Raw genomic sequence first — 57,671 nt, 5'->3', positions numbered from 1 at the left:
GGATTCCTCAATGAACAGCATGGTTTTGGGAGAAACGCCGTTCTTCACCATCACCAGAGCCATGCGCTCTCTCCGCAGCCCGGTCAGGTAGAAAAAATTCCGGTTTGCTTCAAAATGGGCGTATTCGTCGGCGCTGACATGCATCTCCGTGCCGGAGAACAGAATCAACGCGGAGCGCTGCTCCATCTGTTCCAGTACCTGCTGTCTTCTCTCTTTGTAATTCATGGAAAAGCTTCCTTTCTATGTGTGAAATAATTTCTTACAGCTTCATCTGTTCTCCCGCTTCCGTATCGTCGGGCATTGCCCCGGCGGCAGGAATCTTCTTTTGATAGCGGGCGGGGTTTTTCAGCATTCCCTCCTCATATGCCACGGCGGAGACAAGCCGCTGACCCTTTTTTACATTCATCGCCTGAACGCCCTGAGTATTTTTGGTGGTTTTGGGCAGGATCAGCCCGGTGTGGAACAGCAGCATTCTGCCGTTGGAGGCGGTAAGCAAAACCTCGCAGTCCTCCTTTACGTACAGCGCCGCCGTCAGGGGGGACTTATCGCTGTAGGCGCTGATCAGCTTCTTTCGGTTGGTCTTTGTTTGATAGGCGCTCATTTCCACCTTGGCGACCTTGCCGTTAGCGAAGAAGAACAGCATAAAGCCATCGTATTCCGTGGTTGCCGCCATGTACACGGCGCGCTCGCCCTCGTCCATCTGGGCGCGGGCGGGGATATATTCTCCCAGCACGCTTGCCTTGGTGTCTGAAAAATCGGAGGCTTTCATCTTGTAGACCTGCGAGCGGTCGGAGAAGAACAGCAGCTCCATATTGTTCGTGCCCTCCAGCTGCTGGGTGATCGTGTCGCCCTCCTTCAGCTTCTGTTCCCCGCTCATGCGCAGGGACAGGGGCGTGATCTTTTTGAAGTACCCTTCCCCGGTAAAAAACAGGTTCACCGGGTAATCCGGCACCTCCTCCGTCACCTCGATCTCCTCTACCTCGTCGGCATAGAGGATCATGGTGCGCCGGGGCTTGCCGTAGCGCTTTGCCACTTCCTCCAGCTCACGAATGATGATAGATTTCACCTTTGCCCTGGAGCTTAAAATCCCCTCCAGTTCGGCGATCTCTTTCTTCAAATCGTCGGTTTCCTCCGTGCGCTTGAGAATGTATTCCCGGTTCAGGTGGCGCAGCCGTATTTCCGCCACGTACTCCGCCTGAACCTCGTCAATGCCAAAGCCGATCATCAGGTTCGGCACCACTTCGTTTTCCTCTTCCGTTTCCCGGACAATGCGGATCGCCTTGTCAATATCCAGCAAAATCGCCTGCAAGCCCAACAGCAGGTGGAGCTTTTCTTTTTTCTTTTGCAGGTCGTAATACGTCCGGCGGCGGACGCATTCCACCCGGAACGCCGTCCACTCCTCCAAAAGCTCCCGGACGCCCAGCACCCGGGGCACGCCGGCGATCAATACGTTGAAGTTACAGGCAAAGCTGTCCTCCAGCGTGGTGAGCTTAAAGAGCTTCTGCATCAGCTTATCCGGGTCCACGCCCCGCTTCAGGTCAATGGTGATCTTTAAGCCGTTCAAATCGGTTTCGTCCCGGATATCGGAAATTTCCTTTAATTTGTTCTGCTTGACCAGCTCCACCACCTTTTCCACGATGACCTCCACTGTGGTGGAGGGCGGGATCTGGGTGATGTCGATACAGCCGGCGGACTTATCATAGGTATACCGGCTGCGCACCCGGAAGCTGCCCCTGCCGGTGTCGTAGATTTTTTCCATCTGCTCCCGGTCGAAAATCAGCTGACCACCGCCGGGGAAATCCGGCGCCTGCAGGGTCTGGAACAGGTCGGCTTCCGGGTCCCGCATCAGGGCGATGGTGGTAGCGCACACCTCGGCAAGGTTAAAGGGGCAGATATTGCTTGCCATGCCCACGGCAATGCCCGTGTTGGCATTGACCAAAATGGTGGGGAAAGTGGCGGGCAGCAGGGACGGCTCCTTCATGGTGTTGTCGTAGTTGTCTACAAAATCCACCGTATCCTTGTCGATATCCTGGAACAGTTCCTTGCAGATACTGTCCAGCTTTGCTTCCGTATAACGGGACGCCGCCCATGCCATATCCCGGGAGAACGCCTTGCCGAAGTTGCCCTTAGAATCCACAAAGGGGTGCAAAAGGGCTTCATAGCCCCGGGAAAGCCGCACCATGGTGTCATAAATGGCGGAATCTCCGTGAGGGTTCAGCTTCATGGTCTGTCCCACGATGTTGGCGCTTTTCGTCCGGGCGGAGGTCAAAAGCCCCATCTTGTACATGGTGTACAGCAGCTTTCTATGGGACGGCTTAAAGCCGTCGATTTCCGGGATCGCCCGGCTCAGGATCACGCTCATGGCATAGGGCATGAAATTTTTACGGACGGTATCTCCCACGTCCTGCTCCACAATTTCTCCCGCCCCGGCAATATAACCTTTCATTTTCGGCAGCCTGTCGCTGCTTTTCTTTTCTTTCTTTGGCACAGCCTGAATACCTCCTCTTTTCTCTTCTGCGGCGCGCTTACAGCAGCACCATGCCTTCCCCCAAATCCGCTTCGCCGCGGGTCAAAAAGCCAAAACGCCGGTAAAAGCTTTCCCGCCCTTTGGAAGCGCCCAGATAAGCTCTCAGGTCCGGGCTGGCAGCCTTACATTCCGAAATCTTTTCCGTAATTTTCTCCATGAGCTTCGTGCCGATTCCCATTCCCTGATACTCAGGGCGGACCATTACGTCCTGCACATAGAGGAAAATCGTTTTGTCGCCGATAAGCCTTGCATACCCCACCAGCCTGCCGTCCTCTACGGCGCAAACCGAATAAAAGGTATTGCTGAGAGCTGTCTCTACAACAGCCCTGTCCCGTGTTCCCCAGCCCACAGCTTCCGTCAAAGCGTTAAAATCCGCCGCAGAGATTTTTTGCTCGCGATACAGAATCATTTTTATCCTTTCTGAAAATAGCGCCCTTTCCCTTTTCTAACAACTAACTACTCACAGCTAACAACTACTCAACTCACGTCCAGCTCGTCGGTATATTCCGCGCCGTGCTCGGCGATATAGTCTTTCCGTCCCTGGATATTGTCACCCTGCATGATGTCGAACATCTCGGCAGCATATTCCGCATCGCCGGGCAGCACCTTGATGAGCCGCCGGGTGGCAGGGTTCATGGTGGTCAGGTTCATCATGTCCGGCTCGTTTTCGCCCAGCCCCTTACTGCGCTGAATGGTGTATTTCTGCCCCTCCAGCTTTTTCAGGAACTCCGCCTTTTCCGTCTCGTCATAGGCAAAATACGTCTCGTCCTTGGTGGTGATCTCATACAAGGGGGATTCCACAATGAATACCTTTCCGGCTTCGATCAGCGCCGGGGCAAGGCGGTACACCATGGTCAGCAGCAGCACCCTGATCTGGAAGCCGTCCACATCGGCATCGGTGCAGAAAATGATTTTGCTCCACCGCAGGTTGTCCATATCGAAAGCGTTCAGGTTCTTATTTGCTTTTGTTTTCACCTGCACGCCGCAGCCCAGCACCTTGATGAGGTCGGTGATGATCTCGCTTTTGAATATCCTGTCATAGTCGGCTTTCAGGCAATTCAGGATTTTCCCTCGAATGGGCATGACCGCCTGGAAATTGGAATCCCGCGCCTGCTTCACCGCGCCCAGAGCGGAATCGCCCTCCACGATGAACAGCTCCCGTTCGTTGACGTCCCGGCTGCGGCAGTCCACAAACTTTGCCACGCGCCCGGTGATGTCCATTTTGCCGGTAAGCTTGGTTTTCAGATTCAATCTTGTCTTTTCCGCGTCCTCCCGGCTGCGCTTGTTCACCAGCACCTGATTGCCGATTTTTTCAGCGTCCAGCGGATTTTCCAGAAAATAAATTTCCAGGTTGTGCCGCAGCATTTCCGTCATGGCTTCCTGAATGCCCTTGTTGGTGATTGCTTTCTTGGTCTGGTTCTCATAGGAGGTCTGAGTAGAAAAAGAAGATATCACGATGATCAGGCAGTCCTCCACGTCCTGAAAGGTGATCTTACTCTCATTTTTCGTGTACTTGTTGTTCTGCTTCAGATAAGCGTCGATCTGGCTGACAAAGGCGCTGCGCACCGCTTTATCCGGGGCGCCGCCATGCTCCAGCCAGCTGGAATTGTGGTAATACTCCGCCACGCTGGTCTTATTGGAAAACGCCGCCGCCACGTTGATTTTCGTGTTGTAAAGGGGCATATCGTCTCTGTCCCGCACTTTTTTCTCGCTCTGCCAAAACTGCACAGGGGTCAAAAATTCTTCTCCCGCCAGCTCCCGGGCATGGTCAAGAATGCCGTTTTCATAACAGAAATCTGTAGTTTCAAATTTGCCGGGAGTAGTCTCATTGCGGAAATGGAAATGGATCCCCGCGTTGACCACCGCCTGGCGCTTCAAAATGTCCAGATAATAGTCCGTACTGACGTCGATATCGGTGAAAACCTGTAAATCGGGCTTCCACTTGATGACAGACCCGGTGTCCTTTCTGGCATAGGGGTCCTTTTGCAGCCCGCCCACGTTTTCACCGTGCTCAAAATGCAGGGTGTAACGGAAGCCGTCCCGGCGGATATCCACGTCCATATATTCGGAAGCGTACTGGGTGGCGCAGAGACCCAAGCCGTTCAAGCCCAGGGAGTATTCGTAGTTCTCCCCGGAATCATTGTTGTATTTGCCGCCGGCGTACATTTCGCAGAATACCAGCTCCCAGTTGTAGCGCTCCTCCTTGGTGTTGTAGTCCACGGGGATCCCTCTGCCGTGGTCCTCCACCTGAACGGAGTGGTCCAGGAACCGGGTAATGGTGATCTCTCTGCCAAAGCCCTGCCGCGCTTCGTCGATGGAGTTGGACAATATCTCAAAAATAGAATGCTGACAGCCGTCGATACCGTCCGAACCGAAAATGACTGCCGGACGCAGCCGCACACGGTCCGCGCCCTTTAAGCTTTGAATACTGTCGTTGCCATATTCCTGTTTTTTCGCCATACCTCTCCTCTTCCTTGCTGTAAAGTTAAAATACTTACCATAAAAGCAACCGCATTACCGCATTCTGTAAAGCAAAATTACTTTATAGAAAAATTCCGCCCTCTTGCAGTAAGAAGGGGTCGTAAACTACGACCCCTTCTCCTCAGCAGCTCAAAACAAGCGCCGCTGGGGGTGTTTCCTCTATTCGTCTTTTTCCGTGGGCACATTTTCCTCCGGCGTGAAAACGGCTTCCGCTTCCTGTAAAGCGTCCTCCGCAGCTTCCAACGCTTCGCTCGTTGTTTCGCTTTGCTGCTCAGGCCGGGCAACCTCTCCGGCATTGCCGGGCAGCTGCCCCTGTGCCGTGCCGCCGGGCAGCAGCATACCGTCCATGACCTGCTGGAACTCGCTGCCGTCCAGCTTTTCCTTTTCGTACAGCACGCCCGCCAGCCGGTGGAGCTCGTCGATATGCTCCTTCAAAATCTCCTCCGTCTGGTGATAGGCGGCGGAAATGATAGCCTGTATTTCGGCGTCGATCTCAGATGCGGTCTGCTCGGAATAATTGCTGATATGCCCCATTTCCTTGCCCAGGAAGGGGTTGCTGTCGTCCGTGCCGTAGGTGATGGGTCCCAGCTTTTCGCTCATGCCGTACTTGGTCACCATGGCGCGGGCGATCTTTGTCGCCCGTTCGATGTCGTTGGACGCCCCGGTGGAGATATCGTCCAGCACCAGCGCTTCCGCCACGCGACCGCCCAGCAGTACCACCAGCTCCTCCTTCATTTCGTTCCGGCTCTGGTAAGAGCGGTCCTCAGTGGGCAGGTGCATGGTATAGCCGCCCGCCATTCCTCTGGGAATAATGGATATCTGGTGCACGGGGTCCTGGGTGCCGCAATAGTAGGTGGCGATAGCGTGACCTGCCTCATGATAGGCGGTGAGTTTTTTCTCCTTCTCGCTCATGACGCGGCTCTTTTTCTCCGTGCCGACCACCACCTTGATGGTGGCTTCCTCGATCTCCGGCATGGTGATCGCCTTGTGGTTCCTTCTTGCCGCCAGCAGAGCTGCTTCATTCAGCAGGTTTTCCAAATCGGCGCCGGTGAACCCTGCGGTGGATTTGGCAATGGTGGAAAGCACCACATCGGGCGCCAGGGGTTTTCCTTTGGCGTGTACTCGCAGAATTTCTTCCCGCCCCTTGATATCGGGATAGCCCACGGTGACCTGCCGGTCGAACCGACCGGGACGCATCAGCGCCGGGTCGAGAATATCGGGGCGGTTGGTGGCGGCGATCATGATAACGCCTTCATTTGCGCCAAAGCCGTCCATTTCCACCAGCAGCTGGTTCAGGGTCTGTTCCCGTTCATCGTGACCGCCGCCCAAGCCCGCGCCTCTCTGGCGGCCGACGGCGTCTATCTCATCGATAAAGATGATGCAGGGGTGGTTCTTCTTGGCTTTTTCAAATAGGTCACGGACACGGGAAGCGCCCACGCCTACGAACATTTCTACGAAATCGGAGCCGGAAATGGAGAAGAAGGGGACCCCGGCTTCTCCCGCCACAGCTCTTGCCAGCAGGGTCTTGCCTGTGCCGGGAGGTCCTACCAGCAGCACGCCCTTAGGGATGCGGGCGCCCAGGGAGTTGAACTTGGAGGGGTTTTTGAGGAACTCCACGATCTCCCGCAGCTCCTCCTTTTCCTCGTCCGCTCCCGCAACATCGGCAAAGGTGGTCTTCCGCTTTTCATCGCCGATCTGCTTGACCCGCGCCTTGCCGAAATTCATCTGCCTGTCGGAGCCGCCCCCCATCGTGCTGCCCAAACGGCGCATCATGAAGATCCAGATGACGATAAGCCCCACAAACAAAATGAGGGTGGGCAGCAGACTCAGGAACCAGCTGGTCTCCACGGGGCGGATAATATCCTGCTCCATCTTGGCGTCGGGGTGATCCTCGTTATACTGCTGAATGTGCTGTGATACGTTCTGATAGAACAAATCAATGCTGGGAAGCTCGAAATCTATGACTGTTCCCTTCTCATCGGTCAGGGTCATGTGCAGGTCGCCCGTGCCGAGATTCAGCTTGTACGCCTTTACCTCACCTGTTTCAAAATAGTCGATGATGTCGGAATACTTGTATGCCGGCTGTTCCGGCTCTCTCCCCTGGAACAAGAAGATGATGATGCACAGCACCACCAGCGGAATACCCAAATACAGCACAAGATTTCGCAGCGTCTTTCTGTTGTCCAAAAACGTGTCCTCCTAAAATCTATAAAAATAACTTTTGCCGGTTCCCCGCCGATTATTCGTACACAGAGGGCTCCAAAATGCCCACAAACGGCAGGTTGCGGTATTTTTCATCATAGTCCAGCCCATAGCCGACAATAAATTCATCGGGAATGACAGAGCCCACATAGGAAGCCTGCACCTCTACCTCCCGGCGCTCCGGCTTGTCGAACAGGGTGCATATCTGAATGCTTTTCGGGTTCCTGTCCCGAAGCAGCTCCATCAGGTAGCTCAGGGTCTTGCCGCTGTCGAGAATGTCCTCTACCAGAACGATGTCGTAGCCGGACAGAGGAATGTCCAGGTCCTTTATGATCTTCACCACGCCCGAGGTCTTCGTGCCTGAGCCGTAGCTGGAGGTCGCCATAAAATCTATCTTGGCGGGAATGGTGATAGAACGCATCAGGTCTGCCATAAATACGACAGAGCCCTTCAGCACACTGACCAGCAGCAGATTTTTGTCCTTGTAATCCCTGGAAATTTCCTTGCCAACGCGCTCCACCATCACGGCGATCTGCCGCTCGGTGAACAGGACCTCCCGAATGTCTTCCATCATTGCACTGCGTTCTACCATGTGATTTCCCTCCTGCAATTCATTCCCTCTTCTGTTGAACTGTCACCGTGAGCACCGTGCGGGTAGCTTCCGTCACCTCGAAGCCCTGAGCCGCCCCTGCGCCCTCGCAGAACGCCAGCGCCCCGCCAATTTCCAGCAGCACAGCGCTTCCCCGGCGGCTTGCCGGCATACCGCATTCCTGAAATACCTGCTTCAAGCTTTTGGTGACCTTTCGCCCGGCGGGAGCAAATTTATCCCCCTCCCGGCGGGTCCTGACTACCAAATTAGTAGCTATTATATCATAATCCAGAGCGTTTTTGAATAACAAATTATGAATTTTTTGCTCTCTTTTTTCCGAATTTTCTTCCCTCTCCACCACTTTTTTCTCAAAAACCAGCGTTCTTCCGTCCGGCAGTGGGATTTTCAAAAGCTCCCTTTGCCCCAGTTCCTCCAGCGATACAGTGATGGAAAACGGCTGCGCAGCTTCCTGCTTTGCCGCGGAAAGCACCCCCTGCGCACAGCGGACGACCAAATCTCCCGGCAGCATTGCGGCGCCGCCCTCCGTGAGACAGCGGAGCACCGCTTTCAGATGCTTTTTTTCCGGCTCGCCGCAGCCCAGCCGCTTCAACCACAAACGAAGGGCTTCCGTTTGCAGCGCCCGGGGGGCGTTTCGCAGCACGGCGGCAGACAGCCCGTATTCCCCCATGGCGTCTGCCAGTAATTTTTCCCCCTCGGCGCTCAAAAACCGCCTGTCCTGCTCCAGCAGCCCTGCAGTCTGGCTCATGCTGTAGATCAGCCGGGGGTTCAGCTCCTTCAAAACGGGCAGCACTTCAAGCCGAATGCGGTTACGGGCAAATTCGCCGGACAGGTTGCTGCTGTCCGTCACATAGGATAAATTATGAAGAGCGCAGTATTCCTCGATCTCCTGCCTTGTCACCCTCAACAGCGGGCGGAGAATGTTCCCCCGCTTTTCCGGGATACCGCAGAGCCCGGCAAGCCCTGTGCCCCGGCAAAGGTTCAATAGCATGGTCTCCGCGTTGTCATCGGCGGTGTGGGCGGTGAGGATACGGTCGTCCTCCCCGGTGAGGAGAGACTGGAAAAAGCGGTACCGCACCGCTCTGCCGCACTCCTCAAGCCCCATGCCGCCTTGGGCAGCCAGCGCCTTTACGTCCTCCCGTGAAACGACCAGACGAAGCCCCTGCTTCCGGGCAAACGCCCGGGCGGCGGCTTCGTCACGTTCAGCTTCCTCTCCCCGCAGCATATGGTTCACATGCGCCAGCACAATGCGGCGAGGGTCTATTTTTCCTGCCAGCCAGTGAGCCAGCGCGGTGGAATCCGCCCCGCCGGAAAAGCCCACCACCGCAAGCCCCTGCTCCGGCAGCTCGGAAAGGTCCCCTGCGGCAAAAAGCGGCTTACTCATGGCGAATGACCTCCCGGGAGGTAAAGCGCATATACTCCGGCTGCCAATGGACAGCGATGCTGTCCGTACCGCCGTGGCGGTTTTTCGCCACGATGATCTCAGCGGCGTTTACGTCCATATCCTCGGTGATCTCCCCGCCCTCGCTGGTGGCGTTATACGCCTCCCGGTGGAGGAAGATCACGATATCCGCGTCCTGTTCGATAGAGCCGGAGTCCCTCAGCTCGGAAAGACCGGGGCGGTGGTCCTTGGTCCTTTCAGTGGGGCGGCGGAGCTGGGACATGGCAATGACAGGAATATCCAGCTCCTTCGCCATGACCTTCAGGTTCCTGGTGATGTCGGCGACCTCGTTGACCCGGTTGTCGATCCGGCGGGCGCTGTTCATCAGCTGCAAATAGTCGATAATGACCAGGTCCACCTTGCCCAGACGGCGGAGCTTCGCCTTGATCTCCTGCACGGTGATATCGGGCTTGTCGTCGATATATATCTCCGCTTTGGAGAGGATATCCCCCGCCTCTACCAGCTTTACCCAGTCGTTTTCAGACAAATCGCCGGAGCGCAGACGGGTGCCCTCTACCACGGCTTCTCCCGACAGCAGGCGGGACACCAGCTGTTCCCTGCCCATTTCCAGAGAAAAGAACGCCACCCGTTTCTTGGCGGTAATGGACGCATGGCGGGCGATGTTCAAGCCAAAGCTGGTTTTTCCCACGCCGGGACGGGCTGCCAGCACCACCAGATCGGAACGGTTCAGCCCGGTGATCATGGCGTCCAGCTCTCCAATTCCCGTAGGAATGCCCTTATACTTGTCCCTGTCCGGGGAGTTCAGCAGGTCCAGGCGGTCAAAGGTTTCCAGCAGTATCTCCCGAACGGGCTGGAGACCCTTCATGTTTTTTCCCTGCCGGATATCGTAAATACGCTGCTCCGCCATATCCAGCAGCAGCGCGGAATCCTCTGCCCCTTCGCTGGCGTCGTCCAAGATATGCCGGGCTGCCTGCATCAGGGTGCGCACGTCGTACTTGTCCCGTACAATGTTGGCATAGACCGATACATTGGACAGGGAGGGTACGATCTGAGCCAGCTGGGTCAGGTAGACCTTCCCCGTGGCTTCCTCAAATTCTTCATTTTCTTTCAGCTTTTCCAGCACGGTGATAAAGTCCACCGGCAGCCCCAGCGTAAACATTTCCAGCATGGCGCCGTAGATCATCTGGTTATTCACCGCGTAGAAATACTCCGCTTTCGGCAGTATCTCCGCCACGGTCGCCAGGCAGGAGGGCTCCAGCAGGACCGCCCCCAGCACAGACTGCTCCGCTTCCAGGCTGAAGGGCATAGACAGCCCCGGCTCAGCCTGGGTCTCAAATTCATAGGATGGCATAGGATTCCCCTTTTCAGTCGTTAGCTGTTAGTTATTAGTCGTTAGAAAGGGCAAAGAGCGCCTAACGACTAACAACTTATCGCTAACAACTACTTCTCGCAAACTGCTACGCTCATGGTGGCGGTAATGCCGTTATAGAATTTCACATCAAAATTATAAGTACCAAACGCTTTGATATCGCTTTCCAGCACGATCTTCCGCTTTTCCACCTCGACGCCGAACTGATTCCTGATCTCCTCCGCAAGCTCCTTGGCGGTGACCGAGCCAAACAGCTTGCCCGCCTGCCCCGCCTTGCCGTATATCTTCAGGGTTTTCCCGGACAGGGCGTCCGCGTTTTTCTGCGCCTGCTCCGTTTCGGTTTTGATCTTATACTCCCTGGCGGCTTCGGCGTTTTTCAGCTCGTTCATCGCCTGGGCGTTTGCCTCCTTGGCAAGCTTCCGGGGCATGAGGAAATTTCTTGCGTAGCCGTCGGAAACATTCACAAGCTCTCCCTTTTTTCCAATGGACTTAACGTCCTGCAGCAATACGACCTTCATGTGCAGCATCTCCTTTTTTCTACATGATATATATAAATAAAATGACGGTCAAGTGGATCAGCCCTGCGCTTCCATTTCCGCAAGCTTCACGTCCAGCGCGCGAACCAGGGCACGGCGGGCGTCGCTCATGCTGATATTCTTGATCTGGGCTCCCGCCATGGTGAAATGTCCGCCGCCGCCGAACTCCTCCAGGATCAGCTGGACATTGATATCTCCCAAACTGCGGGCGGAAATGCTCACGTCCGTCCCGACGCGGTACAGCACAAAGGAAGCCCGCACGCCCTGAATGGACAGCAGCTCATCGGCCGCCTGTGCCGCCGCGATCCGCATATCGTCCAGGTCCCAGTTGGAGGTGGCGATGGCACAGCCCTTGTAAAGCTCCGCGCTGGAGACCAGCTGCGCCTTCTGCTTATAATTGTCCAGGGTATTGGAAAACAGCTTCTTTACCGTAACGGTATCCGCGCCGCGCCGCCGCAGGAAAGCAGAGGCTTCAAAGGTGCGTACGCCGGTCTTCAGCACAAAATTCTTGGTATCCAGCGCAATGCCCGCCATCAGCGCCTCCGCGTCCACGCCGTCAATGGCGGAGCCGCGAATGTACTGCACCAGCTCCGTCACCATCTCCGAAGCGGAGCTGGCGTAAGGCTCGTGATAGAAGATCAGCGCGTTTTTGATGTGGGAGACCATCATTCTGTGGTGGTCAATGACTACGATCCTAGGGACACGCTCCAACAGCTCGGAGCTTTCCACAAAATTCACCGAATGGGTATCCACCACAATGAGCAGGGACCGCTCCGTGGCGGTTTGCAGCGCTTCCATAGGGCTGATGAACACATGCTCGTCCTCATACGCCGCGTCCACCCTGTCTACCAGTGGCGTTGCCAGGGTCTGCCCGCGGTGAATGACGATATTGGCGGGCTTTTCCAGACCCTTGCGGATCGCCGCCCACATGCCCACGGCGGCTCCCACGCTGTCCAGGTCGGAATTTTTATGTCCCATAATGAATACGCGGTCGCTTGCCTTTACGTGGTCGGACAATGTGGCGGCAATGACCCTCGTGCGCACCTTGTCCCGCTTTTCCACGCCCTTGGACTGACCGCCGAAGAACTCGTAAGTATCGCCCTGCTGCTTTACGGCGACCTGATCGCCGCCTCTGCCCAGAGCCATATCCAGCGCCTGTCTCGACCAGCGCTCACTTTCCGCCGCCGTATCCGCGCCGCGCCCCAGACCGATGGAGACCGTGGCACTCATGCCGCTGGCGCTTTTCACCTCGCGCACATCGTCCAGCACCCGGAAACGCCGCTGCTTGGCGGCTTCCACATGGGAATCGTCCGTGAGCACAAGGTAGCGCCCGGAAGAAAGCCGGCGGATAAAACCGCCCATGTCCTCCACCGCCCAGCGGCGCAGGACGGCTTCCACCTCCGCGGTAATGCGGGAATCCTCTCCGCCGGGGCTGTTGCGGATCAATTCTTCCTGATTATCGAACACCGCGATCCCCACCACGGTTTTCTTTTCCCGGTATTCTTTGTGAATGGCTTTGAAATAGGTGTCGTCCACAAAGTAAAGGATAAAGCCGTCCTTGGCTCTCACGCCGTAAACAGTGTACTCCCGCCCACGGTAGGAAACGGCGGCGCCCTTTTCCCCCATGACCTGCCGGAAGGTTTTGGGATAGATAAACCGCAGCACGTCCTGCCCCAGATACTCTCCGCCGCTGCAGAGGGTGGAAATAAAGGCTTCGTTTGCCCATACGATGTCACCCGCCGGGGCGACCACCGCCACGGGCAGGGCAAATTCGTCAAAAGCGTGGCGTTCCTCTGCGGTCAGCACCCTCTTTGCGCTTTTCACCGCAAGGGAAACGTTCCGGCGGTACAGGATATCGGACGCGAGCAGGGAAAGCAGGGAAAGACCAGCCGCCGTCAGTTCCACGGCAGCCGCGACCTTATTGTACCGATAGGTGACAAGCGCCATCACGACCATACCTGCCGCCATCAGATAAAAAAGAGGTGAGATCACCCAAACCTTTTTCCCTCGCACGCTGCTTTGCACCGCCCTTTCCCTTTTCTCTCCATTCCTTTTTCCCGGTAAAAGCCCTTACACTTCCATGATAATAGGCAGTATCATGGGGTTCCTCTGGGTCTTCCGATATAAGAACCGGGAAAGCTCTTCCTTCACATTCTGCTTCAGCCCTGCCCAATCACGGACATGGCGGCTGGCACAGCTTTCCAGAGTATTATACACCAGCTTTCGCGCTTCGTCCATAAGTTGTTCCGATTCTCTGACATAGACAAAGCCGCGGGACACGATATCGGGACCGGAAACCACATGCCCGGAATTGGTGTCGATGGAACAGACCGCCACGATCAAGCCGTCCTCGGCAAGGTGCTTCCTGTCCCGCAGCACCACGCTGCCCACATCGCCCACGCCCAGGCCGTCTACCATCACGCTGCCCGCGGGAACGTCTCCCAGCTGGCGCATATGGTCCTCATGGAGCTCGATCACGCTGCCGATGGCGCCGATGAAAATATTTTCCCGGGGCATTCCCATGGCGATTGCCAGTCCCGCGTGCTTTTGCAAATGCTTCTGCTCGCCGTGGACAGGGATAAAATATTTGGGCTTTACAAGCCCCTGCATCAGCTTCAATTCTTCCTGGCAGGCATGCCCCGACACGTGCACCTCGTACATGGACTCATAGATCACGGTGCAGCCCTGCTTGAGCAGTTCGTCCACCACGGCGCCCACGGTTTTTTCATTGCCGGGAATGGGACGGGCGGAAATGATGATGAAATCGTTGGGATTGATCGCCACCTGCCGATGGTCGGAAAACGCCATGCGGCTCAGCGCCGACATGGGCTCACCCTGGCTGCCGGTGGTGATGAGCACCAGCTGCCCGGGCTCATAGCGGTTGATCAGGTTCAAATCCACCAGCACGCCGTCCGGCACGTGGAGATAGCCCAGCTCGCTGGCAATGCCCATGACGTTCACCATGCTTCTGCCGGAAAGCGCCACCTTCCGCCCGTATTTCACCGCGCAGTTGATGATCATTTGTACCCGGCTGATGGAGGAGGCAAAGGTCGCCACGATGATACGCTTACCCTCCGCGCGCTGGAACAGGGTGTCCAGCGAATTGTTGACTGTCTGCTCTGTCTGGGTATAGCCGGGGCGCTCGGCATTGGTAGAATCCGCCAGCAGCGCCAGCACGCCCTCCTTGCCCAGTTCGGCGAACCGCGCCAAATCTATCATTCTGCCCTCCGCAGGGGTGCAGTCTATTTTGAAATCGCCGGTGTGCACGATCACGCCCGCCGGGCTGTGGATCGCCAGCGCCACCGCGTCGGCAATGGAATGGTTCACATGGATAAATTCCACGTCCATACAGCCCAGCTTCACATGGGAGCCGGGCGGGGTGACCACGAGCTTGGCAGAGCCGGTCAAGCCGTGCTCCTGCAGCTTCCCCTCGATCAGCCCCACCGTCAGCGCCGTGGCGTACACGGGGACATTCAGCTTTTTCAGCAGATAGGGCACCGCGCCAATGTGGTCCTCGTGCCCGTGGGTGATGACAATGCCGCGAATTTTTTCCCGGTTCTTTTCCACAAAGGCAAAGTCGGGGATCACCATGTCGATGCCCAGCATTTCCTCATCGGGGAACGCCAGACCACAGTCCACGATCACCATATCGTTCTGACACTCGTACAGGGTGAAGTTTTTGCCGATCTCATTTAATCCGCCCAGAAAATACGCCCGAATGGCGGGCTTTTCCTTCTGCTTCCCTCTGCCTTTCTTCTGTGCGGGGCGTGCTGCCGCTTCCGCGGCGGCAGCCTGCCGCGCCGCTTTCGCCTGCTGTGCCGCGGCAATCGGGGCTGTGCCCAGGCTCTGCCGCCCGCGACCACGCCCGGCAACAGTCTTGCGGGGATCGTTCTTTTCTTCTGCTTTCTTTGTGCCTGTGGACGCTGCCTTTTCGGGCTTCGCCCCATCCCGTCCGCCGGATTTTGCCGTTCCCGCGCGGGGACGCTGGGTCTTGGCAGGCTGCTTTCCCGCCGTTTTTCTCGGACCGGAGATTTTTCCCATACTGGGCGCGTCCACCGCGCCGCTGAGCACCTGATCCTGTTGTTTTCCCATAGTAATTGCCGGCGACCGGCGGGGATAATACTTTTTCTTTTCTGCCACTTGTCATTCCTCCTGTTATAGTTTCAGTTGCAGTGTTATGTATGGCAGAGGCTTTTTGTGACCGCTCGTTTCCCCGCGCCCTTCCGGCGCAGGGAAGCATTGCCGAACCGCCAAAAGTGCAAAAAAGAGAGAACACCAGAAGCGCCGGACATATCGTCTCCGGCGCTGCTGCCCTTTTTCTGCTTTTTGATGATCCGGCGGTCGGAAACCTTCGGCGTTTCCGACAGACAAAATATGCCCGTGCCTTTTTCTTCCGATGTATCAAAAGCGGTTTTCCCGCAAAATGAGCTATGCAGTAGAGAGCCCCTGAAAAGACCGCCTGTCTTTTCCAAAGCCCTGCTTTTGTCTTATTTTACCTTTTTTCAGCGTTCCTGTCAAGGTGGAAGGGCTTTGCATTTCCAGTTTTTGCCGAACGCCGCCGGCTTATTCCGATTTTTCCGCTAAGTTTGGAAAAATTTTTTGAGGAGACGGCTACAGGGGTTGAAAAGTATACTAAAATGGTGTATATTAAACCTGTCTTAGGAAAACACTTCCCCTGCCGGAGCAAAATTTTCCGGCAGGACGGATCTGGAAAGGATGAAATATAGAATGGGCAAAACAGTTTATGCGGACAACGCCGCTACCACTGCCGTTTCCCCGGAGGTGCTGGAAGCCATGCTTCCCTTTTACCGGGAAGCCTACGGCAACCCCTCCAGCCTGTACACGCTGGGGCAAAAAGCCAAAGCCGCTTTGGAAAGCGCCAGAGCTGCTGTAGCAAGCTGCCTGGGCGCCAACGCCAACGAAATTTATTTTACGGGCTGCGGCAGCGAAAGCGACAACTGGGCGATCAAGGGCGCTGCCCGCGCCATGGCAAAGCAGGGGAAAAACCATATCATCACCACTGCCTTTGAGCACCACGCCGTGCTGCACACCTGTCAGGCGCTGGAGAAGGAGGGCTTTTCCGTCACCTATCTGGACGTGCACCGCAACGGTATCGTCCGCCCGGAGGAGGTAGAAGCCGCCATCACCGACCAGACGGCATTGGTGACCATCATGTACGCAAACAACGAGATCGGCACCATTCAGCCCATCGCGGAGATCGGGGAAATCTGTAAGCGTCATAAGGTATTGTTCCACACCGACGCCGTGCAGGCGGTGGGCAATGTGAAAATCGACGTGAAGGCGCAGAATATCGACCTGCTCTCTCTCAGCGGGCACAAAATCCACGCCCCCAAGGGAGTGGGTGCCCTGTATCTCCGCAACGGCGTAAGCATTCAGAATTTTCTGGACGGCGGCGCGCAGGAGCGGGGCAGGCGCGCAGGAACGGAAAATGTAGCGGGCATCGTGGGTTTGGGCGTTGCCATGGAACGCGCCTGTTCCACCATTGACGAGCGCGCCGCCCGGCTGACCCCGCTGCGGGACAAGCTCATCGACGGGCTTTCAAAAATTGAGCGCAGCCACCTGAACGGCGACAGGGAACGCCGGCTGCCGGGAAATGTGAGCTTCTGCTTTGAAGGCATAGAGGGAGAATCCCTCCTGCTGATGCTGGACATCAAGGGGATCTCCGCTTCCTCCGGCTCAGCCTGCACCAGCGGCTCCCTGGACCCCAGCCACGTGCTGCTGTCCATCGGGCTGCCCCACGAGGTCGCCCACGGCTCTGTCCGGCTGTCCCTGGGCGACTGCAACACCGAGGAAGACGTGGACTACATTCTGGAGACCCTGCCCCCCATTGTGGAGCGGCTGCGCTCCATGTCCCCTCTGTGGGACGCCATCGTGCAGGGAAAGGTAAACTATAATATCTAGATACTGGATTCTGGAGTCTGGATTCTGGATAAGGACGGTAAATGGGAGTTTAGCACCTGCGGTGCGGCAAGACGGGAAGACAGCGAGTGCTGTTTTTTGATGTACAGCCCGACCGAAAGAGAAGTACCCTTTACCTCCCCTGGCAGAGGGGAGGCAAGAGCAGTACTGGCGGCCCGAGAATAATTGCTCACTGCTCATTCCTCATTGCTCATTGGCTCTAAATTTTCATTTATCTGTCCTTCCCCCGGCGTCAGTATCCAGCGTCCGGCATCTAATTTGACCAACTACTATATCACAGAGAGGAATATACAATATGGCATACAGTGCAAAGGTAATGGATCATTTTTCAAATCCCCGCAATGTGGGAGAAATGAAGGACCCCAGCGGCGTCGGCGAGGTGGGGAACCCCAAATGCGGCGACATCATGAGAATGTATATCAAGGTAGAACATAATATTATCACCGACATCTCCTTTATGACCTTTGGCTGCGGGGCGGCGATCGCCACCAGCAGCATGGCAACGGAGATGATCAAGGGCAAATCTATCGACGAAGCGCTGAAGCTCACCAACAAGGCGGTGATGGAAGCGCTGGACGGTCTGCCGCCGGTAAAAGTGCACTGCTCCGTGCTGGCAGAACAGGCGATCAAGTCCGCCGTGGCAGACTATTACCGCCGCCAGGGGATCGACCCCACCCCCATCGTGGGTGATATCCCTGAATGTGAGGCGTGCCATGTCTAGATTTTAGATTCTGGACGCTGGATACTAGAGAAAAAGCGCTCCGTTAGCAAACGGAGCGCTTTTGTTATTTCTTATGGGCTGTTCGGAAAATTTGAACCATGGTGACAATGATCGTGCCGAACACCAGAATCAAAAAGAACGGCGTTGCCAAAATGCCGATCGGGCGGCACCGGGCAGAGCAAAGCACCAGATAGGAGAACCACAGCGCCAGCTCTGTCTTCAGGAAGGAAAGCATGGTCTTAATGATTTGAAGCACCGCTTCCCTGTTTTCCGGCGTGACCTCTACCCCGGTGTTCCAAACCGCGGGGATCGCCCCAATCAAACTGAGCAGCCCGTACAGCACCCAGCCGATGACCAGCGGCGCGAGGAGGGAAGCCTTCCCGCCGGTGGCGTTGATTTCCCCGGCGGCATTAAAATGGGTGGGGACCTCTGCCGGGAGCGTCCCCCAGCGGAAAACCACATACAGGGTAGTGCATAGCAGCGCCAGCAGCCCCAGCAGGGTCAGCAGCCGGTCAAGCCATGTGCTTTTCGGTCTCCCAGTCGTTCTCATTTTTCTTCGTCAGCCTTTCTGATCTCCGCCCGCTTGATCTTGCCGCCCAAAGTCTTGGGAAGCTCGTCCACATATTCCACCACCCTGGGATATTTATAGGGGGCGGTCACCTTTTTCACGTAATTTTGCAGCTCCTTTGTCAGCTCAGGCGTGCCCTCGTACCCCTTTGCCAGCACGATAGTGGCTTTCACCACCTGCCCGCGAATGGGGTCCGGCGCGCCGGTGATGGCGCATTCCACCACGGCGGGGTGCTCAATAAGGGCGGATTCCACCTCGAAAGGTCCGATACGGTAGCCGGAGCACTTGATGACATCGTCATTGCGCCCCACGAACCAGAAATAGCCGTCGCTGTCCCGCCACAGCATATCGCCGGTGTTGTACCCAATGCCGCCCAAATGCTCCTCGGTCATCTCCGGGTTGCGGAAATACCCGGTAAACAGCCCTATCGGGGGGTGGTTCTTCACGTCCAGGATTGTCAACGAGCCTTCGTCGCCGTCCTCGCAGAGCTCGCCGTTCCTGTCCACCAGCTGGATATCGTAAAGGGGCGAGGGCTTCCCGGTGGAACCCGGGCGCGGCTCCACCCAGGGGTAGAAATTCGCCAGCAGCACAGGACCCTCCGACTGCCCAAAGCCCTCATAGATCTGCAGACCCGTGTACTCCTTCCAGCGTTTGGTGACCTCCGGGTTCAGGGGCTCCCCGGCGGTGACGCAGTGGTGAATGCTGGACAGGTCGTACTGGGACAGGTCCTCCTGCAGCATGAAGCGGAAGGTGGTAGGCGGGGCGCAGAAGGTGGTCACCTTGTAGCGCTCCACCTTTTTCAGCAGGTTTTTCGGCTCGAACTTCCCCTCCATGTCATAACAGAAAATGGTGGCGCCGCTGAGCCACTGCCCATAAATTTTCCCCCAGCCGAACTTCGCCCAGCCGGAATCCGATACGCTCATGTGCAGGCAGTTTTCCTCCACCCGCTGCCAGTATTTCGCGGTGATGATGTGCCCTAAGGGGTACAGGAAATTGTGCTGTACCATTTTCGGCATTCCCGTGGTGCCGGAGGTAAAATACACCAGCATGATATCGTCCCAGCGGGAAGCCTCTTCCCCTGTAGGGCGGGGGAAGGTCTCCGGGAACTTCGCGATCTCGTCGTTAAAATCCAGCCAGCCGTCCCGGTGCTCCTGCACCATGATCATATGCTTCAGCGAGGGGATATCCCCCTCCGCCGCTTCCACCTGGGAGACTACAAAGGGGTCGTTCACGCAGACCACGGCACATATTTTAGCGGAGTTGCCACGGTACACGATGTCCTTTTTCGTCAGCTGCAGCGTGCCGGGGATCAGCACCGCGCCCAGCTTGTGCAGTGCCGTGGCGCAGACCCAGTATTCCCACCGGCGGCGGAGGATCAGCATGACCACCGACCCCTTTTTCACGCCCAGGCTGCGGAAGAAATTCGCCGCCTGATTGGACAGGCGCCTGATATCCGTAAAGGTGAAGATTTTTTCCTCGTCCGCCTCGTTGACCCACACCAGGGCGCGCTTGTCCGACTCGGCATCTGCCCAGGCGTCCACCACGTCATAGCCGAAGTTAAAGTCCTCCGGGGCGTTTATCTTAAAATTCTGTTTGAAATCTTCATAGGAATCGAACTCGATCCTGGGAAGATATTTTTTCAGCAGCATATCCATCGGTCTATTTTCCTTTCCTTGGTTTTTCCCGTCCCACAGCGCTTTACTCGGCGATCATCGTCAAAAACCTTGCCTTTGTCTCGCCGCCGCAGCGCTGCCCGTGGGGAATGGCGGGATTAAAATAAATGGAATCCCCGGCGGAAAGGGAAAATTCCTTGTCGCCGATACATACGATCACCGTGCCCTCCAGCACCATGTTAAATTCCTGCCCGGAATGGGTGATGAGCTTCGCCGGGGCGTCGGCAGGCTCCAGCGTCACCAGCAGGGGCTGCATGACCTTGTCCGCATAGCGGTACGCAAGGTCTTCAAAATGATATTCCGGGTTGCGGTTGACCACCTTTCCCTTGCCCCGCTTGACGACATGGTAGGTGGACAGCCGGGCGGGCGTGCCCGTGACAATCTCGGTAAAATCCACGCCAAACATATTGGCGACCTGGAAGATCACGCTGATGGGAATGTCCCTGCCGTCCTGCTCATAGGCGCGGTATTCCTCGGGGGTAAGCTTTAGCTCCCTGGCGACCTGCTCCACCGTGCAGTCGCTGACTTCCCTGAGCTCCCGCAGACGAGCGCCGATTTCATTGATCTCGCTCATATCGTATCTCCTTTTCAGATATGAAGTTTATTGGAAAATTATATCACGCTCCGACGCCTTTCGTCAACAGAGCCGCAAGCCCTTTTACTTTTCCGAATCAGCCCGTATGGGAGACAGGACCTCCACCGCGTTTTGCATTTCCGCCGCGGTCTGCTCGGTGTCCAGATAGTCGGAGGAATAGAGCAGCACGCCGCTGCACTGGGCGGTCCGCGCCGCTTTGATCTGCCGCCGGATCGTATCGTCCGACAGCTGCCACGTGCCGTCATCCGCGTCGCTGCCGGCTTTGTACAGGGCTAAGCCCGCGTAGATCTGCAGCTCCCCGTGGCGGGGCAGCGACACCCACTGCTCCAGCGCTTCCCCATATCCCAGCGCCGGGTTTTCAAAGCTGTAATACAGCTGGGGGCAGATGTAGTCCAGATACCCGGGCACGGCGCACCATGCTTTCACGTCCGCCCCCATGTTTTCATCGTTTTCGATATTGCCCTGAGGGGAAATGCCGAAAACCACATCGGGGTTTGCCGCTTTTATCTTTTCGTAGACCTCCTGCACCATGGCGCTGATATTTGCCCGCCGCCATTCCGGCAGGGGCAGCGGTTCGTCCACGCCCTGGGTGTACAGGGCATAGGCTTCCGCGTCCAGCTCCTCTTCTTGTGTGGGATAAAAATAATCGTCAAAATGAATGCCGTCCACGCTGTAATTTGCCGCGATCTCCGCGGCTCCGTCGGCGATCAGGCTGCGCACATAGGGGTAGGCGGGGTCCAGATACACCCCGCCGCCGGATTCCATGAAATAGTAAGGGCTGGCTTCGCTCAAAACAGTATAGGGATTGTCCGCCGCCAGCTCCGACGGGGTTTCCGCCGTTTTGACACGAAGGGGGTTCAGCCAGGCGTGAAGCTCCATATTCTGGCTGTGAGCGTAGTCCACCATGAATTGCAGTGGGTCAAAGCCCGGGTCCTTCCCCTGGGTCCCGGTCAAGATATGGGACCATGGGTAAAGCTTGGAGGGATAGAGCGCGTCGCAGAAAGGGCGCACATGGACGAACAGGGCGTTCAGCCCCTTTTCTTTGGCGGAATCCGCAATACGCTTGAAGTTTTCCTCAAACGCCGCCTGCGTATGCTCCTCAGTGGTAAGGGACATATAGGGCACCCACACGCCGGAAAGCATGGCTCGTCCCGGCGCGGGGCTGGGCAGGTTCAGGGTCTGCTCCGCCGGAGCCGGGGAGGCTGCGGGCGTTTCCACGGCGCTGGACAGGGGCACGGGCGCCGCGCTGTCCGCCGGAGGTTCTTTTTTTGCCTGACGGCTGCCGAACAGCCAGACAATGCCCACCGTCACACAAAGCGCCAGCCAGACAATAAGATAATTGTATTTCTTCAAATTGTACCGTTTCATGAACGCTTTCCTTTCCGCACCGCGAAGTATCCAAAGGGCAGGACCGTCATTTCATGCAGCCCCGCGCAGAGAAACGCTTCCCCGTGCCGTCCGTTGCTTGACACCGATTTGATTTTGAAGTATCATATGAAAAATTTTATGCCGGAGACGCTTTCTCCATGACGGAAAGGACGGGTTTTATGAAATATCAGTTTCTTTTGTTTGACGCCGACTACACCCTGCTGGATTTTGACGCGGACATGACAAACGCTTTTCAGGCATTATACGAGATAAGCGGCTTTTCCGCAAGCGTCCCCTATTCTGAGGAAATGCTTGCCACCTACGAAAAGTACAACAACAAATGGTGGGGCAAATTTGAAAAACAGGAATGCACCAAGCCGGAGCTGTTCCGAAACCGTTTTGTGGATTTTCTGGAGGAAACAGGCTTTTCCGGCGACCCGGATGAAATGAACCGCCGGTATTTTGAATTTCTGGGGCAGGGTGGCGCGGTGTACCCCGGCGCGGTGGAGCTTATGCGGGAGCTGTCCGGGGATTTTTCCCTGTATATCATAACGAACGGCAATGCCGCCTCCCAGCAGACCCGGTTGGAGCATTCCGGGCTGCTGCCCTATTTGCAGGGCGTTTTTGTTTCGGACGCCGTGGGCGTGGGCAAGCCGGACCCCCGCTACTTCCAATATGTAGAAGAGCACATTCCCGGCTTTGAAAAGAAAAAAGCGGTCGTCATCGGCGATTCCCCCTCCTCCGACCTTCAGGGGGCGGTCAACGCCGGGCTGGACAGCATCTGGTACACCGGCACATGGAAAGGCGCTTCCGACGTTCCCTATACTTACCGGGCGGAAAGCTATGAGGAAATCAAAAATATCCTATATCACGCATAGACCCGTCTAGCAATTAACTACTAACCACCGAGGTGCGCCATGAATAAAATCTATCTGGTAGAGGACGACCCGGTCATTGCCAGGGCAATAGAAGACCATCTGACCATGTGGGGCTATGAAGTCAGGACCGTGCAGGATTTCCAGCGGGTCCTTGAGGAATTTACGGAATTTGACCCCCAGCTGGTGCTGCTGGATATCGGGCTGCCCCATCGGAACGGGTATTACTGGTGCGAGGAAATGCGGAAGCGCTCAAAAATCCCCATCGTTTTCCTTTCCTCCGCTTCCGACAATATGAATATCATCACCGCCATCGACATGGGCGCGGACGATTTTATCCCCAAGCCCTTTGACCTGCCGGTGCTGACGGCAAAGATACAGGCGGTGCTGCGGAGGGCTTATTCCCTTGCTGGCAGCGTCAATATCATCGAGCACGGCGGCGCGCTGCTGGACCTGTCCGCCTGTACCCTGTCCTGCCCGGGCGGGAAGCTGGAGCTGACAAAAAATGAGTTCCGCATCGTGCAGGTGCTGATGGAAAACGCCGGGCATATGGTGAGCCGGGAGGACCTGATCACCCGGCTGTGGGAAAGCGACCATTTCATCGACGACAACACCCTGACCGTCAACATGACCCGGCTGCGGAAAAAGCTGAAAGAAATGGGTCTGCCGGAGCTTATCGTCACAAAGAAGGGAATGGGCTACCTTATTCCCTGACAGTCCCTGAAACGGCAGGGCGGAAAGGAGGGTGCTCTGTGGACATTTTGAAAGGATATCTGAAAGACAGGAAGCTCCTGCTGTTCTGCGCCCTGATACTGGTGGCGGCGGCTGGATTCCTCTTTTACCTGTACGACCTGCCCGCGGAAGCGTTCTGGTATATTACCGCCGTGCTGCTGGTGCTGTCGCTGTGCTTTGCCCTGCCCGGCTTCCTGCTGTACCGCCGGAGGGTCCTCCAGTTTCGGGAGCTGAAGCAGAATTTGGCGGCGCTGCTGGAGATCCCGCCCTGCCCTGCCGATTTCCCTGAAGCTATCTTGCTGGAAACCTTACGGGAGCTGTGCGGCAGGCTGAGCGAGCGGGACGCGGCGTTCCAGCAGCAGCGCCAGGATATGCTGGAATATTACACCCTGTGGGTCCACCAGATCAAAACGCCGCTGTCCGCCATGCGGCTCATTTTGCAGTCCTCCCACAGCGCGGAGCACGAAACCCTGCAGCAGGAGCTGTTCAAGGTGGAGCGGTACGTGGAGATGGTGCTGGGTTACCTGCGCATGGAAACCATGAGCGCCGACCTGCGCCTGGAGCGCTGCTCCGCCCACGATATCGTCCGGCACGCGGTAAAGAAATTCGCGCCCCAGTTCATCTATCAAAAGCTCACGCTGGACTTCCCGGACTTCTCCAACACGGTGCTCACCGATGAGAAATGGCTGGAATTCGCGGTGGAACAGCTGCTCTCCAACGCCCTGAAATACACGAAAGCCGGGACCATCTCCATCTCCATGAATGAAGACGACGTTTTGACCATCACGGACACGGGCATCGGCATTTCCCCGGAGGACCTGCCCCGCATTTTTGAACGGGGCTTCACCGGCTTTAACGGCAGGCAGGACAAAACCTCCTCCGGGCTGGGGCTGTACCTGACAAAGGAAATCCTGGACAAGCTGGGCACGCCCATTGAGATCACCTCCCAGCCGGGAAAAGGCACTGCCGTCCGCCTGTTCCTCCACCGGGACAACCTGACGATTTTCTAAGCGCAAAAAGGAATCATGGCATTTTCGGGTGCAACCTTACAATACTGTAAGGTTGCACCCCTGTTTTGTAAGCCCGTCTTATGGATTTTGTAAGAAATCTCCCTTATACTGTAGCTGAAATCAAAAGAAATGACCCGGAACAGTTGACAATACCGGGAAGAAAAGGAGAGAAAAGCATGGCGCTTTTGAACGTAAACAATTTAAAAAAAGTGTACTCCACCCGTCTGGGCGGCACGCAGGTACAGGCGCTGACCAATGTGACCTTCACTGTGGAGCAGGGCGAATTCGTGGCTATCATGGGAGAATCCGGCTCCGGCAAAACAACGCTTCTGAATATTCTTGCCGGGCTGGACAAGCCCACCTCCGGCGAGGTGTTCCTGAATATGCGGAACATCGTCACCCTGGGCGAAAAAGAGATTTCCGCCTTCCGCCGGGACAATCTGGGCTTTGTGTTTCAGGATTTCAATTTGCTGGACACCTTCTCCGCCCAGGACAATATTTTCCTGCCCCTGGTGCTGGCGGGAAAACGGTATCCCGAAATGCAGGCCCGCCTTGCCCCCATTGCTGCAAAGCTGGGGATCACAGATATCCTGCAGAAATTCCCCTATGAGATATCCGGCGGGCAAAAGCAGCGCACCGCCATTGCCCGCGCTATCATCACCCAGCCCCAGCTCATTCTTGCCGACGAGCCCACCGGCGCTTTGGATTCCCGCTCCGCCGGGCAGATCATGGATATTTTCACTGAGGTGAACCGGGACGGGCAGACCATTTTGATGGTGACCCATTCCACCCAGGCGGCAAGCTGCGCCAACCGGGTGCTGTTCATCAAGGACGGACAGGTGTTCCACCAGCTGTACCGCGGGAGCATGGGCAACGATGAAATGTACCAGAAGATTTCCGACACGCTGACTGTGCTTGCCACCAGCGGCGACAGAAAGGAGCTGTACGCATGAAGCGGGGCTTTTACTGGAAGCTGGCGTTCCAGAACCTGAAAAACAACCGCCGGATCTACGTGCCGTTCCTGCTTTCCTCCATCGGCATCATCATGATGTTCTACATCATGCAGTCCATCAGCCTGAGCATCGACGCCAAAGGCTTGTACGGCGGACAGACCATCTCCACCATGATGAACCTGGGCGCCATCGTCATCGGCATCTTCGCCGTGCTGTTCCTTTTTTACACCAACAGCTTCATCATCAAGCGGCGGAAAAAGGAACTGGGGCTTTATAATATTCTGGGCATGGAGAAATTCCACATCGGGAAAATTATTTTCCGGGAATCCCTGATCACCACCTTCACCGCCCTCTTTCTGGGGCTGGGATTGGGGATCCTGTTTTCCCGCGCCATGTTCCTGCTGCTGCAAAAGCTGCTGAAGGTGGACCTGCACATTGCTTTTTCCGTTCCTCCTGCCGCGCTTCTCATCACCGCCATTTTGTTCCTTGCCATCTTCTTCTGCACCATGCTCTATAATATTTTGCAGGTGCGGCTCAGTAAGCCTATTGAGCTGCTCCATGGCAGCGAGACCGGCGAAAAGGAACCGAAAGCCCACTGGCTGCTTGCTGTTTTAGGCATTCTCTGCCTGGGCGCAGGCTATTACCTGGCAGTGACCATTCAGGACCCTGTGCAGGCGCTGATGTTCTTCTTTATCGCAGTGGTCCTGGTGATCTTTGGCACCTACCTGCTGTTTATCACCGGCATCACCGCCCTTTTGAAGCTCCTGAAAAAGAAGAAGGGCTTCTACTATAAGGCAAATCATTTCACCACCGTGTCCGGCATGCTGTACCGCATGAAGCAGAACGCCGCCGGGCTTGCGTCCATCTGCATTCTGTTCACCTGTCTTCTGGTAACGGTATCCACCACCTTCTCCCTGTACTCCAGCATGGAGGACATGATCCGGGAGCGCTATCCCCGGGATATCAGTATCAGTATGCAGGACGTCCGTGGCGGCGACACCTCTGTTGCCGAAAAGCTGGCGAAAGCTGCCGTGGAGGAAGAAAGTGAAAAGCTGGGGCTTACCCCGGTAGACGCTGTGGAAACCGTGTTCTTCTTCGATAACGTCCTGTTCCGCTACGGGAACCAGCTGCTCTGGAACGACGTCACCGGTCCCAACGGCAGCTATATCGCCGTCTCCTTCTGCCGTCTGGAGGATTTCAACCGCTGCTCTGGTCTGAATGAATCGCTGGGGGAAAACGAGGTGCTGCTCATCGACCCCGACCACGCCTTCCCGGAAGGCGATACCCTGCTGCTGGGGAACAAGGAGCTTTCCTGCCGCAGGCTGGACTATGAAATAGTGGACGGCAGCCACGCCGCTGTCATGGCGGAAAGCCTGTACCTTATCGTGCCCGGTCCCGAAACTATTCAGGAGCTGCTGGACTTTTACTACGACGAACCAGGATATGCCGGTCGCCCGAGGTACACCTACCAGTTCAATGTGGAGGGCGGGAAAAGCGAGGACATTGCCGCCCTGGGAAAAGCCGTCGCCGCCAATCTGGAAAAAGCTTCCTATGACACCGAAACAGACGAATACCGGCTGAGCTTTTCCCAGGAAGATGTGGCTTCCAATACCACCAGCTTTTACGAGCTGTACGGCGGGCTGTTCTTCCTTGGGATCTCCCTTGGGCTGCTGTTCCTCATGGGCACGGTGATGATCATTTACTACAAGCAAGTGTCTGAGGGATATGAAGACGCCAAGCGCTTCTCCATTATGCAGAAGGTGGGCATGAGCCGGCGGGAGGTCAAGAAGAGTATTCACAGCCAGGTGCTGCTGGTGTTCTTCCTGCCGCTTCTGACAGCGGTGCTGCATTTGTGCTTTGCCTTCCCCATGCTGCAAAAGATCATGTTCATGATGAACATGACAAATTTCTGGGTGATCCTGTGGTCGTCTGTGGGCTGTGTGGCAGTGTTCGGCGCCATCTATGCCATTGTATACCTCATCACCGCCCGCACCTATTATAAGATCGTGGAAACCGCGGCAGACTGAGCCTTCTGCCGCCTGATTTGAGGGGAGTGATTCTCTATGCTGAATTTTCTGTTTGATCTGCTGGGCACGTTGTTCGATTTCTTTTGGAAAGCGGTGGGCTGTGTGTTTGACATCGCCGGGAAGCTGGTCTCCGCCGCGGCGTCTGTCATCTTCTATCCGCTGACGCTGCTGGCAGGCTGGGGAATGGATCACTACACCGCATGGTGGCCTGTGTTCTGTATCGGCTGGGCTGTGCTGGTGCTTTTGATCCTGATGCTGGCAGGCTGGGCGCTGATGGCATACCGCCGGCAGAAAAGATAAGCCTGCGCATATCGGTAAAGCGCCCAAATAGATACTGCTGGAAAAGCAGCGCAAAAAACCGCTCTGAACATGTTCAGAGCGGTTTTTCCATGGGCTTTTTATTTCACGACCAGATTGACCAGCTTGCCGGGAACGTAGATTTCCTTGACCAGCGTCTTCCCGCCGATCTCCGCGGCAATTTTTTCCTCCGCCTTTGCGGCTTCCAGCGCGGCTTCTTTGGAAATATCTGCCGGAACGTTCAGGCGGGTACGCACCTTACCGCAAACCTGCACCACGATCTCTATGGTATCGTCCTTACACTTGGCTTCCTCATACCGGGGCCAGCTCTGCTCTGCCACCATGCCCTCTCCAAGTTTGCACAGCGCCCACACCTCTTCGGTGATATGGGGGGCAAAGGGATTGAGCAGCAGGGTGAAGATGCGCAGCTCGTCCCGGGTGATATTCCCTTTCTCGCCGATAGAGTTCATCAGGGTCATCAAAGCGGCGATGGCGGTATTAAATTTCAGGTTTTCCGTGTCCTCGCTGACCTTTTTGATGGTCTTGTGGAACGCGCTTTCCAGCTCGGGGCGAATGCCCTGCTCGTCGCACAGGCAGTCCTGCAGGTTCCAGTAGCGCTCGGCAAACCTCCGGCAGCCCTTGATCCCGGCATTGCTCCAGGGGGCAGCCTTTTCAAAGTCGCCGATGAACATTTCATAGAGCCGCATGGTGTCTGCGCCGTAATCGTTCACAATATCGTCCGGGTTCACCACGTTGCCCCGGGATTTGCTCATCTTCTCGCCGTTCTCGCCTAAGATCATGCCGTGGCTGGTGCGCTTGGCATAGGGCTCCGGCGTGGGGACATACCCCTGGTCGTACAGGAACTTGTGCCAGAAACGGCTGTAAAGCAGGTGCAGGGTGGTGTGCTCCATGCCGCCGTTGTACCAGTCGATGGGGGACCAGTAATTCAGGGCTTCCCTGGACGCAAACTCGCTGCTGTTGTGGGGGTCCATGTACCGCAGGAAATACCAGGAGGAGCCTGCCCACTGGGGCATGGTGTCCGTTTCCCGCTTGGCTGCCCCGCCGCAATGGGGACAGGTGGTGTTCACCCAATCGGTCATCTTGGACAGGGGGGATTCCCCATTGTCGGTGGGCTCATAGCTGTCCACGTTGGGAAGCGTTAAAGGCAGCTCGCTTTCCGGCAGGGGCACCCAGCCGCATTTTTCGCAATATACCATGGGAATGGGCTCGCCCCAATAGCGCTGGCGGGAGAAGACCCAGTCCCGCAGCTTGTAGTTTATCTTGGCGTGACCGATGCCCTTTTCCTCCAGAAATTCCGTGATTTTCTTCTTGGCTTCCTCCACGGTCAGCCCGTCCAGAATGCCGGAATTCACCATAATGCCCGTTTCGCAGTCGGTAAAGGCTTCCTCCTGTACATTGCCGCCCTTGACCACCTCGATGATGGGCAGGTCAAATTTCCTGGCAAAGTCCCAGTCTCTGGTATCGTGGGCGGGCACAGCCATAATGGCGCCGGTGCCATAGGAAACCAGCACATAGTCGGAAATGAAAATGGGAATTTCCCTGCCGTTGACCGGGTTTACCGCAGTAACGCCCTCCAACCGAACGCCGGTTTTATCCTTTGCCATCTCCGTGCGCTCAAAGTCGGACTTCTTTGCCGCCTGCGCCTGATATTCCCGCACAGCGTCCAGGTTCTGGAGCTTGTCCGCCCATTTTTCAATGTAGGGGTGCTCTGGGGAAATGACCATGTAAGTAGCGCCGAACAGGGTGTCCGGGCGGGTGGTGTAGATGGTCAGCTTGTCTCCGGCGGTGGTGTCAAAATCCACCTCGGCGCCGGTGGAGCGCCCGATCCAGTTCTTCTGCTGGGTCTTGACCCGCTCGGGATAGTCCACCAGGTCAAGGTCGTCGATGAGCCGCTGGGCGTACTCCGTGATTTTCAGCATCCACTGGCTCTTCACCTTGTGGACCACTTCGCTGCCGCAGCGTTCGCACACGCCGCCCACCACCTCTTCGTTCGCCAGCACGCATTTGCAGGAGGTGCACCAGTTTACGTTCATTTCCTTCTTGTAGGCAAGCCCCGCCTTATAAAGCTGGAGGAAGATCCACTGGGTCCATTTGTAGTAGTTGGGGTCGGTGGTGGCGATCTCCCTGCTCCAATCGAAGGAAATGCCCAGCGACTGCATCTGCGCCTTAAAGCGGGCAATATTTTTCTCGGTGATCTCCGCCGGGTGGACATGGTTTTTAATGGCGTAATTTTCCGCCGGCAGACCGAACGCGTCCCAGCCGATGGGATACAGCACGTTATAGCCCTGCATACGGCGCTTTCTTGCCACCACGTCCAGCGCGGTGTAGGGTCTGGGGTGCCCCACGTGCAGCCCCTGCCCGGAGGGGTAGGGGAACTCTATCAGCGCGTAATACTTGGGCTTGTCAGACTTCTCCTCCGCGTGGAAAACACCAGCTTCTTCCCATTTTTTCTGCCATTTCTTTTCCAATTCCAAATGATTGTATTTCATGTGCAAAACCTCCTTTGTAATGCATAATGAGCAATTAGTAATGAGTAATTAGCAATTAGCAATTATTCTTTCTCGCTCCTTGTTGTTTTTGTGATGGCTGTAAGTATTTTCAACAGTTCCTTACAGTCTGCAAAAATGGACTCGTATTGTGTGTCGTTCATATAGCCTGCCTGATAAAGCAGGTTGATCCAATATTTTGTCTCTGCACATTCCCTGTAAGCAATGTACATTTTTGCCAGAAAGTCCTTTCTGGATATCCCGCACTGCGCTTCTGCAATGTTTGCGCCAATACTTGTTCCGCTTCGCAAAAGCTGTTTCGATAAAACATACTCTTTCTTCTCAAAAGCCAGATACTGATACATCTTCACAATCCGCAGAGCAAAATCCTGGCTTTTCTGTTCCACCAAATTTTCTTTCACAGGCGCCCCTTCCAACAAAAATTGCTCATTCCTCATTGCTAATTACTCATTGCTCATTCCACTCCACTTTGATACCGTCCGCCCACAGTCGGTCAAGATCGTAAAACTCTCTGGCTTCCCCGGTGAACACATGGACCACCACGCTGCTGTAATCCAGCAGCACCCAGGAATTGGAGCGGTATCCCTCCACCCGTGTAGGGGAAACGCCCTCCGTTTTCAGCTTTTCTTCCAGCTCATCGGCAAGGGCACGCACATGGGTGGAGCTTGTGCCGTTGGCGATCACAAAGTAATCCGCCAGGCTGGAAATATCCTCAATTTTTATCACATTGATACGGCCGCCCTTCTTGTTGTCCAGAATTGCCGCCGCTTTTTTTGCCAGTTCCAATGATGTCATGCCGTCGTTCCTTTCACTAATCTTTTTTCTCTGCTTTTTGCAGTGTCATCACCGCGTCGTTATACGCGTCAAGAGCGCCGCTGCCCAAAGGGAGCCGCTGTTCCATTTTTTCCTGCACAGTAAAGGATATCCCCTCTATCATGGCTTCTTCCAAACTCTTTTTTGCCAGCTTCCGCATTTCTTTTACGCCGGGGTAATCCCGGTCCGCGGAAATATAGTCTGCCACGAACAGCACCTTATCCAGCAGCGTCATGTCCTTTTTACCGCTGGTATGGCAGGCGATGGCGTCTAAAATCTCCCGGTCGGTCACGCCCAGCACCCGTTCGCAGTAAATGGAGCCGGACAGCGCGTGCCACAGCTTGGGGCTCGCCCGAAAGGATTCGGATAACAGTATACCAGAGTCCTCCATGATTTTCAACTGTTCTTCCTTTGGCGTATCCTTCATGATGTCGTGAAGTATCCCGGCAACGCGGGCTTTCTCCTCGTCCGCCCCGTACCGCTTTGCCAGGCGCACCGCTTCCTTTGCCACGCACTGGCAATGTACAAAGCGTTGATCTGTTAAATGCTTTTTTACTTCCGCCTCATACTCCTTGTAAGTCACGGCTGTTCTCTCCTATCCTTGGCGCTTCCTCAAATTTCCATTTCATTTTCTTCCGCCCTGTACAGACCGTGGGCGCCGATATATTCCGCAACACTTCTGGGTACCAGCCGGGACAGATCTTTCCCCTGCGCCACCCGCTCCCTTATTTCCGTGGAAGACGCGGGGAAATAGGGAATGTTCTCCACAAAGCAGACCGCATGGTAAGTTTTTTCCAGCATGGTCTTTTGGCGCTGCAATTTTTCCAGCCCGTCCTCACTGCGGGGAGAGCCACAGACTGCCGCCAGGGCAAAAATGGTTTCCGGGCGGTACCACTGGTGAACGGTAAGGAACATATCCTCCCCCATCAGCAGAAAAAGCTCGTCCTGCGGAAATTCCGCTTTCATCTCTTCCAGTGTTTCCGCCGTATAGCTTTTCCCCTCCCGCTGCAATTCAATGGCGGAAACCTCCACAGGAGCTTCTTCAATTTCCCTTGCGGCAAGACCGCACATGGTCAGCCTGTCTTCCCCGCTTGCCAGAAGATGGGTCTGCTTATGGGGCGGCGTCCGCGTGGGGATCAGCAGCACCCAGTCCAAAGACAGCCGCCGGATAAATTCCTTCAGGATATGGACATGACCCAGATGGATCGGGTTAAAGGTGCCGCCGTAAATGCCAAGCTTCATTTGGATACCCCCTCTCCGGCTGCTTTCCGCGGCTTATTCCGCCGAATTTGCATAGTATAGTATTTCCTTCCCAAGCGCTTTGGCATACTCTATTTCGCTTTTGGTGCTGTCTCCCATGTAGCCGCCCACATTGACGATGAAAACAGCGTCCGCCAGCTTGATTTTTTCCCGGTGCATGGCGTTCAGCACGGAGACCTCGGCTTCCGTATAAGCATCTTTCCCCTGCCTGACCGGGTAAATGGGCGCCAGGACACAGTTCCCAGCCAGTTCCAGCTCCTCGCAGAGCTCCATCATTTCCTTTTGGAACCGCAGGCTCCCGCATACTGTAATGATTTTCATAGGCTGCGCCTTACCTCGGCAGCACGATCTTCGGGTCCTTCTTTTTCCGGCGGTACAGCACAAACCGGGAACCGATGACCTGCACCACATCGCTGCCCGTTTTCGCCGCCAGCTCCTCCGCCGCTTCCCGGGAAGAGATCGGGGAGGTATCCGGCAGCACCCGACCCTTGATAAACTCCCGCTTTTCCAAAGCCGAATCCGCCTGCTTCACGATCTCCTGCCCCATGCCGGACTTTCCCACCATCAGAATGGTGTCCTCGTTTACTGCTAAGGAGCGCAAATACGCCCGCTGCTTACTGGTTAACATAATTTTTCCTTTCTAAAACAGACTCACAATCTTTGTGCGCAATTTCTATAGTTATTAGATGTTCAGTTTACATAAATCATTTCTTTCTGCGCCGGAAGCAGACGATTTCCGGGTCCGAACCGCCACAGCCGTATTCGCAGACAAGAAGATAGTTTTCATCGGCAGTTAGCCCGTAACAGCGGTCGCTACCTTTCTTTTCCACCTGGTTTCCCCAATAGATGCGCTTGTCGTCCCACAGCTTTACCTTCCGCCCTCCGGGCAGGGTATATTCCAAATTGATAAAGTGACCGGGCAGCGCGTTCAGATAGGTGATCTCCGGCATGTCCTCAATCCCAAGGGCTTTGAACTCCCGGAACAGCTGCTCGCTGGTACCGCAGCCGTCAAAAAAGTGGCAGCTTTCACAGCCGCTTTCTCCGGCATGGGCAGCGGCGCAGGCGGCGATCACACATTTCCCGTCCCCGCCGATTTTCTCACACCCCGGGCAAGTTTCCTTTTCCGAGCATTCGCTACAATTCAATCCGCAAACAGCTTTCATGGTTTTCTTCCTTTCCAGTCCTTTTGGTAGACATAACTTTTGAATTTTCTATCCATGCCATACTTTTTGAACTCGCTCTCCTTGTGAACGGTAAAGCCGCAGCTTTCCAGCAGCCTGCAGGAGCCGGCATTTTCCACCGCAGCCTCCGCCGTGACCCTTTCCGCGCCCTGCTTCCTGATCCAGCCGGTCAAAAGCCTGACGATTTCCGTGCCATATCCCTGTTTCCAGCAGCTCATATGGACGCAGTAGCCGATATCATAGGTTTTTCCCTCCGAATCAGGGAAAGCGCAGCAGGTGCCGATGGCTTCCCCGGTATCTTTTTTCTCCGCAATAAGATAATACCCATCTTCACTCTCCTGCATGGCATTCAGCGCCTTTCGGTACGCTTCGTCCACATATTCCGCCGTGGGGTCGCTTAAATACCTGCCATTTTCAGGATCAAGCCACATACCCGTACAAAAATCCAAATCGGCGCTTTCATAGCTGCGCAGGGCAACACGTTCCCCGACGATCTCTTTTTCTAACCTCATTTTCCTGTCAAAGCCTCCCCGGCGCCGGGCTCCTGTCACGCGGGAGCCATCATTCTTTTTTCTGATAAGCCGTCCCAAAATGGAACGGCGGGGCTGTTACGGAAAGATAGACAAATTCCCCGCCGCTGTCGTTGCGGAACCCATGGATCTCTTTCTCTGTGAACCGCACCACGTCTCCCGCCTGAAATGCCTTTTCCTCCCCGTTTCGGAGAAGCAGCCTGCCCTGCCCCTTCAGCGCGTACCACACCTGCTCGGAAGCCTCATGCGTATGCCGCGGCTGGCTTGCCCCCGGCTCCACATGGACCTCCGTAATCGTCACTCTTTCGCTGGACGAATTGTCAGGGTTCAATAGCTGCCGGGACACCACGCCCGGATTTGATAGACCGACAATTTTGCTTTTCTCTATAAACTCCATGGTTTTCACCCGTTTTCCCCATGGCTTTTCAGGTACGCTTTCAGCTTTTTTTCAAACTCCTGAAAGGCGAAGCCCCGGTGGCTGCGGGCGTCCTTTTCTTCATCGGACATCTCCCCAAAGGTGCGTCCGTCCTGCTCGAAAATGGAATCATAGCCAAAGCCGTTTTCGCCCCGGGATTCAAAGGCAATGGCGCCATAGCATTTCCCCTCGGCTTCGATCCTGTCCCCGTTTGGGAACACACAACACACGGCGCTGGTAAAATGGGCGCCCCGCTGCTCTTTGGGCACGCCCTGAAGCTTTTGAAGTACGGTGAGCCTGCGCTTGCCCGGCTCGGCAAAACGGGCGGAATAAATGCCCGGCTCGCCGCCCAGATGATCCACGCACAGCCCGGAATCGTCCGCCACAGCGGGCAGACCCGTTTCCCGGCAGGCAGCTTCCGCTTTGATGAAAGCGTTCTCTTCAAAGGTGGTTCCCGTTTCTTCCGGCTCCGAAAGCTCCGCCGTCACCACCTCGATGCCCATAGGCTCCAGCATTCTCTTAAATTCCACAACCTTTCCCCTGTTGTGGGTGGCAATTACAAATTTCATGTTTTTCCCTCTTTCCTATCCGTTTTCCCGGTTTTCCACAGTCAGCAGCAGATTCCTCACCAGACGCTGATCGTCCCGTTCCAGTGAGCTGTCGTCCCGCCAGCGGACAAGCTCAGGAAGCAGATCGTGAACGTTCTCGTTTCGATCCAGCTTTTCCAACAGCCCGTCCACAAAGGCGCGGAACCGTTTTTGCTTTTCCTCCGGGGTTTCTTCCGGCTCCGGCTGAGAAGGCTGCACAGCCGCTTCCTCCTGCCGGGCAGGAACCGCTTCTTCCGGCTCGGAAGATACCGCTTTCTGCTCCGGCGGATTTTCTCCCGAATCGAACAGGGCGTCCGTAAAGGCGGCGGCGTCAAAGGGCTGCAGATCGTCCACCTGCTCGCCTACGCCGATAAATTTAACAGAAAGCCCCAGGTCCTTCTTGATGGGCAACACCACGCCGCCCTTGGGTGTGCCGTCCAGCTTGGTCAGTACAATGCCGGTGATCCCGGCGGCGCTTTGGAACTCCCGGGCCTGATTGACGGCGTTCTGCCCGGTGGCGGCGTCCAGCACCAGCAGGGTCTCCCGGTCGCAGCCGGGCAGCTCCCGGTCGATCACGCGAGAAATTTTCGCCAGCTCGTCCATCAGGTTCTTCTTGTTGTGCAGCCGCCCCGCCGTGTCGCAGATCACCACATCACAGCCCCTTGCTTTGGCGGCGGAAATGGTATCATACACCACGGCAGCAGGGTCAGCCCCCTCGCCGTGCTTTATCATGGGCACCTGGGCCCGCTGTGCCCAGACGTCAAGCTGCTCGATGGCGGCGGCGCGGAACGTATCCGCCGCGCCCAAAATCACAGACTTCCCCTCCGCTTTCAGCCGGGCAGCCAGCTTGCCGATGGTAGTGGTCTTGCCTACGCCGTTGACGCCGATGACAAGGATCACGGAAGGCTTGGTGGACAGGTGCAGTGTATCGTCGCCGGAAAGCAGCTCCCGCACGATCTCCTTCAGCTCGTCCATGATAAGGGAAGGGTCGGTAATGCCCTTTTCCTTGATTTTCTTTCTCAGCTCATCGGTGATGTACACGGAGGTCTCCACCCCCACGTCCCCCATGACCAGCAGCTCTTCCAGCTCCTCGAACAGCTCCTCGTCGATTTTCGTAAAGGAGTTCACCATCTGGGTGATCTGCCCGCTGATATTGTCCCGGGTCTTTTTCAGCCCGTCCCGGATTTTTTCAAAAAAGCCCATACTGTCACGTCCCTTTCTCCTGTTCAGGTGAAATCTTTATTTGAAAATGAAATTCAGAAAAACCGACCCGTAGTTTTGCAAAATGAGGATCGCAAAGCTCAAAACGCCTGCTATCGGGGCAAAAATCGCCACCGCGCGGCGCACCCCCGCTTCGTCCTCTTTACACAGCCGGTAGAGCCCTTTGCACAGCAGCACGCCCAAAAGGCCGCCTATGCCGTTCAGGATCACATCATCGACATCGCCGATTCCCAGCTGAAAGGCAAATTGTACCATCTCCACCGCCGCGCTCACTGCCATAACCAGCAAAGTGTTTCTCCAAATCCCCTTTTTGGGATTCAGCAAAGTAAAATACACACCCAAGGGAATAAAGATCACGATATTCCCCAACAGATTACTGAGGGCAAATCCCCGCAGAAATGCAGGGTCTTCTGTGCCGGATATCAGATCAATACCTGTCAAATAACTGAAAATCCCGCGGAAAGGAACCAGGTTGAAGGAGCGGACAGAATGGCGCTGCCGAAATAAGATCAGAAAAAGGAGCAGCAGATAAAACGCAAATACGAGATACAGGAAAAAGGTAACAAGCTTTTCCCTTTTTGCCGTTTTCATCTGAGTTCCTCCTTTTTGCGCTTTCACGGTCTCCGCCTGATTGGGTGGCGGATCACAGTTTTCCATTTCTCCGGCGGCGCTTTTCTCGGGTCCGACAGATAGATTTCATGATGGAGCCGCTCGCCGCCGAAGTCGTTTTCATAGCCATGCTCTTCCAAATAAGCGTCCATCTGCGCAACGCTCATCGGTTCGTCGTCAAAAGCGCCCTCGTGCATCATCTGCACGCAAAGCCCTTCCTCCACCGTGAAAAATTCAGCCGCCGAGCAGTCCAGTTTTTTCTTTTTCGCCGCGGTCTCCACCGCCCACTGGAAATCCCGTTCCGTTACAAAATCGGGCAGCCGGATCACAGAGATCCAGTGAAAACCGTTCTTTTTTCCATAGTCCGCGCCCACTGTATTTTCCTGCCACCAAAAGCCCTCCAGCGGTGGGACCACATATTCAAAAAAGCCCTCGATTTTATAGTCGGATCTATAGCTCATCTTCAGCGTATAGGCAACGGCGTACAAAACACTGATTGCCTGCTGGTACGCGCCGCCCGCCTGATTGGGGTCGCCCTCGCCGCGGACGGCAATGTAATTTGCCCTGGGAACCGTAACGATTCCCGGTCGGTTCTTCGGCAAATAGAACTCTTTGTATTCTTTCTTAAAATCAAACGCCATAAAAGCGGACCTCCTTTTTCCCAGGCAACCATTTTATCAAAAATCCAATTCTATTTTATCAAATATTCCTCTGCAATATATTTGTCTGTCCAAAGCTGTGCTTCTATGTAATGCCTGCCTATTGCTTTCATAAAAGCGTCAAAATCGTTACCATACTTTAGCAGCTGTTCTTTGATATCCTCCATTGTCAGTAACTCTATCCTTCCGTATTTCTTGTAATCAGCCCTGCTGTCCCCTATTGTGAAACTGATATGACACGGTCGGATATCCCGCAAACGCAATCTGGACTCTATTCCCTTTCCAAACCAGTCATGAAGATAATCGCTTCCTTCTATTACAAAAGAGAGTGGATGCTTTTCTTCCGGCGTACCGCCTAATTCAAGGAATCGTGAATATAAATATTCATCTTGATTTTTTCGTAATGCATAATAATTTTCAAAATCTGCAAATCGATAAAAGGCTGTAGTTTCCGGGTGTGATCCTGCAAACGCAGAAGCCAATGCAAATGCTTCTTTTTGTGGAAGCCGCATTATATTTTTTAATGGAATACAATCTGGATAACAATAATTCACCAGAATCAGTTCATCAAATGACTTCACTCATATCCTCCATAAATACCGATTTGCTTTTTTGAATTATATCCCGTTCCCAGAGAACGGCGGGCATCTGAAGGCAAACCGCTATGTACAGAACTCTGCCGCTTCCTCTGTTTTCAGCGCCAGCAGCTTGGAAATACCCTCGTCCTGCATGGTCACGCCGTAGAGCATATCGCTGCCCTCCATGGTGCCCCGGCGGTGAGTGATAGCAATGAACTGGGAATTGCCGCTCATCCTGCGTAAGTATTGGGCAAAGCGGTTGACGTTCACATCGTCCAGCGCCGCTTCGATCTCGTCCAGCACACAGAAGGGCGGGGGATTCACCCGCATGATGGCAAAGTAAATGGAAATGGCCACCAGCGCCTTTTCGCCGCCGGAAAGGGACTCGATATGGGTGACGATCTTCCCCGGCGGGTGGACCTTGATCTCAATGCCGGAATGGAGCACGTCCTCCTCGTCGGTAAAGGAAAGCTCCGCCGCGCCGCCGCCGAACAGCTCCCGGAAGATCGTGCCGAAATGGCTGTTGATTTCCGCAAACCGCAGGGTGAACTGCTCCTTCATGTGCCTGGTCAGGTCTTCTATCAGGTCCAAAAGCTCCGCTTTGGACTTCTCCACGTCGCCCACCTGCGCGTTCAAAAACTCGTACCGCTCAGAAACTTCCTTGTATTCCACCACAGCGCCCACGTTTACCACGCCCAGGGCGCGGATCTTGTTTTTCAAATCGGCAAGGGTGCGCTGGGCGGCAGGCAGGTCGTCGATCTTCGTGCCGATCTCCTCTGCTTCCCGGCGGGTCAGCTCGTAATCCTCCCACAGCCGGGTGATGATGGTATCGTATTCCTTTTGGAGACCGTCGGAGCGCTCGTGCAGCCTTGCCAGCTCGTGCCCGATATTTTCCCGCTCCAGGCTGATCTCCCGCTCCTTTGCCCGCAGGTCGCCGGCTTCCTTTTCCAGCGCGGTGCGCCTTTCGGCGATGGTCTGCACGCTTTGGCGCTTTTCCTCCGCCTGTTTCCGATATTCCGCTGCCCGCTCTTTGCAGGTCTCTATCTGTGCTGCCAACTCCGCCGCCCGGCTCTCCAAAGCTGCCGCTTCCTCCCGCAGGCGCTCAGCCGCTCCGGCGGAATCCAGCTTTCTGGCTTTCAGTTCCTCCACGGCAGCTTCCAGCGTTTCCTTGTCCTTCTGGGCGGAGAACTCACTTAAACGTATTTCCTGAATGGTGTGGGAAATGTCTTCACACCGCGCCATCTGTTCCTCCCGGCTGCCTGCTAGCTTGCTGTTTTCTTCCTCCGCCTGCTCCACCTGGCGGGTCAATTCCTCGATTTTCGCCTGGGCGTCCTTTTCCTGGGCTTCCAGCTCCTGCAAACGCCCGGCGGAATCGGTTTTTTCCCGTTCCAGATTCTGCACCTCCTGCCGGATAGCTTCCAGCTCCCGCTGGGTCTGGGCGCATTCGGCAGTGATCTTAATGCGTTCCTCCTGCAAGCCCGCAAGCTCGCCCCGGGCGGCTTGCAGCTCCGCTTCCCCGGAGGAAAGCTCGGTCTGCCGCTCTTTATAGGTATTCTGGGCTTCTTCCGCTTTCTTCTGCAGAGCCGCCGCCTTTTCCCGAATGCGCTGTATCTCCGACGCACGGCTCAAAAGCCCGGAGTTTTTCGCGCGGGAGCCGCCGGTCAGAGAACCGCCGGCATTGACCACCTGACCGTCCAGGCTGACGATCCGGAATTTGTATTTGGTGCGTTTGGCAATGGCAACGGCGCTGTCCAGGTCTTCCGCCACCGCCACCCTGCCCAGCAGGGAATCCCGAATGCCGTCGTATTTTTTTTCGCAGGAACACAGCTCCGAAGCCACGCCGACAAAGCCGGGCAGCTCTTCCATTTCCCGCTTTTCCAGCACGCTGCCGCGAATGGTGGTCAGGGGCAGGAAGGTCGCCCGCCCCAGGTCGCGCTGCTTCAGAAGATTGATGGCGTTTTTGGCGTCCTGCTCCGTTTCCACCACCACATTCTGCATGGCGGCGCCCAGGGCGGTTTCCAGCGCCACGGCGTATTCGCCCGGCACCTGCAAGATCCGGGAAACAGGACCGCACACGCCGGACAGCATTCCCCTGCCTGCTTCTTTCATCACGGCTTTGACGCTTTGGGCAAAGCCCTCCAAATTCCTCTCCAAATCCTCCAGCAGCCTTGCCCGGCGGAGCTGTTCATTGGCGTCCAGCGTCAGCTTGTCCCACTGCTCCTTGGCTTCCGCCGCTTTCTTCTGTCTGGTCTCCAGCCGCAGTTCATAGCCCTTTACCGTATTTTCCCCGGCAGAGATGGCAGCTTCCGTATCGGCGACCATCTGTGCCAGCTCTTCCCCTGTTTTTTGAGCGGCGGTCTCCCGCTCCTTTGCCTGCCGCACGCTTTCGTCCACCGCGCTGCCCCGCAGGCGTATCTCCGCCATGGAAGACTGGGTAGACGACAGCCGAATGCGTTCCTCGGACAAGGTCGCGTTCCGCTGGGCGGCTTCCACCGCCGCCTGCTCCATCTGCCGGGTAGCTTCGTCCGCCCCCTGCCGCAGCTGCTCTAAGGTATCTGTAAAGGAAACCAGCTTGTCTCTGCTTTCCTCAATTCTCCGGCTTTTTTCCGCGATTTCTTCCTGCTTCGCGGCAATTTCCCTGTCGATGGCTTCATCGGACTGCTTTGCCTGACCGATCTGCTCCTCCAACCGCTCCTTGTCCCGGCGGTCGTGGTCGATGTCGTTTTTCAGCAGGTCGATCTCACCCTCGGTGCGCACCGCCTGTTCGTCCAGAGCAGCGGCTTCCGTCCGCACCTGCTCCATCTGCCCGGTGCAGTCGTTGGTCTCCCGGAAATTCGCTTCTATCCGGGCGGAGATCTGTCCCAGTTCCTCTTCGATCTCCCCGTGGCGGGCGTTTGCCAGGTCTATCTTCTCCCCGTGCTCCCGGAGGATCTTTTCCGAATGGGACAGGGTTTCCAGCCAAATGCCGATCTCCAGGCCCTTCTTTTCCTCATCGTAGGCGATGAATTTTTCCGCCTTTTCCGCCTGAATGCGCAAAGGCTCTACCCGCTCCTCCAGCTCGCCCAGGATATCCCGCAGGCGCACCAGGTTTTCCTCCGCCTTTTGCAGGCGGCGTTCCGATTCCTCCTTGCGGTAGCGGTAGCGGGAAATCCCTGCCGCTTCCTCAAAAATCTCCCGGCGATCCTCGGACCGGGCGGCTACGATGCTGTCGATCTTTCCCTGACCGATCATGGAATAGCCGTCCCGTCCCAAGCCCGTATCCATAAAGAGCTCGTTGATATCCTTCAGGCGCACGGTCGCCTTGTTGATGAGATATTCGCTTTCCCCTGAACGGTAATACCGCCGGGTCACCGCCACAACATCATCGTCAAAGGGCAGCCGGCGGTCGGTGTTGTCGATAGACAGCGTGACCTCCGCATAGCCCATGGCTTTCCGCAGGGGGGTGCCGCCAAAGATCACGTCCTCCATTTTAGAGCACCGCAGCGCCCGGACGGACTGCTCCCCCAGCACCCAGCGGATCGCGTCGCTGATATTGCTTTTTCCGCTGCCGTTGGGTCCCACTACCGAGGTGACCCCCTGCTCAAAGGACAGGGTGGTCTTATCCGGGAAGGTCTTGAACCCCTGCAGCTCCAAAGATTTCAGTATCATAAGCTCTCTCCTGCTTTCCCCTGACTAAAATTCAGTTCCCTTGTCATTGCTTTTCAATCACAAACTCGTTCCTGCCCAGCCTGCCGTCCTGCCGGAATGTCACCAGATACCCCAGCTCTTGCAAGCGCTTTCCATTGCTTTTTCCATTCCCGACCGCCACGGAAATGTCCCTCGGGCATACCGTGACGAGATAGCTCCCCGCGCCGGTCTGTTCCAATTTTTCCAAGAGCCGTTCCAGAAAAATGCGGCTCTGCACCAGCTCCCGGAACGCCGGGTGGTATGCCCCGGCAAGCATTTGACTGCCCACGCTTTCCTCCGCGTGAAGCCCCACCCGGATCACCCTGATCCCGGCGGTCTCAAACCGGGGCAGCAGCCTTGCGCACAGGGAAACTGCTTCCTCCACGGTTTGGGGGCGGTACTTTCCCTGCCCGTACAGCTCCGCGAGATAGGTGTGGGGCAGCACCACGGTGGGGTAGATCCTGACGGTATCCGGGCGCAGCGCGACCATGCTTTCCGCCGTTTGGCAGGCAAGGTCGTCCGTGTCGCCGTAAAGCCCGGTCATCATCTGTAATCCCATCTCCATGCCGAAGTCCTGGATCAGCCCCGCTGCCTGTACGGTCTGGGCGGCGGTGTGTCCCCGGCGGTTCAACGCCAGCACTTTGTCGCTCATGGACTGCGCCCCCAGCTCGATGGCGGTCATGCCATAGCCTTGCAGCAGTTCCAAGGTTTCCCGGTCGATGGCGTCCGGGCGGGTGGAGCAGCGTATCCCCTGGAAGCCGTAAGTTTGTACGGCGTTTTGTGCCGCTTCCAGCAGGGAAACCATGTATTCCCGGGGGATCGCCGTAAAGCTGCCGCCGAAAAAGGCGATCTGGGTCTCTTTCACGTTTTCCCCCAGCTGCTCCGCGGCTCTGCGGCAGGTCGCTTCCACGTCCTGCGGGGTGGGCGGCGCGGCGCCGCCGGTGATCGCGTGCTGGTTGCAGAAGCTGCACTGCCTTGGGCAGCCGATGTGGGGGACAAAAAAGGCAATGTTAGAATGCTTCAATAGCCCATCAGCTCCAACGCTTCTCTGGCGGCCTGCTGCTCCGCTTCCTTCTTGCTTCTGCCGCCGCCCTTTCCTATCACGTTGCTGTTCAGATGGACCTCCACCACAAAATGCTTGTTGTGGTCGGGTCCGCTTTCCCCTGTGACCACGTATTCCAAATGCTCCTCCGGGTTCTGCTGCACGATCTCCTGCAGGGTGGTTTTATAGTCCTTAAAGGGCTTGGTATTTTGAGATTTCGCCGCCGGGACGATGAAGCGGAGAATGAATTTCTTTGCTTCGTCCAGGCTGCCGCTGTCCCGGTAAATGGCGGCGGTGGTGGATTCAAACACATCTGCCAGAATGCTGGGGCGTTCCCTGCCGCCGGAATTGATCTCCCCATGGCTCAGCCGCAGAAAGCTGCCCACCTCCAGCTCCTGAGAAAATTTGCAAAGGGAACGCTCGCACACCAGCGCCGCCCGGGTCTTGGTCAGCTCGCCCTCCGGCAGATTGGGGAAATTGGCAAACAGATATTCCGCCGTGACAAAGCCCAGCACCGAATCCCCCAAAAATTCCAGGCGTTCATAGCTTTTACATTTTTTCTCGTTGGCGTAAGAGGAATGGGTCAATGCCGTTTCCAGCAGATACTTTTCCTTGAACTCATAGCCGATCAGCTTTTCATATTCCTTCAAAGGTCGCATGGCACAGCTCCTTTCCCACAAAATTTTTCCTGCCCCTATTCCGCGCTCCTCGCCTTTATAATGCGCCCGATCTCATCGGTAAAGCCGGACTGGGTGTAGTCCCGGGTCAGGCGCAGGGCGCTTTTCACGGTGGACGCTTTGGCGCTGCCGTGAATCTTGAACACGGGCTTTGTCGCGCCCATGATGGGAGCGCCGCCGTATTCGTTATAATCTATCTGCTTTTTCAAGGCTTTCATGTCGCCGTATACCATGCCGGCGGCAAGCTTGTTCTTCACGCTCTTCTGGAACACGTCCTTCACCAGCCCCATGACGGTCAGCGCAACGCCCTCGTACATTTTCAGCAGCATGTTCCCGGTGAAGCCGTCGGTGACCACCACCTCGCAGGCGTCGTCGGGGATATCCCTTGGCTCCACATTCCCCACAAAATTGATCCCGGGGAACTGGGAAAGCAGCGCGTAAGCGTCCCGGCGGAGATCGTCGCCCTTATGGGGCTCGGTGCCCACGTTGGCAAGCCCCACTCTGGGGTTCTCCACGCCCATGACCTTTTTCATATACTCCGAGCCCATCAAGCCGAATTGTAGCAGCATTTCCGGGCGGCAGTCCACATTGGCGCCGCCGTCGTTCAGCATAAAGAAGCCCTTTTTCTTGGGCAGGATAGGTGCAAAGGAAACACGCTTTACACCGCGGATGCGCTTGACGATGGTGGTCGCTCCCACCACCAGAGCGCCGCTGTTCCCGGCGCTGGCAAAGGCGTCGCCCCTGCCCTCTGCCAAAGCCCGCAGCCCCACTGCCATGGAGCTGTCGGTCTTTTCTTTGATGACGCTCATGGGGTCGTCCTCCATGGTGAGCACATCGCCGCACTCGATGATCTCCATGCGGGAAAGCCTGTCGGAAAGCCCCAGCTCCCCGGCAGCGGCTTCCAGCCTGGCTCGGTCGCCGATCAGCGCAATGTCAATGCCCAGCTCGTCCATTGCCTGGGCACAGCCCAGCAGGATCTCCCCAGGGGCATTGTCGCCGCCAAAAGCATCTACAATGATCTTCATTTGGTTTCCTCCCGATATTCTAAAAATCCAGCGCGGTCCCCAGCGCCTGCAGCGCCCGCTGAGACAGCGCCATGTACCGTTCCCGCTTGTCCCGGATCTTTTCCGGCAGCGGCGGCAGTACGCCGAAATTTGCCCCCATGGGCTGAAAATCCCTGCCGGAATATTCCGCGATATAGTGGCTCAGCGCCCCCGTCATGGTGGTTTCCGGCAAAATAAGCGGTTCTTCTCCCCGCAGCCGCCGGAGGGCGTTTTTCCCTGCCAGAATGCCGGAAGCGGCGGACTCCATATATCCCTCCACCCCGGTGATCTGCCCGGCAAAGAACAGGTTCCTCCGCTGCCGGAAGGAAAAATCCGCATGCAGCACCTTGGGGGAGTTCAAAAACGTGTTGCGGTGCATGATCCCGTAGCGGACAAATTCCGCATGTTCCAGCCCCGGCACCATGCCAAAGACCCGCTTCTGCTCGCCAAACTTCAAATTGGTCTGGAAGCCCACCAGATTGTACAGGGTGTTTTCCCTATTCTCCGTCCGCAATTGCAGCACCGCCCAGGGACGGTGACCCGTGCGGGGATCGACAAGCCCCACAGGCTTCATGGGACCGAACCGAATGGCGTCGTGCCCCCGGGAAGCCAGCACCTCAATGGGCATACAGCCCTCATACACCTTGGGAGACGCCACGTCAAAGCTGTGCACCGGGGCGCGCTGGGCGGACACCAGCTCCTCTACAAAGCGGTCGTACTCTTCCCGGTTCATGGGGCAGTTGATGTAGTCGCTGTCCCCCTTGTCGTACCGGGAAGCAAAAAAGCATTTTTCCATGTCCAGGCTTTCTCGGGACACAATAGGCGCGGCGGCGTCAAAAAAGCTCAACGCGGCGGCGTCTCCGCAGGTCTGTTCGCACAGCTTTCGGATACTCTCCGACAGCGGCTCAGAGGTCAGGGGACCTGTGGCGACCACCGTGATACCCTCGTTCTCGCCCGGCAGCTCGGTAAGCTCCTCCCGGCGAATCTCGATCAGCGGGTGGTGCTCCAGCCGCTCCGTTGCCAATCGGGAAAACTCGTCCCGATCCACTGCCAGCGCGCCCCCGGCAGGAACGCTTGTCCTTTGGGCGCATTCCGTCAGCAGGGAGCCCATGCGCCGCATTTCCTCCTTCAAAAGCCCGGCAGCGCTGTCGACCCGGGCCGCCTTCAGGGAATTGGAGCAGATCAGCTCGGCAAACCCGGCGCTTTTGTGGGCAGGGGAAAATTTCTGCGGCTTCATCTCATACAAAACCACAGGAACGCCCTGCTCCGCGATCTGCCACGCCGCCTCGCAGCCTGCCAGACCCGCGCCGACGACCGTGACTTTCTCCATGGCTGTCACCCCCTGATTTCAGTTGCTTCGCGGTTTGAGAAAAAATAAATGCGGGGCGCCCCCGCGGGCAAATCGGGAAGATAGAAAATACTGTTTTCAAGCGCGTCTCCCGACCGAAAACTGTGTAGATAAATGATAGTTTAGCGGGGCGCCCCCGCGGGCAAGTAAGTCTTTTCGCCAGGGATACCCGTTGCGCATTTCAGTGTCAGCCTACCTCCGGTGCTCTATTGCGCAAGCTTTCTTTTTTCTTGCAAAGGGGCTGCGCCCCTTTGCAATCCCGCCTGGAAAGCCGCAAGCGGCCTGCGGTTTTCCCATCAGGAGTGAATAATTGCTCGTTGCTCATTTCTCATTGCTCATTTCATGCGTGCAAACTATCATTGATTGCTTTCTTCCTGCCCGTCAGCTCTGCGGTGCCGCCGGCGCAGCCGGTCTGCATTCCCTCATTCTTCTTCCGCCGGTTTCCCGGCAAAGGTGCAGCCCTCGGTGACGCAGTACAGCGTATGCTCCTTATTTTTCTTTTGCAGCAGGGTCTTGCCGCAGACGGGGCACTTTTCCTTGGAGGGCGGGTCCCAGGAAACAAAATCGCATTTGGGGTATTCGCTGCAGCCGTAGAACACCCTGCCGCGCTTGGATTTTCTCTGAATGATCTTCCCGCCGCACTTGGGACATTCCGCGCCGGTGTCGTTGATGATCTTCTTCACGTTCTTGCATTCCGGGTAGCCGGAGCACGCCATGAACTTGCCGTATCTGCCCACCTTGATGACCATGGGTCTGCCGCATTTCTCGCAGACCTCGTCGGTCTCGTCCTCTTTCAGGTGTATCTTCACGCCGTCCATTTCCTTCTTGGCTTTCTGGACGCTTTTGTCAAAGCCCTCGTAGAAGCGGCTCAGGGTGTCCACCCATTCCTCGTCGCCCCGCTGCACGGCGTCCAGCTCGTCTTCCACCTTGGCGGTGAATTTCACGTTGACGATATCGGGAAAGCGCTCCTTCATCAGCTTGGTGATGACCTCGCCCAGCTCGGTGGGCTTGAAGGCTTTTCCCTCCCGCGCCACGTATTCCCTGCCGGTGATGGTGGAGATGGTGGCGGCATAGGTGGAGGGGCGACCGATGCCGTTTTCCTCCAGCGTCTTGATAAGGGAAGCCTCGGTGTACCGTGGCGGCGGCTGGGTGAAGTGCTGGTTGCCTTTCAGGTCCTTGACCTTCAGCGCCATGCCCTCCTTCAGGACGGGCAGGTCTTTCCCCGCCTTTTCCTCCTCGTCCTTACTTTCCTCATACAGGGCGGTAAAGCCCTCGAACGCCACATTGAAGCCGGAAGCCTTAAAGATATACTTTCCGGCGGTAATGGTCGCCTGGGTGGTATTCAGCACGCAGTTTGCCATCTGGCAGGCGATAAAGCGCTCCCAAATAAGCTTATACAGCTTGTACTGGTCCCCGGTCAGGGAATCCTTCACCATGTCGGGAGTGATGGCAACAGAGGCGGGGCGAATGGCTTCGTGCCCGTCCTGCGCATTGGCGCGGGACTTAAAATGCCGGGGCTGGCTGGGCAGATATTTCTCTCCCCATCGCTCCTTGATGTAGGCGGCGGCGTCCTTGATCGCGTCCTCGGAAATACGCAGAGAGTCGGTCCTCATGTAAGTGATAAGACCCATAGAGCCCTGCCCGCGCACCTCTACGCCCTCGTACAGCTCCTGGGCGGCTTTCATCGTGCGCCGCGCCTGGAAGCCCAGCTTCCGGGAAGCCTCCTGCTGCAGGGTGGAAGTGATGAAGGGCGGGGCGGGCGAACGGTTCTTTTTTCCTTTTTTCACGGAACCGACCAGGAATTCTTCCTGCTCCAGCTCTGCAAAAAGCTGATCGGATTCCTTCTGGGAGGAAATCTTGATCTCCCCGTTTTCGTCGCCGTAAAAGGCAGCCGCAAACACAGCCTTGGACGGCGGCGCGGTGAGCTTGGCGTCAATGCTCCAATATTCCTCGGGCACAAAGCTTCTGATCTCCTCTTCCCTGTCCACCACCATGCGGACCGCCACAGACTGCACACGTCCCGCGGATAAGCCCCGGCGAATGGTCTTTGCAAGGAAAGGGCTTAAGGTGTACCCCACCAGGCGGTCCAGGATACGCCGCGCCTGCTGGGCGTTGACCAGGTCCAGATCAATGGCTCTGGGGTGCGCCATGCCTTCCTCCACGCCGGTGCGGGTGATCTCGTTAAAGGTCACTCTGTCCTGCGCGTTTTCGTCCAGCCCCAGCAGGTATGCCAGGTGCCAGGAAATGGCTTCCCCCTCGCGGTCAGGGTCGGTGGCAAGCAGTACGCCGTCTGAATTGGCAGCCGCTTCCTTCAGCTCCTTGACCAGCTTTTCCTTTCCCTTGACCACGCTGTATTTCGGCGTAAAATTATCCTTTACGTCCACGCTGAGCCGTGCTTTGGGAAGATCCCTCACATGACCCATGGAAGCGATGACTTCGTAACCGTTCCCCAAATATTTTTGAATGGTTTTTGCTTTGGAAGGTGATTCCACGATCACTAGTTTTGACATTTTCAAAGCCTTCCTTTCTCTTTGCGAAGCTTGCTTTGTCCCCGGTTGGGAAAAAACCGGAAACGGGTTAATCTTACAATACTTCGCAGAAATTATAATTCTTTCCCGGAATTATTTTTAGAAACCTCTGGTGTAGCGCTTGCCGGGGAGAGATTCGGCAAAGCCGTCCAGCTCCAGTTCGGTCAGCACTCCCAGCAGGGCAGAGGCGGGCAGCCCTGTCTTTTCCTCCAGCTGAGCCACGGACAGCGGCTCATGCCCCAAAGCGTCCAAGACCTGCTTTGCCTGGGGCGAAAGCTGCGCCGCCGCGTCCGCCAGCGCGGGAACAGGCTCGCCCTTTTCCTGGGCGGGCAGGGGCAGGTCTTCAAACAGGTCGTAGATAGGCGGGAAAGACGACGCGTCAAAATTCCCACTGTAGTCCGCCAGGATATCTTCGCCACAGGTCACGGCTCTGGCGCCGTCCTCCAGCAGCGCCCGGCTGCCGGAAAATTCCTCCGCTCCTGCCGGTCCGGGATAAACGAACACGTCCCGGTTCTGGTCCAGCGCGTGGGACGCATAGATCATGGTGCCGCTTTTCCGCGCCGCCTGGATCAGCAGCACACCCCGGCTCAAGCCTGTGATCAGGCGGTTCCTCACCTGAAAGGTGCCAAGCTCCGGGCGGCTGAGAGAAAAATACTCCGTCAGCAGGGCACCTCCATGGGCGCAGATCATTTTGCGCAATCTGGCGTTTTCCATCACATAGCTGCTGTCCAGCGAAACGGGAAGCACGCTGATCAGCTTGGAGCCGGGAATGCCCATCGCCCCGGTGAGGGCTGCGGAATCCACGCCCTTTGCCCCGCCGGATACCACACAGGCGTTTCCGGCAGCCAGCTGGTAACCAAATTTTCTGGCGGCGTCCAGAGAAGCTTCCGTGGCTTTCCTTGCCCCGGCAACGCCGATGGACAGAGTTTGGTCCAGATCGGGCATGGTACCCTTTAGATACAGTACCGCAGGAGGATCAGAAATATTCCTCAGCAGCTCGGGATATTTCTCACACTCCGGCGTCAGCACCTGCCAGCCCACCTTCTCCGCGTATTCCAGCCTTGCTTCCGCCTGGGAAAGGCTGAAATCCCGCAGCGCCGCCGTTTCCCGGTCGGTCAGGTCCCGCCGGGTGTTCCACAGCTTGGCTCCGCCCTCGCAAAATTCCCACACCCCGCCCCTGTACTGGGAGAATATCTTCATGGGCTTTCGGCTGCCGGGCAGGAACGCCTGCTGTATCCAGATCCAATAGGCACGATTATCCATGGCGCTCTCCCTTCCGCGGCATACCCCGCCGCATTTCCCACAGCAAAATAGTGGCGGCGGCAGACGCGTTCAGCGACTCCGCCCTGCCCCCCATGGGGATCGTCACGCTGTCGTGGCAGAGGGCGATGGTTCCCTCCGTCAGCCCGTTGCCTTCATTGCCGATGAACACGGCATGCTTCCCGGCGGTAAAATCCACCGCGGTGATCTGCACCGCTCCCCGGTCCGGCACAGCGGCATGGAGAGTATAGCTGTGATCCTTTAGCAGTTTACATAATTTTTCAGGCTCTCTTTCCAGGCATAATCCGACCCGGAACACCGCGCCCATGGACGCCCGCAGCACTTTGGGAGACAACGGGTCACAGCACTCGCCCAGCAGGACGACCTCTTCCACGCCCAGTGCTTCCGCTGTGCGCAGCACCGTGCCCAGATTGCCGGGGTCCTGCAAATTTTCCAATACCAGCAGGCTGGGCAGGGTCGGCTCGGCTTTGGAAAAAGCCTGTCCCAGCGTATCGGGAACCTGGCAGACGCAGAACACCCCCTGCGGGGCTTTGGTAGAGGACAGCAGCGCCGCCACGTGGTCCTCGATCTCATAGCTTTCCCCGCAGGCGGTGAGAAGCGGGGCAAGATAATCCCCGTATTTTTGCGCCGCCGGAGCGGTGTAAAAGCAGGTCTCCACCGAAAGCCCCGACAGTACGGCGTCCCGGCACAGGCGGGCGCCCTCGCAGAGAAATTTCCCCTGCGCCCGGCGCTCCTCCCCGCTGCGGGACAGCGCCGCCGCCCGGCGAATAACAGGGTTCTGCCGGCTGGTAATACGGTTTCCCGCCATGCGCTTCTCACTCCTTCCCGGGAAAATCCAAAAAAACGGAAACGCCCAAGGCGGAATGCCTCAGGCGCAATAACAGCTTATTAGAGGGCTGCCTTTGCCTTTTCCACCAATGCGGTGAAACCGGCAGGGTCGGCGATGGCGATTTCGGAAAGCATTTTCCGGTTCAGGGTCACGCCGGCTTTCTTCAAACCGTTCATAAAGGTGGAATAATTGATGTCGTTCATGCGGCAGGCTGCGGAAATCCTGGTGATCCACAGGCGGCGGAAGTCCCGCTTGCGCTGCTTGCGGCCGATATAGGCATAGTTGCCGGACTTCATAACAGCCTGTTTCGCCATTTTGAAATGGCGGCTCTTGGAACCCCAATAGCCCTTGGCAAGCTTCAATACTTTCTTTCTTCTTTTGCGCGTCATCATAGCGCCCTTAACTCTGGCCATGTATACTCAATCCTTTCTGATTGTCGAAAAATGAAATTTTGAAACGTCCCTTACGGTTTATTTATAGGGCAGCATCCGCTTGACGGCGGCGGTGTTGGTCTTATCCGCCACCACAGTGCCCCGGGCGTGACGCTTGGTCTTGGGGGTCTTGCCGTGACCGTTGCACAGATGGCTCATATAGGCATGACCACGGATCACTTTTCCATTCTTGGACAACTTGAAGCGCTTCTTGGCGCCGCTGTGTGTTTTAAGCTTCGGCATTTTACAGTCCTCCTTAAAAATTTTACATTATTTGACGGGCTTGGGTGCAAGGAACATCAGCATTGTCCTGCCCTCCAGCTTAGGGGCTTTCTCCACATTGGCGACTTCGGACATCGCGTCGGCGAACCGCTGCATGATCTCCTGTCCCAATTCGGGGTGCCCCATTTCCCTTCCGCGGAAACGGATGGAAGCCTTTACCTTATTCCCTTCGGAAATAAAGCGGGCAGCATGGTTTCTCTTTGTCTCAAAATCATGGGTGTCGATGTTGAGAGAAAGACGTACTTCCTTGATTTCAACGACTCTCTGGTTCTTCCGCTGCTCCTTTTCCCTCTTCGATTGCTCGAACCGGAACTTGCCGTAGTCGATGATCTTACACACCGGCGGCTTTGCCTGGGGCGCGATCTTCACCAGATCGAGATTCCGCTGCTCCGCCAGCTCCAACGCCTGCTTCAGGGGCATGATGCCCAGCTGGGAGCCGTCGGTGTCCACTACGCGAAGCTCTTTGTCACGGATTTGTTCGTTGATTTGCAGTTCTTTGTTGCCGATTGGTAAGCACCTCCATCAAGATTCCTCAAACTGTGTTTCAAAGCGTACCCGAAAAACGCCGCAAAAAAGCGGACAGGAAATCCTGTCCGCAATCAATCCCGCAACCGAAAGCACCGCACCCCGCCCAGAACGCCATAAACGCCCTGCCGAAGCCGCATACTTTCCGTTTCGATATTGACCTGTGCCGGACAGAACCGCACGGGTGAAAGAAAGCCTGAGACTGTGCAGCCTTAGGCTTTCTTCTCAAAACCTAAAGCATTTTGAAGCCCGGAACTTTCTCCGCTTTGTTTTACCGTGAAAGATTATACAATGCCCCGCCCGAAATGTCAAGCAGTTTTTTTGAGCGCTGCCGGAAGTCTTTCCGGCTCAGATATTCGCCAGCTTTTTGATGACGGGGGACAGGCGCTTGTAGACAAGGAACGTCAGGACCACATCGCACAGCCCCTTGACAAAGGTGAAGGGCGCGTTGAACCACAGCAGCGCGTCAAACAGGCTCCCCACATTGGGGTTTATCGCCCGGTACATTCCCAGAATGATGTCCGTGGTCAGCCCGTAGAACAGGGAATAGGCGGGATAGCTGATGAAATAATTGATGGGCAGGCTGCACACAGCCATCACCGCCGCGCCCACCAGGGAACCTATCACAGCGCCCTTCAGGTTCTTCTGCTTCTTGTAGATCAGACCCGCGGGCACCACGAAGGTGACGCCCATCAGGAAGTTGCACAGCTCCCCTGCCCCGGCGGTGCTGGTAAACAGCACGTTCACCAGGTTCTTCACAAAGCACACCGCCGCGCCGGAAAGAGGTCCCATGCTGAACGCCGCGATCAACGCGGGCAGCTCGGAAAAATCCAGCTTGATGAAGGAGGGGATCACAGGTACGCTGAAGCTTAAAAACATCAGCACCGCCGCCACCGCTCCCATGACGGCCGTCACAGCCAGCTTTCTTGCGTTGAATTTCTTTTGCATCACATCATTTCCTTTCCCTTTGGAAAATTTTATTCTGCTGCAAAAGGTTCGGGAAAACAAAAAGCCGGAGGCGCCAGACGCCCTCCGGGAACGAAGCCGGGGACCCGCAAAACTACGCGGATCGCCCTGTTTCATCTTCTTCCATCCGGACTGTACCGTCGGTATCGGAATTGCACCGATTCAACGGCGGAAGCACCGCCGCTCGCAGACTTTCACTGCCGGTCAGGAATTTCACCTTGCCCCGAAGACTATTTGCTGGTATTATTCTACTAGGAAGATTTTATCTTGTCAAGGCTGCCGGGGAAAAAGGCTGAAAAAATTTTTGACCTTTGTCTCAAAAAGAGGGAGGGAACATCGCTGTGAAACTGTTTTGCAGGGAAGAAATGCAGCGGCTGGAAGGCATGGCGGAGCGCTCCGGCACGCCGCTGCAAACGCTGATGGAGAACGCCGGCGCAGCGCTGGCGCAGGAAACGGAAAGCCGCTGCCGCCCCGCCGCCGGGAAGCGCGCGGTCCTGCTCTGCGGCAGGGGCAATAACGGCGGGGACGGCTTTGTCTGCGCCCGCCACCTGTCGGAGCGGGGGTTCCGCTGCACCGTGCTGTTGCTGCAGGGGGAGCCGAAAACACCTCTTGCCGCCGCTGCCTTTCGCGCCATGCCGGAGAATGTGGCAGTGCTTTCCGTGCAGGAAAACCGGGAGGAAGCGCTGTCGGCGCTGGAAAAAGCGGACGTGATCCTGGACTGCGTATTCGGGTTTAGCTTCCGGGGAGAATTTTCCGGGGACGGGCTGGACCTTCTGGAAGCGGCGAACCGCCGGGACTGCCTGCGCATTTCCGCCGACCTGCCCAGCGGAGCGATGTGTGATACCGGGCAGGTGGCGGCGGGCGCTTTCCGGGCGGACGTGACCGTGACCTTTACCGGGAAAAAGCCTGCCAACTGCTCCTATCCCGCCAGGGAATACTGCGGAGAGACCGTGATCCGGCAGGTGGGGGTCTCCCCGGTGCTGCTGGAAGCGGCGGAGACCCGCTTTTTCGAGACGGACGACGATTTCCCCCGCGCCCAGCTCCGCCCCCTTGACCCCCAAAGCAACAAGGGGGCACTGGGCAGGCTGCTGCTGGTCTGCGGCAGCTACGGCATGGCAGGGGCATGTATCATGGCGGCAAAAGCCGCTTTGCGCTGCGGCGTGGGGCTATTGCACATTGCCGTGGAAAAGAGCCTGTACCCCATTCTTGCCCAGGCGGTGCCGGAAGCAGTATTCACCGTTTTGGACTGGGAGAACCGCCGAGCGGAAAGCACGGAGCGCCTGAACCGTGCGATCGAGGGGGCTTCCGCCTGCCTTGTGGGGTGTGGGCTGGGAGAACGGGCGGAGCTGGTGTGTCCGATCATCTTTTCCCACTGCACCGTACCGCTGGTGGCAGACGCAGATGCCCTGAACTTTGCCGCCCGCCGTCCGGGTATTCTGGAAGACGTGGAAGCGCCGCTGATCTTGACCCCTCACCCGGGCGAAATGGCGCGGCTCTGCGGCGACGCCGTTCCTGAGATCCAGGCGGACAGGCTGGGCGCCGCCCGGGAGAAAGCCCGGGAGACCGGGGCGGTGGTGGCGCTGAAGGGCGCGGCAACGGTCATCGCTTCCCCGGACGGCAGATGCGCCGTGAACCCCACGGGGAACGCGGGCATGGCAAAAGGCGGCAGCGGCGATGTGCTGGCGGGCATGATCGCTTCTTTGGCGGCACAGGGGATTCTCCCCTTTGAGGCCGCGGTGACAGGCGTCTACCTCCACGGGCTTGCAGGCGACCTGTGCGCCCGGCGGCTGGGGCAGCGTTCCATGCTGCCTACGGACCTGCTGGCAGCTCTGCCGGAGGTCCTGCGGAAATTCTGAAAACCGCTTTACACACCGCTTTTTATTTGCTACAATGCACTTTGATATCATATTTCTTACACGAGGGCGGTAAGTTCTGGTAAGAGGAAGGGGAGCCGGGTCTTCCGGCAAAATGGGTTCATGTATACTTATTTGTGGTGTTTCTTTATTTACGCGTTTCTCGGCTGGTGCAGCGAGGTGGTCTTCGCCGCTTTTGTGGAAAAACGCTTTGTCAACCGGGGCTTTCTGAATGGTCCCCTGTGCCCCATTTACGGCTTCGGCGTGGTGCTGATCGATTTCTGCCTGCGCCCGGTGAGCCACAGCATTCCCGTACTGCTTGTGGGCAGCATGGTAGTGGGCTCGGCGCTGGAATGGGTCGCAGGCTTCCTGCTGGAAAAGGTCTTCCACCAGAAATGGTGGGACTATTCCAACGAGCCCCACAACCTGAACGGTTACATCTGCCTGAAATTCTCCATTCTCTGGGCATTTGCCGGGACGGCGGTGGTGGGCTTTGTAATGCCTTTCTCCCGCTATCTGGTTTCCCTGATCCCCCGTACAGTGGGCTGGGTCATTTTGACCGTCCTTCTGAGCCTTGCGCTGGCGGACTTTGCCGTCACCGTGGTATCCATCATCGGTCTGAACAGGAAGCTGAAAAATCTGGAGTACGTTTCCAGCAAGCTGAAAGCGGGGTCGGATAAGCTGGGAGAAAGCCTGTACGCCGGAGCCACTATTTTGGAAGGGACAAAGCAGGCGCTGGACGAAAAGAAGCTGGTGCTGGAAAAGGACTGGCAGAAGGAAGCTGCCCGCCTCAAGGCAAAGTACGAGGAAAACCTCCGTGCAAATCCCCTTCACCGCCGTCTGCTCAAGGCGTTCCCGGACCTGCGCTCCTTAAAGCATAACGAGCAGCTGGAGGAGCTTCGGCAGAACGTGAACGTCATTCGCCGCCGCTCCTCGGAAGCGCTGCGCCGCCGAAACGAATCCGCTATTGCCGCCTATGAGGAAAAGCTGCCGGAGGGGGCGGAAGCGCCCTTTGCCTTTGGGCTGTGCTACTCCAAGCTGTTCTGGATCTTCATGCTGGGCAACGTGGTGGGCTTTGTTCTGGAGACTATCTACGCCCTGATCGTTTCCCATCACTTCGAGGTGCGGGTCAGCGTAGTGGCCGGACCCTTCATTCTGGTGTATGGCTTTGGGGCGGTAGCCATTACGCTGCTGCTGTACAAAATGTACAACCAGAAGGATTCCCTGATCTTCATTGCCAGCATGGTGATCGGCGGCGGCTTTGAGTATCTGTGCAGCTTTTTCCAGCAGGCGGTGTTCGGCACGGTCTCCTGGGAATACAGCGATTCCCCTTTGAATATCAGCGGCAGGACCAACCTGCTCTATTCCTTCTTCTGGGGCATTCTGGGGCTGATCTGGGTAAAGGACCTGTACCCCGTGCTGTCCCGCTCCATTCAAAAGATACCGAAAAAGGTGGGCAAGCCGCTGACCGTCGGCGTTTCCATTTTTATGGCGGTCGACATGGCGCTTTCCGCCGGGGCGGTCTACCGGCAGTCCGAAAGGATCAACGATATCCCTGCCACCAACGCGGTGCAGACCTTCTTTGACACTTATTTCCCCGACGAATTTTTGGAGATCATCTATCCCCATATGGAATACGTGGGCAAGCCGGAAATCGTGAAACACGAGCCGCCCCTGCCGCCCCATCAGGATTAAGCCTTTCCTGCATCTCTATGTCTTTGGCAGGGAACGCCGCAAAAAAGCAGTGCCGCCCCCTTGGTCTATTGTCTCAAGGGCGTTAGGCACTGCCTTGTTTTGTGAAGCCTGATATTTACGCGTCCTTCAGCGCATCTGCCACGGCGGCTTTGATCCCTTCTGAGGATAAAGTTGCCCCGGCGACTACCTCAACCTCTGGAGTCTGAGAAGATAGAATGGAACTGATAATAGATTCCGCCTGAGAGAAGAATCGCGGCGTTTCGTTTTGATCGATAACCTCTACTGCCGTGATCCGCCCTTCTGCCACGGTAACACGCACGGAAATAGCTCCATTCCTTCCTTCTCCGCTGCCTTCATATACCCCGTCCTTCATTCCCTGTTCCACAGGCGTGCCTGGCAATATCTCGGAGCTTTGTGTTTCTGCCTCGCTTTTTGCCAAAGAAGACGCGTCCTCCTTCTCAGGAATAGCTATGTAGGAAGAGGAAGATAGCTTTTCTTCCTCCCCGCTGCTGGAAAGGAGACTCTCTGAACTCAATGTAGATGACGGGGACTCCTCCGGGGCGGTCGTTTCAAAAAACCTTTCCGGCAGATGGAGCCCTACCTGCGCCAGGTGAAGACACAGAAAGACCGATACTAAAGCCAAGCCCCCTCCGAAAATCAGTTTTCTTCCCTTTGGTATCTGATTGCACAAAAGGCAAACCGCGCCCAGCAAAAGAAGGAAAAGGAAGCTGATCGTCCCCCAGTTGAAAGTAAAAAGCACAGCTGCAGGCTCCGCTGTTTCCAGGGTCGCGTCGGCGGGATTCCCGGCAAGGACTCCGTGCGCTCCTGCCGTCAGCAACAGCAGTCCCAGCGGAATGAAAAATCTGCGGGGAAAATGGTCAGATCGAGAACATTTCCCCAGTCCTATTACAATGCAAATTACCGTTACAGCACAGAAAAAAAGAGAAATCCATGCCATTACCTGACTGATTACCATTAAAAATCCGCCTCTTTCGATAGTATTCAACCGAACTATTCCTAATACGATTCCAAACGCGGATTCCATTCACAAAAAATGCCTTTTGAAATTTTCAGGCGTCTTTGCCGCCTGATCTGGAGCACTTGTTCGTTGTGACCATAAACGCCGGACAAAAATCCAAATAGATTTTCAAATCTGGTTCGTCCAATCAAAACCACCAGTAGAACTGGTGGTTTGCACATCCCCTAGAAGGGGCAATTACGGACTTCGCCCCTGAAGGGGC

53 protein-coding genes, 1 pseudogene and 1 riboswitch (1 of these 55 running past the window's edge) are annotated in these 57,671 nt (G+C 56.3%); of the genes and pseudogenes, 10 read left to right on the top strand and 44 right to left on the bottom strand.

The annotated features are described in order from the left end of the window. The 12 genes from AB8996_RS10885 to AB8996_RS10830 form a co-directional block, all read right to left on the bottom strand. Positions 1-225: the start of an aminopeptidase P N-terminal domain-containing protein gene (locus AB8996_RS10885; RefSeq protein ID WP_369299010.1), read on the bottom strand. It extends 1,017 nt beyond the left edge of the window; only the first 225 of its 1,242 coding nucleotides appear in the window; the start codon lies at positions 223-225; its stop codon lies off the left edge, out of view. A 34-nt stretch (positions 226-259) separates the two neighbouring features. Beyond that, positions 260-2,446, bottom strand: coding sequence for a DNA gyrase subunit A (locus AB8996_RS10880; protein ID WP_369299026.1), 2,187 nt, complete (start codon positions 2,444-2,446; stop codon positions 260-262). A gap of 79 nt (positions 2,447-2,525) precedes the next feature. Beyond that, positions 2,526-2,936 (bottom strand): GNAT family N-acetyltransferase, encoded by a 411-nt coding sequence (locus AB8996_RS10875; RefSeq protein WP_369299009.1) that lies wholly within the window; start codon positions 2,934-2,936, stop codon positions 2,526-2,528. Positions 2,937-3,004: 68 nt separating this feature from the next. After that, positions 3,005-4,987 (bottom strand): type IIA DNA topoisomerase subunit B, encoded by a 1,983-nt coding sequence (locus tag AB8996_RS10870; protein ID WP_369299008.1) that lies wholly within the window; start codon positions 4,985-4,987, stop codon positions 3,005-3,007. Positions 4,988-5,167: 180 nt separating this feature from the next. After that, a complete protein-coding gene (gene ftsH / locus AB8996_RS10865; protein WP_369299007.1) occupies positions 5,168-7,195 on the bottom strand; it encodes an ATP-dependent zinc metalloprotease FtsH in 2,028 nt (675 codons plus the stop codon). A 52-nt stretch (positions 7,196-7,247) separates the two neighbouring features. Further along, the gene (hpt, locus tag AB8996_RS10860; protein ID WP_369299025.1) at positions 7,248-7,784 is read right to left on the bottom strand and encodes a hypoxanthine phosphoribosyltransferase; all 537 of its coding nucleotides are present in this window, start codon (positions 7,782-7,784) and stop codon (positions 7,248-7,250) included. Positions 7,785-7,821: 37 nt separating this feature from the next. Beyond that, on the bottom strand, positions 7,822-9,201 hold the full coding sequence (gene tilS / locus AB8996_RS10855) for a tRNA lysidine(34) synthetase TilS (protein ID WP_369299006.1): 1,380 nt from the start codon (positions 9,199-9,201) through the stop codon (positions 7,822-7,824). Then, positions 9,194-10,570, bottom strand: a complete 1,377-nt coding sequence (dnaB, locus tag AB8996_RS10850; protein WP_369299005.1) for a replicative DNA helicase — start codon at positions 10,568-10,570, stop codon at positions 9,194-9,196. The genes tilS and dnaB overlap by 8 nt, the downstream gene beginning before the upstream one ends. 89 nt (positions 10,571-10,659) lie before the next feature. Beyond that, positions 10,660-11,106: a 50S ribosomal protein L9 gene (gene rplI, locus AB8996_RS10845; RefSeq protein ID WP_369299004.1), complete on the bottom strand. Its 447-nt coding sequence runs from the start codon at positions 11,104-11,106 to the stop codon at positions 10,660-10,662. Positions 11,107-11,163: 57 nt separating this feature from the next. Beyond that, on the bottom strand, positions 11,164-13,092 hold the full coding sequence (locus AB8996_RS10840; protein WP_369299003.1) for a DHH family phosphoesterase: 1,929 nt from the start codon (positions 13,090-13,092) through the stop codon (positions 11,164-11,166). A 102-nt stretch (positions 13,093-13,194) separates the two neighbouring features. Beyond that, complete coding sequence (locus AB8996_RS10835; protein ID WP_369299024.1) at positions 13,195-15,216, bottom strand: ribonuclease J; 2,022 nt, start codon at positions 15,214-15,216, stop codon at positions 13,195-13,197. An 83-nt stretch (positions 15,217-15,299) separates the two neighbouring features. Then, entirely contained in the window at positions 15,300-15,596 is a 297-nt protein-coding gene (locus tag AB8996_RS10830; protein ID WP_369299002.1) for a hypothetical protein, read from the bottom strand. A 256-nt stretch (positions 15,597-15,852) separates the two neighbouring features. Here AB8996_RS10830 and nifS point away from each other — a divergent pair, with 256 nt between their 5' ends. Further along, positions 15,853-17,046 (top strand): cysteine desulfurase NifS, encoded by a 1,194-nt coding sequence (gene nifS, locus AB8996_RS10825; RefSeq protein ID WP_369299001.1) that lies wholly within the window; start codon positions 15,853-15,855, stop codon positions 17,044-17,046. A 313-nt stretch (positions 17,047-17,359) separates the two neighbouring features. Beyond that, complete coding sequence (gene nifU / locus AB8996_RS10820) at positions 17,360-17,785, top strand: Fe-S cluster assembly scaffold protein NifU (protein ID WP_369299000.1); 426 nt, start codon at positions 17,360-17,362, stop codon at positions 17,783-17,785. Positions 17,786-17,849: 64 nt separating this feature from the next. On the opposite strand, the gene AB8996_RS10815 is transcribed toward nifU, so the two are convergent. The 4 genes from AB8996_RS10815 to AB8996_RS10800 form a co-directional block, all read right to left on the bottom strand. Further along, positions 17,850-18,335 carry a DUF1648 domain-containing protein gene (locus tag AB8996_RS10815; RefSeq protein WP_369298999.1) on the bottom strand — a complete coding sequence of 162 codons (486 nt, stop codon included), beginning with the start codon at positions 18,333-18,335 and terminating at the stop codon, positions 17,850-17,852. Continuing rightward, a complete protein-coding gene (locus AB8996_RS10810; RefSeq protein ID WP_369298998.1) occupies positions 18,332-20,002 on the bottom strand; it encodes an AMP-binding protein in 1,671 nt (556 codons plus the stop codon). The genes AB8996_RS10815 and AB8996_RS10810 overlap by 4 nt, the downstream gene beginning before the upstream one ends. A gap of 49 nt (positions 20,003-20,051) precedes the next feature. Next, positions 20,052-20,600: a helix-turn-helix domain-containing protein gene (locus tag AB8996_RS10805; RefSeq protein WP_369298997.1), complete on the bottom strand. Its 549-nt coding sequence runs from the start codon at positions 20,598-20,600 to the stop codon at positions 20,052-20,054. A gap of 84 nt (positions 20,601-20,684) precedes the next feature. Beyond that, complete coding sequence (locus AB8996_RS10800; protein WP_369298996.1) at positions 20,685-21,989, bottom strand: glycoside hydrolase family 10 protein; 1,305 nt, start codon at positions 21,987-21,989, stop codon at positions 20,685-20,687. A 179-nt stretch (positions 21,990-22,168) separates the two neighbouring features. Between AB8996_RS10800 and AB8996_RS10795 the strand changes: the two genes are divergently transcribed. From AB8996_RS10795 to AB8996_RS10770, 6 genes are all read left to right on the top strand, one after another. Further along, positions 22,169-22,867 (top strand): YjjG family noncanonical pyrimidine nucleotidase, encoded by a 699-nt coding sequence (locus AB8996_RS10795; protein ID WP_369298995.1) that lies wholly within the window; start codon positions 22,169-22,171, stop codon positions 22,865-22,867. 39 nt (positions 22,868-22,906) lie between these two features. After that, complete coding sequence (locus tag AB8996_RS10790) at positions 22,907-23,578, top strand: response regulator transcription factor (RefSeq protein WP_369298994.1); 672 nt, start codon at positions 22,907-22,909, stop codon at positions 23,576-23,578. A gap of 38 nt (positions 23,579-23,616) precedes the next feature. Continuing rightward, positions 23,617-24,606, top strand: a complete 990-nt coding sequence (locus AB8996_RS10785; protein WP_369298993.1) for a sensor histidine kinase — start codon at positions 23,617-23,619, stop codon at positions 24,604-24,606. A 176-nt stretch (positions 24,607-24,782) separates the two neighbouring features. Next, the gene (locus tag AB8996_RS10780; protein WP_369298992.1) at positions 24,783-25,559 is read left to right on the top strand and encodes an ABC transporter ATP-binding protein; all 777 of its coding nucleotides are present in this window, start codon (positions 24,783-24,785) and stop codon (positions 25,557-25,559) included. After that, on the top strand, positions 25,556-27,586 hold the full coding sequence (locus tag AB8996_RS10775; protein ID WP_369298991.1) for an FtsX-like permease family protein: 2,031 nt from the start codon (positions 25,556-25,558) through the stop codon (positions 27,584-27,586). Before AB8996_RS10780 ends, AB8996_RS10775 begins: the two co-directional genes overlap by 4 nt. 36 nt (positions 27,587-27,622) lie before the next feature. After that, on the top strand, positions 27,623-27,886 hold the full coding sequence (locus AB8996_RS10770; RefSeq protein WP_369298990.1) for a hypothetical protein: 264 nt from the start codon (positions 27,623-27,625) through the stop codon (positions 27,884-27,886). A gap of 98 nt (positions 27,887-27,984) precedes the next feature. On the opposite strand, the gene leuS is transcribed toward AB8996_RS10770, so the two are convergent. From leuS to AB8996_RS10635, 27 genes and pseudogenes are all read right to left on the bottom strand, one after another. Beyond that, a complete protein-coding gene (gene leuS / locus AB8996_RS10765) occupies positions 27,985-30,393 on the bottom strand; it encodes a leucine--tRNA ligase (RefSeq protein ID WP_369298989.1) in 2,409 nt (802 codons plus the stop codon). A 62-nt stretch (positions 30,394-30,455) separates the two neighbouring features. Then, entirely contained in the window at positions 30,456-30,812 is a 357-nt protein-coding gene (locus AB8996_RS10760; RefSeq protein WP_369298988.1) for a four helix bundle protein, read from the bottom strand. A 46-nt stretch (positions 30,813-30,858) separates the two neighbouring features. Beyond that, on the bottom strand, positions 30,859-31,206 hold the full coding sequence (rsfS, locus tag AB8996_RS10755; protein ID WP_369298987.1) for a ribosome silencing factor: 348 nt from the start codon (positions 31,204-31,206) through the stop codon (positions 30,859-30,861). Positions 31,207-31,222: 16 nt separating this feature from the next. Then, on the bottom strand, positions 31,223-31,807 hold the full coding sequence (yqeK, locus tag AB8996_RS10750; protein WP_369298986.1) for a bis(5'-nucleosyl)-tetraphosphatase (symmetrical) YqeK: 585 nt from the start codon (positions 31,805-31,807) through the stop codon (positions 31,223-31,225). Between the two features lie 29 nt (positions 31,808-31,836). Beyond that, on the bottom strand, positions 31,837-32,466 hold the full coding sequence (gene nadD / locus AB8996_RS10745) for a nicotinate (nicotinamide) nucleotide adenylyltransferase (protein ID WP_369298985.1): 630 nt from the start codon (positions 32,464-32,466) through the stop codon (positions 31,837-31,839). 33 nt (positions 32,467-32,499) lie between these two features. Then, positions 32,500-32,805 (bottom strand): hypothetical protein, encoded by a 306-nt coding sequence (locus tag AB8996_RS10740; RefSeq protein ID WP_369298984.1) that lies wholly within the window; start codon positions 32,803-32,805, stop codon positions 32,500-32,502. 10 nt (positions 32,806-32,815) lie between these two features. Further along, a complete protein-coding gene (locus AB8996_RS10735) occupies positions 32,816-33,112 on the bottom strand; it encodes a YhbY family RNA-binding protein (RefSeq protein WP_369298983.1) in 297 nt (98 codons plus the stop codon). A gap of 76 nt (positions 33,113-33,188) precedes the next feature. Continuing rightward, complete coding sequence (locus tag AB8996_RS10730) at positions 33,189-33,629, bottom strand: DUF3795 domain-containing protein (protein WP_369298982.1); 441 nt, start codon at positions 33,627-33,629, stop codon at positions 33,189-33,191. A 14-nt stretch (positions 33,630-33,643) separates the two neighbouring features. After that, a complete protein-coding gene (locus AB8996_RS10725; RefSeq protein ID WP_369298981.1) occupies positions 33,644-34,177 on the bottom strand; it encodes a GNAT family N-acetyltransferase in 534 nt (177 codons plus the stop codon). A 49-nt stretch (positions 34,178-34,226) separates the two neighbouring features. Next, positions 34,227-34,592, bottom strand: a complete 366-nt coding sequence (locus AB8996_RS10720) for a cupin domain-containing protein (RefSeq protein WP_369298980.1) — start codon at positions 34,590-34,592, stop codon at positions 34,227-34,229. A gap of 5 nt (positions 34,593-34,597) precedes the next feature. Then, positions 34,598-35,179, bottom strand: a complete 582-nt coding sequence (gene rdgB / locus AB8996_RS10715; RefSeq protein WP_369298979.1) for an RdgB/HAM1 family non-canonical purine NTP pyrophosphatase — start codon at positions 35,177-35,179, stop codon at positions 34,598-34,600. A gap of 318 nt (positions 35,180-35,497) precedes the next feature. Then, positions 35,498-36,400, bottom strand: a pseudogene (ftsY, locus tag AB8996_RS10710) (signal recognition particle-docking protein FtsY); the annotation flags it as partial. A 36-nt stretch (positions 36,401-36,436) separates the two neighbouring features. Then, positions 36,437-37,009 (bottom strand): VanZ family protein, encoded by a 573-nt coding sequence (locus tag AB8996_RS10705; protein WP_369298978.1) that lies wholly within the window; start codon positions 37,007-37,009, stop codon positions 36,437-36,439. A 23-nt stretch (positions 37,010-37,032) separates the two neighbouring features. Next, positions 37,033-37,668, bottom strand: coding sequence for a GyrI-like domain-containing protein (locus AB8996_RS10700; protein WP_369298977.1), 636 nt, complete (start codon positions 37,666-37,668; stop codon positions 37,033-37,035). A 50-nt stretch (positions 37,669-37,718) separates the two neighbouring features. Beyond that, a complete protein-coding gene (locus AB8996_RS10695; protein ID WP_369298976.1) occupies positions 37,719-38,267 on the bottom strand; it encodes a hypothetical protein in 549 nt (182 codons plus the stop codon). A gap of 81 nt (positions 38,268-38,348) precedes the next feature. Further along, positions 38,349-41,912, bottom strand: coding sequence for a chromosome segregation protein SMC (gene smc / locus AB8996_RS10690; protein ID WP_369298975.1), 3,564 nt, complete (start codon positions 41,910-41,912; stop codon positions 38,349-38,351). 43 nt (positions 41,913-41,955) lie between these two features. After that, positions 41,956-42,954 (bottom strand): elongator complex protein 3, encoded by a 999-nt coding sequence (locus tag AB8996_RS10685; RefSeq protein WP_369298974.1) that lies wholly within the window; start codon positions 42,952-42,954, stop codon positions 41,956-41,958. Continuing rightward, positions 42,951-43,631: a ribonuclease III gene (gene rnc / locus AB8996_RS10680; RefSeq protein WP_369298973.1), complete on the bottom strand. Its 681-nt coding sequence runs from the start codon at positions 43,629-43,631 to the stop codon at positions 42,951-42,953. Before rnc ends, AB8996_RS10685 begins: the two co-directional genes overlap by 4 nt. A 35-nt stretch (positions 43,632-43,666) precedes the next feature. After that, positions 43,667-44,674: a phosphate acyltransferase PlsX gene (gene plsX, locus AB8996_RS10675; RefSeq protein WP_369298972.1), complete on the bottom strand. Its 1,008-nt coding sequence runs from the start codon at positions 44,672-44,674 to the stop codon at positions 43,667-43,669. A gap of 19 nt (positions 44,675-44,693) precedes the next feature. Next, on the bottom strand, positions 44,694-46,022 hold the full coding sequence (gene trmFO / locus AB8996_RS10670) for a methylenetetrahydrofolate--tRNA-(uracil(54)-C(5))-methyltransferase (FADH(2)-oxidizing) TrmFO (RefSeq protein ID WP_369298971.1): 1,329 nt from the start codon (positions 46,020-46,022) through the stop codon (positions 44,694-44,696). 440 nt (positions 46,023-46,462) lie between these two features. Then, the gene (gene topA / locus AB8996_RS10665) at positions 46,463-48,550 is read right to left on the bottom strand and encodes a type I DNA topoisomerase (protein WP_369298970.1); all 2,088 of its coding nucleotides are present in this window, start codon (positions 48,548-48,550) and stop codon (positions 46,463-46,465) included. Positions 48,551-48,667: 117 nt separating this feature from the next. Continuing rightward, a complete protein-coding gene (gene dprA, locus AB8996_RS10660; RefSeq protein WP_369298969.1) occupies positions 48,668-49,831 on the bottom strand; it encodes a DNA-processing protein DprA in 1,164 nt (387 codons plus the stop codon). Next, a complete protein-coding gene (locus AB8996_RS10655; RefSeq protein WP_369298968.1) occupies positions 49,824-50,657 on the bottom strand; it encodes a TrmH family RNA methyltransferase in 834 nt (277 codons plus the stop codon). Before AB8996_RS10655 ends, dprA begins: the two co-directional genes overlap by 8 nt. An 80-nt stretch (positions 50,658-50,737) precedes the next feature. Continuing rightward, positions 50,738-51,091, bottom strand: coding sequence for a 50S ribosomal protein L20 (gene rplT / locus AB8996_RS10650; protein ID WP_369298967.1), 354 nt, complete (start codon positions 51,089-51,091; stop codon positions 50,738-50,740). A gap of 57 nt (positions 51,092-51,148) precedes the next feature. Continuing rightward, a complete protein-coding gene (gene rpmI, locus AB8996_RS10645; protein ID WP_369298966.1) occupies positions 51,149-51,352 on the bottom strand; it encodes a 50S ribosomal protein L35 in 204 nt (67 codons plus the stop codon). Between the two features lie 27 nt (positions 51,353-51,379). Next, entirely contained in the window at positions 51,380-51,898 is a 519-nt protein-coding gene (gene infC, locus AB8996_RS10640; RefSeq protein WP_369299023.1) for a translation initiation factor IF-3, read from the bottom strand. A gap of 366 nt (positions 51,899-52,264) precedes the next feature. After that, on the bottom strand, positions 52,265-52,864 hold the full coding sequence (locus tag AB8996_RS10635) for an ECF transporter S component (RefSeq protein ID WP_369298965.1): 600 nt from the start codon (positions 52,862-52,864) through the stop codon (positions 52,265-52,267). A 129-nt stretch (positions 52,865-52,993) separates the two neighbouring features. Next, positions 52,994-53,117, bottom strand: a riboswitch (FMN riboswitch). A 106-nt stretch (positions 53,118-53,223) separates the two neighbouring features. Here AB8996_RS10635 and AB8996_RS10630 point away from each other — a divergent pair. Then, the gene (locus AB8996_RS10630) at positions 53,224-54,738 is read left to right on the top strand and encodes an NAD(P)H-hydrate dehydratase (RefSeq protein WP_369298964.1); all 1,515 of its coding nucleotides are present in this window, start codon (positions 53,224-53,226) and stop codon (positions 54,736-54,738) included. 120 nt (positions 54,739-54,858) lie between these two features. Then, the gene (locus AB8996_RS10625; protein ID WP_369298963.1) at positions 54,859-56,430 is read left to right on the top strand and encodes a hypothetical protein; all 1,572 of its coding nucleotides are present in this window, start codon (positions 54,859-54,861) and stop codon (positions 56,428-56,430) included. A 115-nt stretch (positions 56,431-56,545) separates the two neighbouring features. Here AB8996_RS10625 and AB8996_RS10620 read toward each other — a convergent pair whose 3' ends face one another. Next, positions 56,546-57,436: an FMN-binding protein gene (locus AB8996_RS10620; RefSeq protein WP_369298962.1), complete on the bottom strand. Its 891-nt coding sequence runs from the start codon at positions 57,434-57,436 to the stop codon at positions 56,546-56,548. Positions 57,437-57,671 lie beyond the last annotated feature (235 nt).

The sequence above is a fragment of the uncultured Neglectibacter sp. genome (assembly GCA_937958185.1).
Lineage (GTDB): Bacteria > Bacillota > Clostridia > Oscillospirales > Acutalibacteraceae > Acutalibacter.
This window is presented reverse-complemented; position numbering and strand designations above follow the sequence as displayed.

What these genes read in the sequence shown, in the direction of transcription:
- AB8996_RS10635 (WP_369298965.1), bottom strand. Translation starts at nt 52,864, where the DNA reads ATGCAAAAGAAATTCAACGCAAGAAAGCTGGCTGTGACGGCCGTCATG.
- trmFO (WP_369298971.1), bottom strand. Translation starts at nt 46,022, where the DNA reads ATGGAGAAAGTCACGGTCGTCGGCGCGGGTCTGGCAGGCTGCGAGGCG.
- AB8996_RS10805 (WP_369298997.1), bottom strand. Translation starts at nt 20,600, where the DNA reads ATGAGCGAGATCAATGAAATCGGCGCTCGTCTGCGGGAGCTCAGGGAA.
- dnaB (WP_369299005.1), bottom strand. Translation starts at nt 10,570, where the DNA reads ATGCCATCCTATGAATTTGAGACCCAGGCTGAGCCGGGGCTGTCTATG.
- AB8996_RS10625 (WP_369298963.1), top strand. Translation starts at nt 54,859, where the DNA reads ATGTATACTTATTTGTGGTGTTTCTTTATTTACGCGTTTCTCGGCTGG.
- AB8996_RS10795 (WP_369298995.1), top strand. Translation starts at nt 22,169, where the DNA reads ATGAAATATCAGTTTCTTTTGTTTGACGCCGACTACACCCTGCTGGAT.
- dprA (WP_369298969.1), bottom strand. Translation starts at nt 49,831, where the DNA reads ATGGATAATCGTGCCTATTGGATCTGGATACAGCAGGCGTTCCTGCCC.
- AB8996_RS10655 (WP_369298968.1), bottom strand. Translation starts at nt 50,657, where the DNA reads ATGGCGGGAAACCGTATTACCAGCCGGCAGAACCCTGTTATTCGCCGG.
- rplT (WP_369298967.1), bottom strand. Translation starts at nt 51,091, where the DNA reads ATGGCCAGAGTTAAGGGCGCTATGATGACGCGCAAAAGAAGAAAGAAA.
- AB8996_RS10720 (WP_369298980.1), bottom strand. Translation starts at nt 34,592, where the DNA reads ATGGAGTTTATAGAGAAAAGCAAAATTGTCGGTCTATCAAATCCGGGC.
- AB8996_RS10815 (WP_369298999.1), bottom strand. Translation starts at nt 18,335, where the DNA reads ATGAGAACGACTGGGAGACCGAAAAGCACATGGCTTGACCGGCTGCTG.
- AB8996_RS10875 (WP_369299009.1), bottom strand. Translation starts at nt 2,936, where the DNA reads ATGATTCTGTATCGCGAGCAAAAAATCTCTGCGGCGGATTTTAACGCT.
- rnc (WP_369298973.1), bottom strand. Translation starts at nt 43,631, where the DNA reads ATGCGACCTTTGAAGGAATATGAAAAGCTGATCGGCTATGAGTTCAAG.
- AB8996_RS10705 (WP_369298978.1), bottom strand. Translation starts at nt 37,009, where the DNA reads ATGAAAACGGCAAAAAGGGAAAAGCTTGTTACCTTTTTCCTGTATCTC.
- AB8996_RS10835 (WP_369299024.1), bottom strand. Translation starts at nt 15,216, where the DNA reads ATGGGAAAACAACAGGATCAGGTGCTCAGCGGCGCGGTGGACGCGCCC.
- AB8996_RS10840 (WP_369299003.1), bottom strand. Translation starts at nt 13,092, where the DNA reads ATGGCGGCAGGTATGGTCGTGATGGCGCTTGTCACCTATCGGTACAAT.
- rdgB (WP_369298979.1), bottom strand. Translation starts at nt 35,179, where the DNA reads ATGAAATTTGTAATTGCCACCCACAACAGGGGAAAGGTTGTGGAATTT.
- AB8996_RS10870 (WP_369299008.1), bottom strand. Translation starts at nt 4,987, where the DNA reads ATGGCGAAAAAACAGGAATATGGCAACGACAGTATTCAAAGCTTAAAG.
- topA (WP_369298970.1), bottom strand. Translation starts at nt 48,550, where the DNA reads ATGTCAAAACTAGTGATCGTGGAATCACCTTCCAAAGCAAAAACCATT.
- AB8996_RS10740 (WP_369298984.1), bottom strand. Translation starts at nt 32,805, where the DNA reads ATGAAAATCATTACAGTATGCGGGAGCCTGCGGTTCCAAAAGGAAATG.
- nifU (WP_369299000.1), top strand. Translation starts at nt 17,360, where the DNA reads ATGGCATACAGTGCAAAGGTAATGGATCATTTTTCAAATCCCCGCAAT.
- rplI (WP_369299004.1), bottom strand. Translation starts at nt 11,106, where the DNA reads ATGAAGGTCGTATTGCTGCAGGACGTTAAGTCCATTGGAAAAAAGGGA.
- nifS (WP_369299001.1), top strand. Translation starts at nt 15,853, where the DNA reads ATGGGCAAAACAGTTTATGCGGACAACGCCGCTACCACTGCCGTTTCC.
- tilS (WP_369299006.1), bottom strand. Translation starts at nt 9,201, where the DNA reads ATGAGTAAGCCGCTTTTTGCCGCAGGGGACCTTTCCGAGCTGCCGGAG.
- AB8996_RS10780 (WP_369298992.1), top strand. Translation starts at nt 24,783, where the DNA reads ATGGCGCTTTTGAACGTAAACAATTTAAAAAAAGTGTACTCCACCCGT.
- AB8996_RS10725 (WP_369298981.1), bottom strand. Translation starts at nt 34,177, where the DNA reads ATGAGGTTAGAAAAAGAGATCGTCGGGGAACGTGTTGCCCTGCGCAGC.
- nadD (WP_369298985.1), bottom strand. Translation starts at nt 32,466, where the DNA reads ATGAAGCTTGGCATTTACGGCGGCACCTTTAACCCGATCCATCTGGGT.
- AB8996_RS10800 (WP_369298996.1), bottom strand. Translation starts at nt 21,989, where the DNA reads ATGAAACGGTACAATTTGAAGAAATACAATTATCTTATTGTCTGGCTG.
- AB8996_RS10880 (WP_369299026.1), bottom strand. Translation starts at nt 2,446, where the DNA reads ATGAAAGGTTATATTGCCGGGGCGGGAGAAATTGTGGAGCAGGACGTG.
- rpmI (WP_369298966.1), bottom strand. Translation starts at nt 51,352, where the DNA reads ATGCCGAAGCTTAAAACACACAGCGGCGCCAAGAAGCGCTTCAAGTTG.
- AB8996_RS10770 (WP_369298990.1), top strand. Translation starts at nt 27,623, where the DNA reads ATGCTGAATTTTCTGTTTGATCTGCTGGGCACGTTGTTCGATTTCTTT.
- leuS (WP_369298989.1), bottom strand. Translation starts at nt 30,393, where the DNA reads ATGAAATACAATCATTTGGAATTGGAAAAGAAATGGCAGAAAAAATGG.
- plsX (WP_369298972.1), bottom strand. Translation starts at nt 44,674, where the DNA reads ATGAAGATCATTGTAGATGCTTTTGGCGGCGACAATGCCCCTGGGGAG.
- AB8996_RS10735 (WP_369298983.1), bottom strand. Translation starts at nt 33,112, where the DNA reads ATGTTAACCAGTAAGCAGCGGGCGTATTTGCGCTCCTTAGCAGTAAAC.
- hpt (WP_369299025.1), bottom strand. Translation starts at nt 7,784, where the DNA reads ATGATGGAAGACATTCGGGAGGTCCTGTTCACCGAGCGGCAGATCGCC.
- AB8996_RS10790 (WP_369298994.1), top strand. Translation starts at nt 22,907, where the DNA reads ATGAATAAAATCTATCTGGTAGAGGACGACCCGGTCATTGCCAGGGCA.
- smc (WP_369298975.1), bottom strand. Translation starts at nt 41,912, where the DNA reads ATGATACTGAAATCTTTGGAGCTGCAGGGGTTCAAGACCTTCCCGGAT.
- AB8996_RS10700 (WP_369298977.1), bottom strand. Translation starts at nt 37,668, where the DNA reads ATGGCGTTTGATTTTAAGAAAGAATACAAAGAGTTCTATTTGCCGAAG.
- AB8996_RS10810 (WP_369298998.1), bottom strand. Translation starts at nt 20,002, where the DNA reads ATGCTGCTGAAAAAATATCTTCCCAGGATCGAGTTCGATTCCTATGAA.
- rsfS (WP_369298987.1), bottom strand. Translation starts at nt 31,206, where the DNA reads ATGACATCATTGGAACTGGCAAAAAAAGCGGCGGCAATTCTGGACAAC.
- AB8996_RS10775 (WP_369298991.1), top strand. Translation starts at nt 25,556, where the DNA reads ATGAAGCGGGGCTTTTACTGGAAGCTGGCGTTCCAGAACCTGAAAAAC.